The 57,671-nt window shown below is 72.4% G+C and carries 45 protein-coding genes, 1 pseudogene and 4 riboswitches (2 of these 50 running past the window's edge); of the genes and pseudogenes, 29 read left to right on the forward strand and 17 right to left on the reverse strand.

The window, feature by feature from the left end; genetic code table 11:
- The 4 genes from ACIBSW_RS18205 to ACIBSW_RS18220 form a co-directional block, all read left to right on the forward strand.
- Positions 1-486: the final stretch of a sugar phosphate isomerase/epimerase gene (locus tag ACIBSW_RS18205; RefSeq protein ID WP_354723440.1), read on the forward strand. It extends 606 nt beyond the left edge of the window; the window shows 486 of its 1,092 coding nt (coding positions 607-1,092); the start codon falls outside the window, past its left edge; the stop codon is at positions 484-486.
- Between the two features lie 18 nt (positions 487-504).
- Positions 505-3,675 (forward strand): ThuA domain-containing protein, encoded by a 3,171-nt coding sequence (locus ACIBSW_RS18210; protein WP_354723442.1) that lies wholly within the window; start codon positions 505-507, stop codon positions 3,673-3,675.
- A gap of 131 nt (positions 3,676-3,806) precedes the next feature.
- Positions 3,807-6,071 carry a hypothetical protein gene (locus ACIBSW_RS18215; RefSeq protein WP_354723444.1) on the forward strand — a complete coding sequence of 755 codons (2,265 nt, stop codon included), beginning with the start codon at positions 3,807-3,809 and terminating at the stop codon, positions 6,069-6,071.
- 339 nt (positions 6,072-6,410) lie between these two features.
- Positions 6,411-7,151, forward strand: coding sequence for a transposase (locus tag ACIBSW_RS18220; RefSeq protein ID WP_354723446.1), 741 nt, complete (start codon positions 6,411-6,413; stop codon positions 7,149-7,151).
- A gap of 42 nt (positions 7,152-7,193) precedes the next feature.
- Here ACIBSW_RS18220 and metH read toward each other — a convergent pair whose 3' ends face one another.
- A complete protein-coding gene (gene metH, locus ACIBSW_RS18225) occupies positions 7,194-10,982 on the reverse strand; it encodes a methionine synthase (RefSeq protein WP_354723448.1) in 3,789 nt (1,262 codons plus the stop codon).
- A gap of 162 nt (positions 10,983-11,144) precedes the next feature.
- Positions 11,145-11,265: riboswitch (cobalamin riboswitch) on the forward strand.
- 35 nt (positions 11,266-11,300) lie between these two features.
- On the opposite strand from metH, the gene cobN reads away from it, so the two are divergent.
- From cobN to ACIBSW_RS18240, 3 genes are read left to right on the forward strand one after another with little or no spacing between them, the layout of a single operon-like run.
- Positions 11,301-14,906, forward strand: coding sequence for a cobaltochelatase subunit CobN (cobN, locus tag ACIBSW_RS18230; protein ID WP_354723450.1), 3,606 nt, complete (start codon positions 11,301-11,303; stop codon positions 14,904-14,906).
- A 7-nt stretch (positions 14,907-14,913) separates the two neighbouring features.
- Positions 14,914-15,615 carry a precorrin-6A synthase (deacetylating) gene (gene cobF, locus ACIBSW_RS18235; RefSeq protein ID WP_354723452.1) on the forward strand — a complete coding sequence of 234 codons (702 nt, stop codon included), beginning with the start codon at positions 14,914-14,916 and terminating at the stop codon, positions 15,613-15,615.
- Positions 15,612-16,337 (forward strand): cobalt-precorrin-6A reductase, encoded by a 726-nt coding sequence (locus ACIBSW_RS18240; RefSeq protein ID WP_354723454.1) that lies wholly within the window; start codon positions 15,612-15,614, stop codon positions 16,335-16,337. The genes cobF and ACIBSW_RS18240 overlap by 4 nt, the downstream gene beginning before the upstream one ends.
- Positions 16,338-16,342: 5 nt before the next feature.
- Here ACIBSW_RS18240 and cobO read toward each other — a convergent pair whose 3' ends face one another.
- A complete protein-coding gene (gene cobO, locus ACIBSW_RS18245) occupies positions 16,343-16,957 on the reverse strand; it encodes a cob(I)yrinic acid a,c-diamide adenosyltransferase (protein ID WP_354723456.1) in 615 nt (204 codons plus the stop codon).
- Positions 16,957-18,990 (reverse strand): VWA domain-containing protein, encoded by a 2,034-nt coding sequence (locus ACIBSW_RS18250; RefSeq protein WP_354723458.1) that lies wholly within the window; start codon positions 18,988-18,990, stop codon positions 16,957-16,959. The genes cobO and ACIBSW_RS18250 overlap by 1 nt, the downstream gene beginning before the upstream one ends.
- Before the next feature lie 25 nt (positions 18,991-19,015).
- A riboswitch (cobalamin riboswitch) is annotated at positions 19,016-19,187 on the reverse strand.
- 17 nt (positions 19,188-19,204) lie between these two features.
- Between ACIBSW_RS18250 and cbiE the strand changes: the two genes are divergently transcribed.
- Positions 19,205-20,431 carry a precorrin-6y C5,15-methyltransferase (decarboxylating) subunit CbiE gene (cbiE, locus tag ACIBSW_RS18255; protein ID WP_354723460.1) on the forward strand — a complete coding sequence of 409 codons (1,227 nt, stop codon included), beginning with the start codon at positions 19,205-19,207 and terminating at the stop codon, positions 20,429-20,431.
- Here cbiE and cobM read toward each other — a convergent pair.
- The 4 genes from cobM to ACIBSW_RS18275 are packed head-to-tail and all read right to left on the reverse strand — an operon-like array spanning position 20,415 to position 24,122.
- Complete coding sequence (gene cobM, locus ACIBSW_RS18260; protein WP_354723462.1) at positions 20,415-21,173, reverse strand: precorrin-4 C(11)-methyltransferase; 759 nt, start codon at positions 21,171-21,173, stop codon at positions 20,415-20,417. The two genes, cbiE and cobM, sit on opposite strands and share 17 nt — an antisense overlap.
- A complete protein-coding gene (locus ACIBSW_RS18265; RefSeq protein ID WP_354723463.1) occupies positions 21,173-22,687 on the reverse strand; it encodes a precorrin-2 C(20)-methyltransferase in 1,515 nt (504 codons plus the stop codon). Before ACIBSW_RS18265 ends, cobM begins: the two co-directional genes overlap by 1 nt.
- The gene (locus ACIBSW_RS18270; protein WP_404799375.1) at positions 22,684-23,358 is read right to left on the reverse strand and encodes a precorrin-8X methylmutase; all 675 of its coding nucleotides are present in this window, start codon (positions 23,356-23,358) and stop codon (positions 22,684-22,686) included. Before ACIBSW_RS18270 ends, ACIBSW_RS18265 begins: the two co-directional genes overlap by 4 nt.
- Positions 23,355-24,122 (reverse strand): hypothetical protein, encoded by a 768-nt coding sequence (locus ACIBSW_RS18275; RefSeq protein WP_354723467.1) that lies wholly within the window; start codon positions 24,120-24,122, stop codon positions 23,355-23,357. Before ACIBSW_RS18275 ends, ACIBSW_RS18270 begins: the two co-directional genes overlap by 4 nt.
- A gap of 130 nt (positions 24,123-24,252) precedes the next feature.
- Positions 24,253-24,451, reverse strand: a riboswitch (cobalamin riboswitch).
- Between the two features lie 32 nt (positions 24,452-24,483).
- A riboswitch (cobalamin riboswitch) is annotated at positions 24,484-24,616 on the forward strand.
- Between the two features lie 34 nt (positions 24,617-24,650).
- Here ACIBSW_RS18275 and ACIBSW_RS18280 point away from each other — a divergent pair.
- From ACIBSW_RS18280 to ACIBSW_RS18295, 4 genes are all read left to right on the forward strand, one after another.
- Positions 24,651-24,854, forward strand: a complete 204-nt coding sequence (locus ACIBSW_RS18280; protein WP_354723468.1) for a CbtB domain-containing protein — start codon at positions 24,651-24,653, stop codon at positions 24,852-24,854.
- On the forward strand, positions 24,845-25,618 hold the full coding sequence (locus tag ACIBSW_RS18285) for a CbtA family protein (RefSeq protein WP_354723470.1): 774 nt from the start codon (positions 24,845-24,847) through the stop codon (positions 25,616-25,618). The genes ACIBSW_RS18280 and ACIBSW_RS18285 overlap by 10 nt, the downstream gene beginning before the upstream one ends.
- Before the next feature lie 69 nt (positions 25,619-25,687).
- Positions 25,688-28,015 carry an SDR family NAD(P)-dependent oxidoreductase gene (locus tag ACIBSW_RS18290; RefSeq protein WP_354723472.1) on the forward strand — a complete coding sequence of 776 codons (2,328 nt, stop codon included), beginning with the start codon at positions 25,688-25,690 and terminating at the stop codon, positions 28,013-28,015.
- 48 nt (positions 28,016-28,063) lie between these two features.
- Positions 28,064-28,879 carry a ThuA domain-containing protein gene (locus tag ACIBSW_RS18295; RefSeq protein WP_354723474.1) on the forward strand — a complete coding sequence of 272 codons (816 nt, stop codon included), beginning with the start codon at positions 28,064-28,066 and terminating at the stop codon, positions 28,877-28,879.
- Here the strand turns inward: ACIBSW_RS18295 and ACIBSW_RS18300 are convergent.
- Positions 28,876-29,103: a hypothetical protein gene (locus ACIBSW_RS18300; RefSeq protein WP_354723476.1), complete on the reverse strand. Its 228-nt coding sequence runs from the start codon at positions 29,101-29,103 to the stop codon at positions 28,876-28,878. The genes ACIBSW_RS18295 and ACIBSW_RS18300 overlap by 4 nt on opposite strands.
- Positions 29,104-29,184: 81 nt before the next feature.
- Here ACIBSW_RS18300 and ACIBSW_RS18305 point away from each other — a divergent pair, with 81 nt between their 5' ends.
- Positions 29,185-29,628, forward strand: coding sequence for a MarR family transcriptional regulator (locus ACIBSW_RS18305; protein WP_354723478.1), 444 nt, complete (start codon positions 29,185-29,187; stop codon positions 29,626-29,628).
- Between the two features lie 18 nt (positions 29,629-29,646).
- Here ACIBSW_RS18305 and ACIBSW_RS18310 read toward each other — a convergent pair whose 3' ends face one another.
- Together ACIBSW_RS18310 and ACIBSW_RS18315 are read right to left on the reverse strand one after the other, a co-directional pair.
- Positions 29,647-30,561: a methyl-accepting chemotaxis protein gene (locus ACIBSW_RS18310; RefSeq protein WP_354723480.1), complete on the reverse strand. Its 915-nt coding sequence runs from the start codon at positions 30,559-30,561 to the stop codon at positions 29,647-29,649.
- Positions 30,558-31,100, reverse strand: coding sequence for a PAS domain-containing protein (locus tag ACIBSW_RS18315; RefSeq protein WP_354723481.1), 543 nt, complete (start codon positions 31,098-31,100; stop codon positions 30,558-30,560). The genes ACIBSW_RS18310 and ACIBSW_RS18315 overlap by 4 nt, the downstream gene beginning before the upstream one ends.
- Before the next feature lie 155 nt (positions 31,101-31,255).
- Between ACIBSW_RS18315 and ACIBSW_RS18320 the strand changes: the two genes are divergently transcribed.
- The 3 genes from ACIBSW_RS18320 to ACIBSW_RS18330 all read left to right on the forward strand — a co-directional run bounded on the left by ACIBSW_RS18320 (position 31,256) and on the right by ACIBSW_RS18330 (position 34,703).
- Positions 31,256-31,855, forward strand: coding sequence for an RNA polymerase sigma factor (locus ACIBSW_RS18320; protein ID WP_354723483.1), 600 nt, complete (start codon positions 31,256-31,258; stop codon positions 31,853-31,855).
- A complete protein-coding gene (locus ACIBSW_RS18325; RefSeq protein ID WP_354723485.1) occupies positions 31,848-33,050 on the forward strand; it encodes a CU044_5270 family protein in 1,203 nt (400 codons plus the stop codon). The genes ACIBSW_RS18320 and ACIBSW_RS18325 overlap by 8 nt, the downstream gene beginning before the upstream one ends.
- A gap of 168 nt (positions 33,051-33,218) precedes the next feature.
- A complete protein-coding gene (locus ACIBSW_RS18330) occupies positions 33,219-34,703 on the forward strand; it encodes a diguanylate cyclase (protein ID WP_354723487.1) in 1,485 nt (494 codons plus the stop codon).
- 54 nt (positions 34,704-34,757) lie between these two features.
- On the opposite strand, the gene ACIBSW_RS18335 is transcribed toward ACIBSW_RS18330, so the two are convergent.
- Positions 34,758-36,389 (reverse strand): methyl-accepting chemotaxis protein, encoded by a 1,632-nt coding sequence (locus ACIBSW_RS18335; protein ID WP_354723489.1) that lies wholly within the window; start codon positions 36,387-36,389, stop codon positions 34,758-34,760.
- Between the two features lie 98 nt (positions 36,390-36,487).
- Complete coding sequence (locus ACIBSW_RS18340; protein WP_354723491.1) at positions 36,488-37,342, reverse strand: oxidoreductase; 855 nt, start codon at positions 37,340-37,342, stop codon at positions 36,488-36,490.
- Between the two features lie 180 nt (positions 37,343-37,522).
- Between ACIBSW_RS18340 and ACIBSW_RS18345 the strand changes: the two genes are divergently transcribed.
- Together ACIBSW_RS18345 and ACIBSW_RS18350 are read left to right on the forward strand one after the other, a co-directional pair.
- A complete protein-coding gene (locus tag ACIBSW_RS18345; protein ID WP_354723493.1) occupies positions 37,523-38,272 on the forward strand; it encodes a GNAT family N-acetyltransferase in 750 nt (249 codons plus the stop codon).
- A gap of 150 nt (positions 38,273-38,422) precedes the next feature.
- Positions 38,423-38,872 carry a hypothetical protein gene (locus ACIBSW_RS18350; RefSeq protein ID WP_354723495.1) on the forward strand — a complete coding sequence of 150 codons (450 nt, stop codon included), beginning with the start codon at positions 38,423-38,425 and terminating at the stop codon, positions 38,870-38,872.
- A 47-nt stretch (positions 38,873-38,919) separates the two neighbouring features.
- Here the strand turns inward: ACIBSW_RS18350 and ACIBSW_RS18355 are convergent, their stop codons facing one another.
- The 3 genes from ACIBSW_RS18355 to ACIBSW_RS18365 all read right to left on the reverse strand — a co-directional run bounded on the left by ACIBSW_RS18355 (position 38,920) and on the right by ACIBSW_RS18365 (position 41,202).
- Positions 38,920-40,128: an MAB_1171c family putative transporter gene (locus ACIBSW_RS18355; protein ID WP_354723497.1), complete on the reverse strand. Its 1,209-nt coding sequence runs from the start codon at positions 40,126-40,128 to the stop codon at positions 38,920-38,922.
- Complete coding sequence (locus ACIBSW_RS18360) at positions 40,121-40,675, reverse strand: hypothetical protein (protein WP_354723499.1); 555 nt, start codon at positions 40,673-40,675, stop codon at positions 40,121-40,123. The genes ACIBSW_RS18355 and ACIBSW_RS18360 overlap by 8 nt, the downstream gene beginning before the upstream one ends.
- A gap of 95 nt (positions 40,676-40,770) precedes the next feature.
- Positions 40,771-41,202, reverse strand: coding sequence for a hypothetical protein (locus ACIBSW_RS18365; protein WP_354723501.1), 432 nt, complete (start codon positions 41,200-41,202; stop codon positions 40,771-40,773).
- Positions 41,203-41,359: 157 nt separating this feature from the next.
- Here ACIBSW_RS18365 and ACIBSW_RS18370 point away from each other — a divergent pair, with 157 nt between their 5' ends.
- The 3 genes from ACIBSW_RS18370 to ACIBSW_RS18380 all read left to right on the forward strand — a co-directional run bounded on the left by ACIBSW_RS18370 (position 41,360) and on the right by ACIBSW_RS18380 (position 46,075).
- A complete protein-coding gene (locus ACIBSW_RS18370) occupies positions 41,360-43,378 on the forward strand; it encodes a hypothetical protein (RefSeq protein ID WP_354723503.1) in 2,019 nt (672 codons plus the stop codon).
- Between the two features lie 138 nt (positions 43,379-43,516).
- Complete coding sequence (locus ACIBSW_RS18375) at positions 43,517-44,572, forward strand: transposase (protein ID WP_354723505.1); 1,056 nt, start codon at positions 43,517-43,519, stop codon at positions 44,570-44,572.
- 588 nt (positions 44,573-45,160) lie between these two features.
- The gene (locus ACIBSW_RS18380; protein ID WP_354723507.1) at positions 45,161-46,075 is read left to right on the forward strand and encodes a hypothetical protein; all 915 of its coding nucleotides are present in this window, start codon (positions 45,161-45,163) and stop codon (positions 46,073-46,075) included.
- Positions 46,076-46,307: 232 nt separating this feature from the next.
- Here the strand turns inward: ACIBSW_RS18380 and ACIBSW_RS18385 are convergent, their stop codons facing one another.
- The gene (locus ACIBSW_RS18385) at positions 46,308-47,333 is read right to left on the reverse strand and encodes a hypothetical protein (RefSeq protein ID WP_354723509.1); all 1,026 of its coding nucleotides are present in this window, start codon (positions 47,331-47,333) and stop codon (positions 46,308-46,310) included.
- Positions 47,334-47,572: 239 nt separating this feature from the next.
- On the opposite strand from ACIBSW_RS18385, the gene ACIBSW_RS18390 reads away from it, so the two are divergent.
- On the forward strand, positions 47,573-47,920 hold the full coding sequence (locus ACIBSW_RS18390) for an IS5 family transposase (protein WP_404799376.1): 348 nt from the start codon (positions 47,573-47,575) through the stop codon (positions 47,918-47,920).
- Positions 47,921-47,949: 29 nt separating this feature from the next.
- Positions 47,950-48,153: pseudogene (locus ACIBSW_RS18395) on the forward strand (IS5/IS1182 family transposase); the annotation flags it as partial.
- Between the two features lie 170 nt (positions 48,154-48,323).
- On the opposite strand, the gene ACIBSW_RS18400 reads toward ACIBSW_RS18395, so the two are convergent.
- A complete protein-coding gene (locus ACIBSW_RS18400) occupies positions 48,324-49,655 on the reverse strand; it encodes an FAD/NAD(P)-binding protein (RefSeq protein ID WP_354727962.1) in 1,332 nt (443 codons plus the stop codon).
- Between the two features lie 147 nt (positions 49,656-49,802).
- On the opposite strand from ACIBSW_RS18400, the gene ACIBSW_RS18405 reads away from it, so the two are divergent.
- The 6 genes from ACIBSW_RS18405 to ACIBSW_RS18430 all read left to right on the forward strand — a co-directional run.
- A complete protein-coding gene (locus ACIBSW_RS18405) occupies positions 49,803-51,596 on the forward strand; it encodes a BTAD domain-containing putative transcriptional regulator (protein WP_354727964.1) in 1,794 nt (597 codons plus the stop codon).
- 64 nt (positions 51,597-51,660) lie between these two features.
- Positions 51,661-53,097, forward strand: coding sequence for a glycoside hydrolase family 43 protein (locus ACIBSW_RS18410; RefSeq protein WP_354727966.1), 1,437 nt, complete (start codon positions 51,661-51,663; stop codon positions 53,095-53,097).
- 97 nt (positions 53,098-53,194) lie between these two features.
- The gene (locus ACIBSW_RS18415; protein ID WP_354727967.1) at positions 53,195-54,490 is read left to right on the forward strand and encodes a vanadium-dependent haloperoxidase; all 1,296 of its coding nucleotides are present in this window, start codon (positions 53,195-53,197) and stop codon (positions 54,488-54,490) included.
- 393 nt (positions 54,491-54,883) lie between these two features.
- Entirely contained in the window at positions 54,884-56,056 is a 1,173-nt protein-coding gene (locus tag ACIBSW_RS18420; protein ID WP_354727968.1) for an amidase domain-containing protein, read from the forward strand.
- 20 nt (positions 56,057-56,076) lie between these two features.
- A complete protein-coding gene (locus ACIBSW_RS18425; RefSeq protein ID WP_354727970.1) occupies positions 56,077-56,481 on the forward strand; it encodes a hypothetical protein in 405 nt (134 codons plus the stop codon).
- Between the two features lie 66 nt (positions 56,482-56,547).
- Positions 56,548-57,671 carry the 5' portion of an ATP-binding protein gene (locus ACIBSW_RS18430; RefSeq protein ID WP_354727971.1) on the forward strand. The gene runs 892 nt beyond the window's last position, so only the first 1,124 of its 2,016 coding nucleotides appear in the window; it begins with the start codon at positions 56,548-56,550; its stop codon lies beyond the right edge, outside the window.

The raw sequence follows: 57,671 nt of genomic DNA on the forward strand, positions 1-57,671 counted from the left end.
GGGTTCCTGCTCGACGCCGGCCCGCTCGATGCCGGCGGCAAGCCCACCCGGTCGACCGGCACCCGCAAGCTGGAGTACTTCTTCACCAAGGCCGACCCGCGATATGTCTTCTTCGAGATGGACATCTACTGGTCCTATGTGGCGCGCTTCAAGCACCAGACCTACGTGGACCAGTGGGGCAACACCCGGACCGACCTGTTCGACCCGATCCTCACGGTGGTACCGCGCACCGAACGGTTCCCGCTGTTCCACGCCAAGGACGGCGACCGGGCCGCCACGCAGGCCAACGGGTACGTGATGACGCCGCTCGGCGAGGGCGACCTCAACTTCCAGCAGTTCTTCGAGGAGATCGGCGCGCAGAACTACCACCACGCCAACTGGGAGCAGGACACCGCTCCGGGCGGCGCGGCGAACCCGGGCCAGTCCCTGAGCCTCGCCGAGCTGAGCTACCGGAACCTGTCCGAGCTGACCATCTACCGCCGCTGAGAGAGGCGGGAGAGAACAATGCACCGACGATTGCTGGCCGTCTTCGCGACCGCCCTCATCCTGATAAGTACGGAAAACACGGCATACGCGCACCCGGGTCACGAACACCACGACGTGCTGGTGTTCACCGAGACCGCCGGCGAGCGCCACGACTCCATCGACAAGGGCGTCCGCACGATCCGCGACCTCGGCCGCCGGCACGGCTTCGGCGTCAGGGTCAGCGCCGACTCGGCGTCCTTCACCGCGGCCAACCTGGCCCGGTACGGCGCGGTCGTCTTCCTCAACACCACCGGCGAGGTCCTCGACGACGCCGAACAGGCCGCGTTCGAGGCGTACGTGCAAGGGGGCGGCGGTTTCGTCGGCGTGCACGCCGCGGCCGAGACCGAGCCGGGCTGGAGCTTCTACCGCGGCCTGCTCGGCGCCGCCGCGACCGGCGCGTCCGCGGTCGTCGCCGGCACCGTGACCATGACCGACCGGGTGCACCCCTCGACGGCATCGGTGCCGCGCACGACGAGCCTCACCGAGCAGTGGTACACGTTCGACACCGACGTGCGCGGCGTCTCGCACGTGCTGGCCACCACCGACCGGCCGCTCTCCTGGTGCAAGGACTTCCAGGGCGGCCGGTCCTGGTACACCGGCCTCGGGCACTCGACCGACACGTACGCGAACGGATCTTTCAAGAAGCACCTGCTGGGCGGCATCCAATGGGCGTCCGGACAGGTCGCCGGCGACTGCGGCGCAGGAGTGCAGAGCAACTACGAGAAGGTCACGCTCAACGACGAGCCGGGCGAACCCATGACGCTCGCCGTGCTGCCCGACGGGCGGGTGCTGCACAACACCCGCGCCGGCGAGGTGCGGCTCTACGACCCCGCGACCGGGCTGAGCCCGGTCATCGCCGAGATCGGCGTCTACGCGCACGACGAGGACGGTCTGCAGTCGGTGACCATCGACCCGGGCTTCGCCCGCAACAGGTGGGTCTACCTCTACTACGCGCCCAGGCTGAACACGCCGGTCGACGATCCGGCCACGCCGGCGGTCAACGAGGGCGACGCGCCGGTGACCAGCACCGACCCCACCGTCTGGGACAAGTTCAAGGGATACAACCAGCTCTCCCGGGTCAAGCTCGTCGAGACGCCGGCGCCGCACCTGGACCTGAGCACCGAGCAGCAGATCCTGCGGGTGCCGGTGGACCGGGGCAACTGCTGCCACGTCGGCGGCGAGGTCAAGTTCGACGGCAAGGGCCTGCTGTACCTGGTCACCGGCGACGACACCAACGCCGGCGGTTCCGACGGCTTCACCCCGATCAACGAGTCGCCGACGCAGGGGCCGGCCTACGACGCGCAGCGCTCCGCGGCAAACACCAACGACCTGCGCGGCAAGGTGCTGCGCATCAAGGTACGCGGCGACGGGTCCTACTCCGTCCCGTCCGGCAACCTCTTCCGGCCCGGCGAACCCCTGACCCGGCCCGAGATCTTCCTGATGGGCCTGCGCAACCCGTTCCGCTTCGACGTGAGCAGGAGCGGATACGTGTACGTCGGCGACTACTCGCCCGACTCGCGGGTGCCCAGCGCGACCCGTGGTCCCGAGGGCACCGGCCGGTGGATCGCCACCGACAAGCCCGGCAACTACGGCTGGCCGTACTGCTACTCACCGGAGCTTCCGTACCTCGACTTCGACTTCGTGACCCGTGCGTCCGGTGCGCCGTTCGACTGCGTGGCGCCGGTCAACGAGTCGCCGCGCAACACCGGGCTGCGCGAGCTGCCGGCGGTGCGCGACCCGCAGCTCGCGTACACCTTCAACGCGGTGACCCCGTGCCCGTCGGCGTACCTCGCGAACCCGCCGGTGCCGTGCGGCTTCGACTGGCCGGTGCTCGGCACCGGCGGCGTCGGCCCGATGGGCGGCCCGCGGTACGACTACAACGCCCGCCTCGGCAACGAGCTGAGGTTCCCGGAGTACTACGACGACACCGTGGTCTTCGGCGAGTTCACCCGCAACCGGCTGTTCGCCTTCCGCACCGACGGCCGGGACCGGCTGCTCTCCATCGAGCCGCTGCTCACCGGATTCACCTGGGCCAACCCGATGGACATGGAGTTCGGCCCGGACGGCCAGCTCTACGTGCTCGAGTACGGCCAGGGGTTCTTCCGCGCCAACCCGGAGGCGCAGCTGTCGACCGTGCGCTACGTCAAGGACGGCCGCTCGCCGGTGGCCCGGGCCTCGGCGACACCGACCTCCGGGCCGGCGCCGCTGACGGTCCAGTTCTCCAGTGCCGGTACCGCCGATCCCGACCCCGGCGACACGATCTCGCTGGCCTGGGACTTCACCGGGGACGGCACGGTCGACTCGACGACGGCCGACCCGTCGTACACCTACACCTCGAACGGCACGTACAACGCGCGGCTGACCGTCACCGACGGCACCGGGCGCACGGCGGTGGCCACCCGCACGATCACGGTGGGCAACACCGCGCCGGTGGTCGAGGTCGTCACCCCGGCCAACGGGTCGTTCTTCGACTGGGGCGACACCGTCGGCTTCACGGTCCGGGTCACCGACCCCGAGGACGGCGCGGTCGACTGCTCCCGGGTCCAGGTCTCGCTGGTCATCGGCCATGACGAGCACGGGCACGGCATCAACTCCACGACCGGCTGCGCGGGCACGCTGCCCAGCCCCGAGGACGGCGCCGACCACGCCGGCGGGTACCTGTTCCTGGGCGTCAGCGCCACCTACACCGACCTCGGCGGGCTCTCGGCGACCGGGCAGGCCACCGTGCAGACGTGGCGGCAGCAGGTGGAGAACGCACAGGTGAAGCGGGCCGTCGCGGTCGCGACCACGAACGACGCCGACGGCGGCGAGCACCTGACGGCCGTGGACAACGGCGACCACATCGCGCTGCGGCCGATCGACCTGGGCGGGGTCGGCTCGCTGACCCTGCGTACCGCGGGTGGCACCGCGGCGACGGCCGGGCAGCCGCGGGCGAACGTCGAGGTCCGGCTCGGCTCGCCGACCGGCGAGCTGGTGACCACGCTGCCGGTGCTCGCCACGGCCGGCAACGCGTACTGGTCCAGCCAGACGTTCCCGGTCAGCGCGGCGGCCGGGGAGCAGGAGCTCTACTTCGTCTTCAGGTCCATCGCCGGTGGCCCCGCCAACAACCTGTTCAACCTGAACTGGATCGAGTTCGGCGTAACACCCTGATAGCGGCGGGCGGGGCCGGCCGCCGAACCGGCCCCGCCCGTCCACCCCGCCGATTGTCACCCGTACCGGGTAGGCCGAACCTCCGCTGTGCTTCCCCTCCGGCGCCCGCGATGCTGGCTGGGGTGGGTCCGGTGCCCGCCGCCGGAAGGGAGACCATGCGCGGCCTGCGCCTGCTCGCCATCGTGCCGGTCCTGGCCGCCGGGCTGACCGTGGGCGGCGACGACGTCGGCTACCGGCTCACGGCGGCCGACGACCCGGTCTTCCGGCTCGGCGCCGAGTCCCGCGCCGGGGACCCGGTCTGCGCCCGATCGGGACCGCCCAGCGAGCCGGCCACCGACCGCTGGACCTACCGGGCGATCTCCAGCCGGGCGTCCGGGCTGGTCCTGACCGACCTCCGGCTCGGCCCGCGGCGGATGGCCGACGCCGTCGGGGTCGCCCAGGTCAGGATCCGCACCGCCGACGGGACGCTGCACAACGGGTTCCTGACCCCGGGGCCCCGGCCCCAGCCGGACGACACGGTCGCCAGCCGGCTGCTCGGGCCGGTCGACTGCTCACCGGTCGAGGGCGACGAGGCCGTGACCGCCACCTACGCGGTGACGGTCGGCGGGGACGTCACCGTGCTCTTCGAGCAGCAGTACCGCTTCTCCGAGCTGCTGGACGACCGGTGCGAGCCGACCCTCAAGTCGCGATGCAAACGCTTCTGGCCGACCACGCGCTGGGCGGCGTCGCCCGCCGACAGCAAGAAGGTCCGGTCGGTGTCGGTCGTGCAGCGGTTCGCCTGGGACCCGGACGACGGCATCCTCCAGGGCAGCGGCGGGGGAGCGGAGCTGATCAAGGACGTCGTCAAGTTCCCCTCGGGGATCAAGGTGAGGTCGCTGAGCGACCTCGACTTCGAACCGGAGACCCTCAGCGGCGGCGGCGGTCACCTGCGGCGCGGCGGGGCCAGGAAGGTCATCGACGGCGGCGAGGTGCGCGGCGCGGGCTGGGAGAACTACCACCAGAGCAGCCGGCACGGCGTCGGGCTGCCGTCGCCGGTGAGCGCCGGGTGCTCCGACTGCGTACACGTGCATTGGTCCTGGTTCGCCGATCCGCGACCGGCCGGGATTCCGCTGCCCAAGAATCCCTTCATCACCGGTACGAGCACAGCGGCCGCCCGGTGGGTGGCGAACCGGGTCGCCTGCCGGTGCCCGCTCGACGACTTCTCCGACGGCGGGCCGCAGATCCCGGACGGCTCCCGGCAGACCGCCTGCGTCGGCTGGACCACCGACGAGCCGACCGAACCCGTCGACTGGTGCCGGCCCGGCGCCGAGCCCGACCTCAGCCCGTCGTCACCGCCGGTGATGTACTGGGACGCCACGTCGAACGCCGCGGACCAGCTCGCGAGCGGGGTGTCCATCCGCAGGACCGACTACGCCGTCGGCGACGCGTACTGGCAGAAGCTGCCCGACCGGCGCCACGGCGGCGACGGCTCCTTCTTCTTCGTCCCGGCCCGGCGCCTGGCGACTCCGGAGGAGGAGCCGCGCGGGGCGACGACCGCGACCATCGAGCCGGCCTGGCCCGCTACGAAGGTGACCGGGGGTTTCCCGGCGGGCCGGTGGATGCTGCCGATCCGGATCGCCCTGGACCGCGAGGGCGACCAGGGCCCCTACTACCTGCGCGTCAGGTCCCGCGGGCCGCAGCCGGTGAATGCCGATTCGCGCGGACCCGGCGGCCCCGCCTGGCTGACGATCCGGGACGGCACCGCCGACCGCCGGATCGTCGCCCGCTACACCGAGCCGATGGCCGCGACCCTCCTGTTCGACCGCGAGCCGAAACCGGACGACCTGTCCTTCCGGCTCGACGCCGCGCCGGACGGCATTCCCGGCTACGTGCCCTCGGACGGCACCTGGACCGACCCGTCGACGGTCGGCGACGCCGCGGAGACGATCGACTGGCTCGCGGTCGTCCGGCGCCACCTGACCGACTGCACCTCGGACCAGGACACCTCCGAGGTGGCGCTGGCCGAGGACTTCCCGCCGCGCAGCCAGGACATCACCGGCGACGGCCAGGACGACGTCTTCGTCGGCGCGAAGTGCCGCAGCTCGGCGTCCGCCGCGCTGCTCTACGCGTTCGACGGCGCCTCGGACAGCCGCGACCCCCGCCCGCTCGACGTGGTCGACGGCCGCGACCATCCGGTCTTCGACCTGACCGGCGCGACCCTCGGCACCACCGACGACACGGTCAAGATCTACGGCACCAACCCGCGCGACGCCGACGGTGCGTTGCCGTACCGCGACATCGAACTCGCCCTGGAGTGGCACGACGACCGCCTGCGGCTGACCCGCATCGACGCCGAGGACTGCGAATGGCCGGTCTACTACTTCGGCCCGGACCAGCCGGAGATCGTCTGCCACTGAGGCGGCGACGTCTGTGCTTCCGGAGTATGGGCCAGTGCTCCGGCCTTCAGGCCGGGGTGAGGGTCCGTGCTGGGAGGGCCACCGGGCCCGAGCGGTGCCTTAACCGGGAGGTTCCTGCTGCTTGATGACGTTCAGCGATGCGGCGCCGCCGGACCGGGCGAAAGTATCTTCGTCACGAAAACCAAATGGACACGCAACGCGAAACACAGTGCCTACCAATGTGGATGCTTGAATCTCATCCATAAACCAACATGGCAAAGTGGTGATCGTGCAGCTCCGTTACAACTATCGGGTGTACCCGGACGCGAGTCAGTGCACCGCGCTGGCTCAGGCGTTCGGGTGTGCCCGGGTGGTTTCAACGACGGGCTGCGCCTGCGTCAGCTGGCCCGGGAGGCGGGCGAGAAGTACGTCTCGGACGCCGACTTGTCGAAGCTGGTCATCACCCAGGCCAAGGACACCGAGCAGCGGGCCTGGCTGGGCGAGGTGTCGGCGGTGGTGTTGCAGCAGGCCCTCGCGGATCTGAACACCGCGTACCGCAACTTCTTCGCCTCGATCACCGGCAAGCGCAAGGGCCGCAAGGTCGCCGCGCCCCGGTTTCGGTCCCGCAAGGACCACCGGCAGGCCATCCGCTTCACGAAGAACTCCCGGTTCAAGGTCCTCGACAACGGCCGCCTGCGGCTGCCGAAGATCGGGGACCTGCAGGTGCGCTGGTCGCGGTCGCTTCCCTCGGAGCCGTCGTCGGTGGCGATCATCCGGGACGCGGCCGGGCGTTACTTCGCCTCGTTCGTCGTGCGGACCGCGGACGAGTCGCTTCCGCCGGTCGATTCCGAGGTGGGCATCGACCTGGGCCTGACCCACTTCGCGGTCATGTCGGACGGCACGAAGGTGACCGCGCAGAAGTTCCTGCGCCGCGCGGCCCGCAAGCTCAAGCGGCTGCAGCAGGACCTGTCCCGCAAGCAGCGGGGCAGCGCGAATCGTAGGAAGCGAGGTACGGGCGCACCTTCGGCCGGGTGGACCGGTTCTTCCCGTCCACCCGGATGTGCTCACACTGCGGCCGGATTACCGAGAGGCTGGCGCTGAACGTCCGAAAGTGGGGCTGCCCCTTTTAGAGCGGAGAGGATGTCAATCGTTGTCGGAGCGGTAGCCGAGGTTGGGCGCGAGCCACTTCTCCGCCTCCGCGACGGTCCAGCCCTTGCGGGCCGCGTACTCCTCGACCTGGTCGCGGCCGATCTGGCCGACGACGAAGTACTGCGACTGCGGGTGCGAGAAGTACAGGCCGCTGACGGCGGCGCCGGGCCACATGGCCATGCTCTCGGTCAACTCGATGCCGGTGTTGGCCCGCACGTCGAGCAGCTCCCAGATGGTCTGCTTCTCGGTGTGCTCCGGGCAGGCCGGGTAGCCCGGCGCGGGCCGGATGCCGACGTACTTCTCCTTGATGAGCGCCTCGTTGTCGAGCCGCTCGTCGGGCTGGTACGCCCAGAACTCGGTGCGGACCCGCTCGTGCATCCGTTCGGCGAACGCCTCGGCCAGCCGGTCGGCGAGCGACTCCAGCAGGATCGCGCTGTAGTCGTCCAGCGCCGCCTTGAACTCCTGGATCTTGTCGCCGATGCCGAGGCCGGCGGTCACCGCGAAGGCGCCGACGTAGTCCTGCAGTCCGGTCTGCTTCGGCGCGACGAAGTCGGCCAGGCTGCGGTGCGGCACGCCGGGGCGGTGCTCGCTCTGCTGGCGCAGCTGGCGCAGGGTGCCCAGCACCTCGGTGCGGTCCTCGCTGGCGTAGAGCTCGATGTCGTCGTCGTCGACGGTGTTCGCGGGGAAGAGCCCGATGACGCCGGCCGCGGTGATCCACTTTTCCGCGATCAGCCGGTCGAGCATCGCCTGGGCGTCGTCGTAGAGCCGGCGGGCGGCCTCACCGCTGGCCGGGTTGTTGAGGATGTCGGGGAATCGGCCCTTCATCTCCCAGGCGTTGAAGAACGGCTGCCAGTCGATGTAGTCGCGCAGCTCGGCCAGCGGGTAGTCGGAGAAGGTCTTGACGACCGGGTGCGCCGCCGGCGCGGGCCGGCCGTCCTGGTGGAGCCGCGGCGACTGGGTGGCGAGCAGGCGGGGGCGCGGGGGCCGGTAGCCGGTCCAGTCGACGGGGGTGTGGTTCGCACGGGCCGCGGCGATCGGCAGCATCACCTTCGCGTCGCTGCGGGCGGCGTACCGCTCGCGCAGCGAGTCGTAGTCGGCCTGGATGTCGGCGAGCAGGCCCGGTCGCTGCTCGTTGGAGAGCAGCGCGGCGACGACCGGCACCGAGCGCGAGGCGTCCTTCACCCAGACGACCGGCCCGTGGTACTTCTGGTCGACCTTGACCGCGGTGTGTGCGCGCGACGTGGTGGCGCCACCGATCAGCAGCGGGATCTCCAGGCCGCGGCGTTCCATCTCGGCCGCGAAGTTGACCATTTCCTCGAGGGACGGGGTGATCAGGCCGGAGAGCCCGATGATGTCGGCGCCGTGCTCCTTGGCCGCATCGAGGATCTTCTCGGCGGGGACCATCACGCCGAGGTCGATGACGTCGTAGTTGTTGCACTGCAGGACCACGCCGACGATGTTCTTGCCGATGTCGTGCACGTCGCCCTTGACCGTCGCCATGACGATGAGGCCGTTGCTGCGGCCGGCGTCCTCCGGCGACTTAGTGGCCTCGATGTGCGGGATCAGGTAGGCGACGGCCTTCTTCATCACCCGGGCGGACTTGACCACCTGCGGCAGGAACATCTTGCCGGCGCCGAAGAGGTCGCCGACGACGTTCATCCCGGCCATCAGCGGGCCCTCGATGACCTCGATCGGCTGGCCGCCGCGCGCCTCGATGAGCGCGCGCAGCTCCTCGGTGTCGGTCTCGGCGTAGTCGTCGATGCCCTTGACCAGTGCGTGGGTGATCCGCTCCTCGACGGGCAGCGCGCGCCAGGCGTCGTTGACCGCCTCGGCCTTCATGCCGTCGCCGGCGAACTCGGTGGCGATCTGCAGCAGCCGCTCGGCGGCGTCCGGGCGGCGGTTGAGGATCACGTCCTCGATGCGTTCGCGCAGCACCGGGTCGACCTGGTCGTAGACGACCAGGGCGCCGGCGTTGACGATGCCCATGTCCATGCCGGCGGAGATCGCGTGGTAGAGGAAGACGGCGTGGATGGCCTCGCGGACCGCGTTGTTGCCGCGGAACGAGAAGGACACGTTCGACACGCCGCCGGAGACCAGCGCGCCGGGCAGGTTCTGCTTGATCCAGCGGGTGCCCTCGATGAAGTCCACGCCGTAGTTCGCGTGCTCCTCGATGCCGGTGGCCACCGCGAAGATGTTCGGGTCGAAGATGATGTCCTCGGCGGGGAAGCCGACCTCGTCGACCAGGATCCGGTACGCGCGCTCGCAGATGCTCTGGCGGCGTGCGAGGTTGTCGGCCTGGCCCTGTTCGTCGAAGGCCATGACGACGACGGCGGCGCCGTACTTGCGGCACAGCCGGGCCTGCGCGCGGAAGTTCTCCTCGCCCTCCTTCAGGGAGATGGAGTTCACGATCGGCTTGCCCTGTACGCAGCGCAGCCCGGCCTCGATGACCTCGAACTTCGACGAGTCGATCATCAGCGGGACGCGGCTGATGTCCGGTTCACTGGCGATGAGCTTGACGAACCGGTCCATCGCGGCGAGGCCGTCGATCATGCCCTCGTCCATGTTGATGTCGATGACCTGCGCGCCGTTCTCGACCTGCTGGCGGGCCACGGACAGGGCGGTGGGGTAGTCGCCGTCGCGGATGAGGTTGCGGAACCGCGCCGAGCCGGTGATGTTCGTGCGTTCCCCGACGTTGACGAACAGCGACTCCGCGGTGATGGTGAGCGGCTCCAGGCCGGAGAGCCGGCAGGCCGCCGCGGTGCCGACCGGCTCCCGCGGTGCCAGGCCGTCGATCGCGCCGGCCATCGCCGCGATGTGCTCCGGCGTCGTGCCGCAGCACCCGCCGAGGACGTTGACCAGCCCGCTCGTCGCGAACTCGCGGACGATCGCCGCGGTCTGCTCGGGCGCCTCGTCGTACTCGCCGAACTGGTTGGGCAGTCCCGCGTTGGGATAGCAGGACACGAAGCAGTCCGCGAGGCGTGACACCTCGGCCAGGTAGGGCCGCATCTCGCTCGCGCCGAGCGCGCAGTTGAGCCCGACGAGCAGCGGCCGGGCGTGCCGCACCGAGTTCCAGAACGCCTCGGTGACCTGGCCGGACAGGGTGCGCCCGGAGGCGTCGGTGATGGTGCCGGAGATCATCACCGGCCAGCGCCGGCCGCGCTCCTCGAACAGCGTCTCCACCGCGAAGATCGCGGCCTTCGCGTTCAGCGTGTCGAAGATCGTCTCGATCATGAGGATGTCGGCGCCGCCGTCGACCAGGCCGTTCGCCTGCTCGAGGTAGGCCTCGGCCAGCTCCGCGTACGTGACGTTGCGGGCGCCGGGGTCGTTGACGTCCGGCGAGATCGAGGCGGTGCGGTTGGTCGGGCCCAGCGCGCCGACCACGTAGCGCGGCCGGTCCGGATCTGCGGCGGTGGCGTCATCGCACTCGGCCCGGGCCAGCCTGGCGGCCTCGAAGTTGATCTCGTAGGCGAGCTCCTCCATGCCGTAGTCGGCGAGGGAGATCCGCTGGGCGTTGAAGGTGTTCGTCTCGATCAGGTCCGAGCCGGCCCGCAGGTACTCGCGGTGGATCCCACTGATCACCGCGGGCTGGGTGAGCGTCAGGAGGTCGTTGTTGCCCTTGACGTCGCTCGGCCAGTCCGCGAACCGCTCACCCCGGTAGTCCTGCTCGCTCAAGCCGTACCGCTGGATCATCGTGCCCATGGCGCCGTCGAGGACGAGGATCCGTGACCGCAGCAGCTCGGTCAGGGCCGGGGTCGCATCGGGGCGCAGGGACGGCTCGAACACGAGGCTCCTCAGGATCGGCGAAAGCGGTGGTCAGCCGCGGGCAGCAGGCGCCAGTCTCTCAGCCCGCGCGGCGATACCGCCAACCAGGCGGAGCAGGCGCCATGTGTTGAGAAACACCTGCCCAGACCCGTGTCGGCTCCCTGCGGCAGAGGTGGTGCGGAGACCCTCCCGTAGGCTCGGGGCGCTCGTGGTGCAGGAACCCGGTGAGGATCCGGGGCGGTTCCGCCACTGTGACATCCCGACGGGATGCAGCCAGACACTGGCCACGGGCGATATGACCCGAGACGGGGCGAGAACCCCGGAGGAGGAACCCGGCAGATGGCCGACCTGTCCGCTCAGCCCGCGCGCCTCGCGCTGCTGTCGACGTCCGACACCGATCTGCTCTCCGCGCGCACCAGCGACGCGGCGTACACGTGGGCGAACCCGAGCCGGACCGGCGACGCCGAGCTGGCCGCGATCGTCGCGGGCGCGGATCTGGTGATCGTGCGACTGCTCGGCTCGCCCCACGACCTGTGGCCCGGCCTGTCGGCGGTGCGCGAGGCCGGCACGCCGCTCGTGGTCCTCGGCGGCGAGCAGCAGCCGAGTGCGGAGCTCATGGAGCTCTCCACGGTGCCGATGGGCGTCGCCGCCGAGGCGCACCGCTACCTCGCCGAGGGCGGCCCCGCCAACCTCGCCCAGCTGCACGCCTTCCTCTGCGACACCGTCCTGCTGACCGGTGAGGGCTTCGAGGCCCCGGTCGCGATCCCGCCGTGGGGGTACGCCGAGCGGCCCGAACCCGTCGACGCCGCCCTTCCCCGGGTCGGCGTGCTGTTCTACCGGGCACACCAGGCCAGCGGGAACAGCGCGTTCGCACACGCGCTGGCCGACGCGATCGACGCGACCGGCCAGGCCGCCGGCGTGCCGATCTTCGCAGGCTCGCTGCGCTCCGCGCCCGACGACCTGTACGACGCGCTGGGCACCCTCGACGCCCTGGTCGTCACCGTGCTCGCGGCCGGCGGCAGCGTGCCCGCGAGCGCGAGCGCCGGCGGGGACGACGAGGCCTGGGACGTCGAGCGGATGGCCGCGCTGGACATCCCGGTGCTGCAGGGCCTGTGCCTGACCAGCAGCCGCGCCGAGTGGGCGGCCTCCGACGACGGCGTCACCCCGCTCGACTCGGCCAGCCAGATCGCGATCCCGGAGTTCGACGGGCGCATCATCACCGCGCCGTTCTCGTTCAAGGAGATCGACGAGCAGGGGCTGCCGCAGTACGTCGCCGACCCCGAGCGCGCCGCCCGGGTGGCCCGGATCGCGGTCAACCACGCGCGGCTGCGCCGGGTTCCCAACGCGGAGAAGAAGCTCGCGCTGGTGCTCTCGGCCTACCCCACCAAGCACGCGCGGATCGGCAACGCGGTCGGTCTCGACACACCCGTCTCGGCGATCCGGATGCTGCGCCGGCTGCGCGCGGAGGGCTACCACCTCGGGCACGACAACGCGGTGCTGCCGCTGCTCGACCTGGACGACGACACCGCCGCCGGTGACGCGCTGATCCACGCCCTGATCGCGGCGGGCGGTCAGGACGAGGAGTGGCTCACCTCCGCCCAGCTCTCCGACGCGCAGGTGCGCATCTCGAAGTCCGAGTACGAGGCCTGGACCGCGGACCTGCCCGCCGATCTTCGCGAGGCGATGGTCGACGCGTGGGGCGGCGCGCCCGGCAACCTGTTCGTCAACGACGACGGCGAACTGGTGCTGGCCGTGCTGCGGGCCGGCAACGTCGTCATCCTGATCCAGCCGCCGCGCGGCTTCGGCGAGAACCCGGTCGCGATCTACCACGACCCCGACCTGCCGCCGAGCCACCACTACCTCGGCGCCTACCGCTGGCTGGAGCACGGCTTCGCCGCCGACGCGGTCATCCACCTGGGCAAGCACGGCTCGATGGAGTGGCTGCCCGGCAAGAACGCCGCGCTCTCGGCCTCCTGCGGCCCCGACGCGGCCATCGGCAACCTGCCGCTGATCTACCCGTTCCTGGTCAACGACCCGGGCGAGGGCGCCCAGGCCAAGCGCCGCGCGCACGCCACCATCGTCGACCACCTGGTACCCCCGATGGCGCGGGCGGAGTCGTACGGCGACATCGCCCGCCTCGAGCAGCTGCTCGACGAGCACGCCAACATCGCGGCGATGGACCCGGCCAAGCTGCCCGCGGTGCGCGGCGAGATCTGGCAGCTGATGCGCTCGGCCGAGATGCACCGCGACCTCGGTCTCGAGGAGCGCCCGGAGGACCGGGAGTTCGACGACTTCCTGCTGCACGTCGACGGCTGGCTCTGCGAGATCAAGGACGCCCAGATCCGCGACGGCCTGCACATCCTGGGCGCCGCGCCAACCGGCGAGGCCCGGGTCAACCTGGTGCTCTCCATCCTGCGTGCCGCCCAGGTCTGGGGCGGCGTCGGCGACGCCGTGCCCGGGCTGCGGGCGGCGCTCGGACTGGCCGGCGGGAGCACCACGGAGGTGGACGCGTTCGAGGCCGAGGCCCGCGCGCTGGTCGAGGCGATGGAGAGCGCCGGCTGGGATCCGGCGGCCGTCGAGGCCCTGCACCACGACGCCGACGTGCGCCGGGTGCTCTTTTTCGCCGCGACCCAGGTCGTACCGCGACTGGCGAAGACCACCGACGAGCTCGACGCGGTCCTGCACGCGCTGAACGGCGGCTTCGTGCCCGCCGGCCCGTCCGGCTCGCCGCTGCGGGGCCTGGTCAACGTGCTGCCGACCGGCCGCAACTTCTACACCGTCGACCCGCGTGCCGTCCCCAGCCGGCTGGCCTGGCAGACCGGCCAGGCGATGGCCGACTCGCTGGTACAGAAGTACCTCGACGAGACCGGCGGCTACCCCACCTCGGTCGGGCTGAGCGTCTGGGGCACCAGCGCGATGCGCACCAGCGGCGACGACGTCGCCGAGGTGCTCGCGCTGCTCGGCGTCCGCCCCGAATGGGACGAGGCGTCCCGGCGGGTCAGCCGGCTGACGATCATCCCGCTCGAGGCGCTGGGCCGACCGCGCATCGACGTGACGGTGCGCATCTCCGGGTTCTTCCGCGACGCCTTCCCGCACGTGGTCGCGATGCTCGACGACGCGGTGCGGATGGTCGCCGACCTCGACGAACCCGAGGACCGCAACTACGTGCGCGCGAACACCCGCGCCGACCTGACCGCGCACGGCGACCACCGGCGCGCCACCACCCGCATCTTCGGCTCCAAGCCGGGGTCGTACGGCGCCGGCATCCTGCAGGCCATCGAGTCGGGCAGCTGGCGCGACGACGCCGACCTGGCCGAGGTCTACACGGCCTGGGGTGGCTTCGCCTACGGCCGCGACCTCGACGGTGCCCCGGCCGCCGACGACATGCGGGCCAACTACCGCCGCATCAAGGTGGCCGCGAAGAACGTCGACTCCGCCGAGCACGACATCGCCGACTCCGACGACTACTTCCAGTACCACGGCGGCATGGTCGCCACCGTGCGCGGGCTGACCGGCGCGGACCCGAAGGCGTACGTCGGCGACTCGACCAGCCCCGACGCCGTGCGGACCCGCACCCTCGCGGAGGAGACCGCCCGGGTCTTCCGCGCCCGGGTCGTCAACCCGCGCTGGATCGCGGCGATGCAGCGGCACGGCTACAAGGGCGCCTTCGAGCTCGCCGCCACCGTCGACTACCTCTTCGGCTTCGACGCCACGGCGGGCGTGGTGCACGACTGGATGTACGAGAAGCTCGCCACCGAGTACATCCTCGACGAGACCAACCAGGCGTTCCTGCGCCAGTCGAACCCGTGGGCGCTGCGCGGCATCGTCGAGCGGCTGCACGAGGCGGCCGAGCGGGGCCTGTGGGCCGAGCCGGACGCCGACGTCCTGGCCGCGATGCAGCAGGTCTACCTCTCGGTCGAGGGAGACCTCGAGGACCGCGAGTGAGCGGCGCGTGAAGGTCTGGATCCTCGGCGTCGGCATGGGCCCGCAGCACGTCACCCCCGAGGTGGCGCAGGCGCTGCGGGAGTGCGACTACGTCGTCGCCGCGTCGAAGGGCGACGACGACGGCCTGCTGGCCGCCCGCCGCGCGATCGCCGCCGCGCACGGCGTCGAGGTGGTCGCGGTCGCCGATCCGCGGCGGGACCGCGACACCGACTACGACGCAGCCGTACGCGACTGGCACGCGGCCCGGGTCGAGGCGTACCGGCGGGTCCTTCGCGAGCGCGGCGGCACCGCTGCGTTCCTGGTCTGGGGCGACCCTTCGCTGTACGACTCCACCATCCGGATCGTCGAGCAGCTCGGGATCGAGTACGCCGTGCTGCCGGGCATCAGCGCTCCCCAGCTGCTCGCGGCCCGCCATCGGGTCGTGCTGCATCCCGTCGGGCGGCCGGTGCACGTCACGACCGCGCGGCGGCTGCCGGAGGCGATCGCCGCCGGGCAGACCAACCTCGTCGTGATGCTGTCGGCCGCGCTCGACCTCGACGGCCTGGACGACTGGTCGATCTGGTGGGGAGCCAACCTCGGCACCCCGTCGGAGGAGCTCGTGGCCGGGCGGGTGGCCGAGGTCCGCGGCGCGCTCGACGCGGCCCGCGCCCGAGCCAGGCGCGCCGCCGGCTGGGTGATGGACGTCTATCTGCTGCGGGCGCCGGGGTGAGACTCCTGCTGTTGGGCGGCACCGGCGAGGCCCGCGAGCTCGCCGCCCGGCTCGTCGACGCCGGTGTCGAGGTCACCTCCTCGCTCGCCGGCCGGGTGGCGCGGCCGCGGCTGCCCGTCGGGCGGGTGCGCATCGGCGGCTTCGGCGGTGTCGACGGCCTGCGCGCGGCGCTGCGCGGGTACGACGCCGTGGTCGACGCCACGCACCCGTTCGCGCGGGGGATGTCCGCGAACGCCGCCGCCGCCTGCGCGGCCGAGGGCGTGCCGTTGCTGCGGTTGGAGCGGCCGGGCTGGGAACGCGATCCGGCGTGGCACCTCGTCGACGATCACGAGCAGGCGGCGGCCCTCGCCGGCTCCCTCGGCGGGCGCCCGTTCCTCACCGTCGGGCGGCAGGAGCTGGCTCGCTTCGTACCGGCGCTGGCCGGCCGCGCGGTGCTCGCGCGGGTCGTCGACGTGCCCGAACTCGAGCTGCCGCCGGCCTGGGAGCTGGTGACCAGCCGGGGCCCGTACACGCTCGCGGGCGAGCTGGCGCTGATGGCCGAGCACCGCAGCGACGTCCTGGTCACCAAGGACTCAGGCGGAACACATACCTGGCCGAAGATGCGCGCCGCCGCCGAGCTGGGTGTCGCCGTTGTCGTCATTCGGCGTCCGGCCGCCCCGGCGGGCGTGCCGACCGTCCACGATGTCGACCGCGCCGCGGCCTGGGTGCGCGAGCGCGGCTGACGCCGTCACCACTCGATGCCCTTCTGGCCTTTCTGCCCGGTCTCCATCGGGTGCTTGATGTTGGTCATCCCGGTGACCAGGTCGGCGATCTCGACCAGCCTCGGGTCGGCGTTGCGCCCGGTGACGATCACGTGCTGCCGGCCCGGCCGGCCGGCGAGGGTCTCGACGACCTCGTCGACGTCGACCCAGCCCCACTTCATCGGGTAGGTGAACTCGTCGAGGATGAGCAGGTCGTGGCTCTGCGCGGCGAGCCGTCGGCTGATCTCCCGCCAGCCCTCGGCCGCCGCGGCGGCGTGGTCCTCGGCCTCGCCCTGCTTGCGGGTCCAGGACCAGCCCGAGCCCATCTTGTGCCACTCGACCGGGCCGCCCTCGCCGGTCTCCTGGTGCAGCAGGCCGAGCCGCTCCAGGACGGTCTGCTCGCCGATCCGCCACCGGGCCGACTTCACGAACTGGAAGACGCCGATCCGCCAGCCCTGATTCCAGCCCCGCAGGGCGAGACCGAAGGCGGCGGTGGACTTACCCTTGCCGTCGCCGGTGTGCACCATCAACAGTGGCCGGTTGCGCCGCTGGCGGGTGGTGAGGCCGTCGTCGGGTACGTCGACCGGCTGGCCCTGCGGCATCAGGCGGCACCCTTCACATCGGTGTGGTCGCGGACCGTGGTGGCCAGGGTCTCGGCGTTGACCTCCGCGACGGGGATGTGCGTGGCGCGCAGCCGCTCGGCGAGCCGCCGGGCCAGGCCGAGGCGCAGGGGACCGTTCTCGCCGTCGATCACCACCGAGGTGATCCCGAGACCGGCGATGTGGTCCGCGACCCGCAGGGACCGGGCAACCGCGTCGGGACCGGCGGTGGCGCGGCCGTCGGTGACCACGACCAGCAGGGGACGCAGTCGCGGGTCCCGGACCCGCTCGCGGGCCAGTACGTGTGCCGCCTCGATCAGGCCCTCGGCCAGCGGTGTGCGACCGCCGGCGGGCAGCTCGTCCAGCCGGGCCGCGGCGATGTCCACCGAGTGCGTCGGCGGCAACGCCAACTCGGCCCGCAGGCCGCGGAACGTGATCAGGCCGACCTTGTCGCGGCGGCGGTAGGCGTCCAGGAGCAGCGAGAGGATCGCCGTCTTGACCTGGGTCATCCGCTTGCGGGCCGCCATCGATCCGGAGGCGTCGACGCAGAACAGGATCAGGTTGGCCTCGCGGCCCTCCCGGACGGCCACCCGCAGGTCCTCCGGTCGCAGCGCCACCCGGCCGTCGACGCGGCGCCGGCCGGCCTGTTTCCCGGCGGCCGCCAGCAGGGTCTCCACGAGGTGCAGGGACCCGACGGCACCCTCGGGGCGTCGGGCGCCGATCCGGCTGCCGCTGCTGGAGACGGCCCGGCTGCGGCTGCCCGCCGACCCCTCGCCCACGCCCCGGATGCTGAGGAACCGGGGCCGGTACGGCGTCGCCGCGGCGATCGTGGACTCGCCGCCGGCGGACTGCGCCGGCGGCTGGTGATCGTCGCCTGCCTCGGGTGCCTGCGCACCATCGGCACGGTCGACGTCATCCGGCTCCGGGCCGGACGCCTGATCCCCGGGCCGGTCGTCACGGCCGCCCTCCGGCGGGTCTTCGGGGCCGCCCTCCGGCGGGTCGGGCGGCAGCTCGTCGTCGCCGAGGATCTGGTCGAGCAGGTTCTCGTCCAGCCCGGGCGCGTCGAAGGGGTTGCGCCGACGGCGGTGGGGGAGCGCGAGCAGCGCGGCCCGGCGGATGTCGGCGCGGGTCACCTCGTCGCGTCCCTGCCAGGCGGCGTGTGCCACGGCGGCGCGGGCGGTGACGATGTCGGCGCGCAGCCCGTCGACCTCGAACGCCGCGCACACCTCGGCGATCTTGAACAGGGCCGCGTCGGAGAGCCGGACCTTGCCGACGTGCTCGCCGGCGACCTCGATCCGCTCGGTGAGCGACGCGTCGGCGTCGCGGTAGCGCTCGCTGAACCCGCCCGGGTCGGCGTCGTAGGCCATCCGGCGGCGGACCACCTGGACGCGTACGTGTGGGTCACGCGCGGCGGCGACCTCGACGGTGAGCCCGAACCGGTCGAGGAGCTGCGGGCGCAGCTCGCCCTCCTCGGGGTTCATGGTGCCGATCAGGACGAAACGCGCGGCGTGCTCGACCGAGACGCCGTCGCGCTCGACCGACGCGCGGCCCATCGCGGCGGCGTCCAGGAGCAGGTCGACGAGGTGGTCGTGCAGGAGGTTGACCTCGTCCACGTAGAGGATGCCGCGGTGCGCGCGGGCCAGCAGGCCGGGCTCGAACTCCACCTTGCCGTGCGAGAGTGCCCGCTCCAGGTGCAGCGAACCGAGTACCCGGTCCTCGGTCGCACCCACCGGCAGCTCGACCAGCCGGACCGGGCGGGTCAGGCGCGGTGCGCCGTCGGCGAACGGACCGTCGGGCGACACCCCGGCCCGGTCGGCCGGGTCGATGGAGAAGCGGTCCTCGGCGAAGACCTCGATGGGCGGGAGCACGGCGGCGAGGGCCCGGACGGCGGTCGACTTCGCCGTGCCCTTCTCGCCGCGGATCAACACCCCGCCGATCTCCGGCGAGATGGTCGTCAGGACCAGCGCGAGTCCCATGTCGTCGAGGTCGTCGGCCTCACAACCGAGGACAGCGGAAAATGGGTACTGCACCGGCATGTGAGGCTCCCGCTCGCTCGCCACTGGTCATGGGGAGGCGCGAGGCCGGTCTTCGGACTTGTCGGGTCCCTCGTGGTGAGAGCCTGATATACCGCAGCGGGCCTGTGCCGGAGTCTCACCGGCTTCCCAGATTCTCCCCGCCGGTCTCCACCGTTTCGGTGGCCGACCACTGGGGCACCTCGTGCCTGTCGCCGCCTACGATAGCGTCCGCGTCATGCCAGGCACGATTTCCCCAGCCAGCGGACCGCCGATCCGGGTCGTCGGCGTCGACGCCGACGGGTGGGCGGGCCTCGGCGAGGCGGCACGCGAGGACGTGCTCCGCGCCGCGCTGGTGATCGGCGGGCGCAGACACCTGGCGATGCTCCCGGACGTGCCCGGCCAGCGCCGGGAGTCGTGGCCCACGCCGCTGCGCGAGAAGCTCGGTGCCCTGCTGGACTCCTGCGGCCCCGGTCAGGTCGTGGCGCTCGCGTCTGGCGACCCGCTGGTGTCCGGCATCGGCACGACCCTCATCGACCTGTTCGGCGCCCACCGGGTGCGGATCCTCCCGGCCGTCTCGTCGGTCGCGCACGCGCGGGCCGAGCTGCGCTGGCCCGCCGAGAGCCACGGGACCGTCAGCGTGGTCGGCCGCGACCTTTCACTGGTACGCCGAGAGCTCGCACCCGGCCGCCGGCTGCTCGTGCTCTCCTCCGACGAGCACACGCCCGCGAAGGTCGCGTCGCTGCTGGTCGACGCCGGCTACGGCGCGAGTCTCCTGCACGTGCTGGGCGACCTCGGCGGCCCGGCGTACACCCGGATCGACGCGACCGCGGCCACCTGGTCCGCGCCGGCACCCCGGCTCAACGTGATCGGGTGTGAGCTCGCCGGCCCGCTCCTCGGCGGCTGGGTCGCCGGCCTGCCCGACGACGCCTTCGAGAACGACGGCCAGCTCACCAAGCGCGACCTGCGCGCCGGCGCGCTGGCCCGGCTCGCCCCGACGCCGGGCGCGCACCTGTGGGACGTCGGCGCGGGCGCCGGATCCGTCGGCATCGAATGGATGCGCGCACATCCCACCTGTACGGCCGACTCGGTCGAGAGCGACCCCGAACGGGCCGCCCGGATCACCCGCAACGCACACGCCCTCGGCGTACCCGGCCTGCGGGTGTTCACCGGGCGGGCGCCCGGCGCGCTCGGCGGGTTGCGGGCACCCGACGCGATCTTCGTGGGCGGGGGCGCGACCGTCCCCGGTGTACTGGACACGTGCCTGGCGGCGCTGGGGCCGGGCGGGCGCCTCGTCGTGCACGGGGTGACGCTGGAGACCGAGCAGTTGCTCGCCGCCGCCTATCGCGATCACGGCGGCGAGCTGATCCGCGTCGGCGTCGAGACCGCGGCACCGATCGGCTCCTTCACCGGCTGGACGCCGGCCCGGACGGTCACCCAATGGGCGCTCACGCGCGGCGTTTAGCGGACCGGTCCCGGCCCGGGTCGTACAGGTAGGACTCGCCGCCCGGGCGCGGGTCGAGGACCCGCCCGACGAGGATCACCGCGGCCTGCTTCAGGCCGGCGGACTCGACCTGCTCCGCGACGGTGGCGACCGTGCCGCGCAGCACCAGCTGGTCGGGCTGGCTGGCGCGGTAGACCACGACCGCGGGACAGTCCGCGCCGTACTCGGGCTCGAGCTCGGCCATCAGCTCCCGGACGCGGCGGACGGCCAGGTGGAGCACGAGGGTCGCCCTGGTGGCGGCGAACGCCGCCAGCGACTCCGTCCCGGGCATCGCGCTGGACCGGGCCCGGGTGCGGGTCAGCACCACCGACTGGGCCAGCAACGGCACCGTCAGCTCCCGCCCGACCACGGCCGCGGCCGCGGCGTACGCCGGGACGCCCGGGGTGACATCCCAGGGAACGCCGGCGGCGTCGAGCCGGCGGGTCTGCTCGGCGAGCGCGGAGTAGATCGACGGGTCGCCGGAGGCGAGCCGCACGACGTCCTTGCCCTCGCGGTGGGCCGCGGCCAGGCGCTCGGTGATCTGATCGAGGTCGAGGTCCTGGGTGTCGACCAGGCTCGCCCCCGGGCTGACGTGGGCGAGCACGCCCGGGTCGAGGTAGGTGCCCGGGTAGAGCACCACGTCGGCGCCGGCCAGCAGCCGGGTGGCGCGGACGGTGAGCAGGTCGGCCGCCCCGGGTCCGGCGCCGACGAAGTGGACGGTCATCAGCCCTCCACGCGGTCGCCGACGAACCGGGGCGTCCACACGCCGGCCGGGCCGACCCGGGTGCTCTCGGCGCCGACGATCAGCAGGCACTTCATGTCGATGGTCGCCGGGTCGAGCCGGGCCAGCGTGGTCACGGTCAGCGACTCCTCGGCACGGCCGACGTCGCGGCCGACGACGACCACGGTGTCGGGCTTGCGCTGCTCCAGCAGGATCCGCTGTGCGCTCGCGATCTGCTCGGTACGCGAGCGCGAGGCGGGGTTGTAGATCGCCAGCACCAGATCCGCCTCGGCGATCGCCCGCAGCCGCCGCTCCACCACCGTCCAGGGCTTGAGCCGGTCCGAGAGCGACACCACGGCGAAGTCGGCGCCGATGGGCGCGCCGGCGCGCGCGGCGACGGCCTGCACCGCGCTGACCCCAGGCAGCACCCGAATCATGACGCCGGCGTACGCCGGGTCCTCGGCGGCCTCGAAGACGGCGGCGGCCATGCCGAAGACGCCCGGATCGCCACCGGAGACGACCGCGACCCGCTCGCCCGCACTCGCCAGGTCGAGTGCGTGCCGGGCGCGGTCCACCTCGACGGTGTTGCCCGAGGCATGGCGGGTCAGCCCGGCGCGCTGCGGCACCCGGTCCAGGTACGGCCCGTAGCCGACGACGTGGTCGACCTCGGCGAGAGCCTGCGACACCTCCGGGGTGAGCCAGGCCGCGGGCCCCGGGCCCAGCCCCACGACGAGCAGTTCCGCGGTGGGCCCGGCGACCGCCGGCGCGGCCTGAACCCGCCCGCGGGAGCCGCGGCCGTGACGGCTGTCGCCGGTCACGACGATCAGCGAGAAGTACGGCACCGTGTCGGGATCCACCTCCGCGACCGGCAGCCAGCGCTGCTCGGGCATGGAGGCGCGCTCGACGTACAGCGCGTGCTCCAGGCGACCCGCGGCCGCCAGCGCCCGCCGCACCGCGGGGAAGGTCCGGCCGAGCTTCATGACGATCGCCGCGTCCGTGTCGGCCAGCCGGCGGGCGAGCTCGGGCTCGGGCATGGTGCCGGGCAGCACCGTGAGCACGTCGGTCTGGCGGACCAGCGGGCGGGCGGCGGCCGCGGTGGCGGCGGCGAACGCCGGAATTCCCGGCACGACCTCGGTCTCGTAGCGCTCGGCGAGCCGGTCGTGCATGTACATGTACGAGCCGTAGAAGAGCGGGTCGCCCTCGGAGAGGAGCACGACGTCGCGGCCCGCGTCCAGGTGGGCGGCCAGTCGCGCGGCGCAGGCCTCGTAGAACTCGGCGAGCGCTCCGGCGTACCCGCCACGGTGGTCGGTCGCCCCGGTCGTGACCGGATACGTCAGCTGCTCCTCGACGACTCCCGCGGGGAACAGGCCCGCGGCGATCCTGCGGGCGTTGGACTCCTTGCCGACGCCCGCGTGGTAGGCGATGACGTCGGCACCCTCGATGAGCCGCGCGCCCTTGCGGGTGATGAGCTCGGGGTCGCCGGGTCCGACCCCGACGCCGAAGAAGCGGCCGGTCACTCCTGCTCCTGTGCCAGGGCGTTCAGGGCCGACGAGGTCATCGCGGAGCCACCCCGCCGACCGCGGACGGTGACGTACGGGATGTCGATGCCGTGCCCGTCGGCGAGGTCGACGAGCGCCTGCTTGGACTCGGCGGCACCGACGAAACCGACCGGGCAGCCCACGATCGCGGCGGGCCGCGGTGCGCCGTCCAGGATCATCTCGAGCAGGTGGAACAGCGCGGTGGGCGCGTTGCCGATCGCGACGACGGCGCCGTCGAGGTACGGCTCCCACAGCGAGACCGCGGCCGCGGTGCGGGTGGTCCGCCACCGGCCCGCGAGGCCGGGCACGCGCTCGTCGTTGAGGAAGCACCGGACGTCGTTGTCCTTGGGCAGCCGGCTGCGCGTCACGCCGGTGACGACCATCGTGGCGTCGCAGAGGATCGGCGCCCCCGCGCACAGCGCCGCACGCGCGGCGGCCACCACCCGCGGGTGGACGACGAGGTCCGCGGCCAGGTCGACCTGGCCGCTGCCGTGGATCATCCGGACCGCGAGCTTCTCGGCGTCGGCGGGAACCGCGCGCAGGTCGGCCTCGCGCCTGATGGTGGCGAACGAGTCGACGTAGATGGCCGGCCCGCTGTCGGCGTACTCGTAACGGCGCCTGGGCCGGCGAAGGCCGTCGGTCTGGCTCATCTGCTCTCCTCGGGGACGAGTACGCCGCGCCAGGGCGTGACGATCAGCTCGGGTACGCCGGCGCTCAGCGCCGCGACGGCGGCCTGGTCGAGGCCGTCGGGGACCTCGACGTGGCGCCCACCGGCGACCTCCCCGAACGGCAGCGGCGCGCTGCCGGCCGGGATGCGGGCGTCGGCCGTCGCCGTCGGCAGCAGCGGTTCCGCCAGCTCGGCGACGTGCCAGGCGGCGCCCTGCCCGCTTCCCCTGCGGGCGACGAAGTCGGCGGCCAGGCCGACGATCCGCGCCGCGGCGTCGACGTGCCGGACCACCGGCCCCCACGAGGAGCCGACCCGCAGCTGCGCCCGCTCCGCGTCGAGCGCCACGAGCCCGAGGTCGCAGCCGCGGTCGACCAGATCGCCGCGGCCGTCGTCCAGCACGAACAGGAACCGGCCGGGCAGGTCGGCCAGGCCGGGATCCGCGCAGAGACGCCGGTCGAGCTCGGCCGCGACCGGGCGCAGGTCCGCGCGGCCACCGGCGAGCCCGGTCTGCGGCGAGACCATCACGTTGCGGGCCAGCTCGTGGGTACGCGTCGGCAGCAGCCCGGTGGCGTCGAGGGCCGCCAGCACATCGTCGGCGACCCGGCCGTCCTCGCCCGGCAGCCCGCGGACCTGCAGGTTCGCCCTCGTCGTCGGGTACACCCGGCCGTCGCCGTGCTCCGCGGCGACGGCGGCCAACGCACCCAGCGCGGTCGAGGTGACCCGCCCGCCGATCAGCCGCAGCCGCACGAGCATTCCGTCGGCGGCCTGCCACGGGCGCCGAGCGCCCGGGCACCGATCCGGTCGGCTGCGGGTGGATGACACTGCTGGGCCCATCTGGTCCGGGGCCCGTCCGCGGGAACCCTCCAACGACCCGGCGGCGATCACCGCCAGGGCCAGCAGGTCTTCGGACTCGGGATCATCCGGCACGGAACGCCTTCCCGGAGCTTCGCTCCAGTGGCTGCGGTCACCCGCGTGCTCCGCCCGTCACCCTTACCGCTGCGCGTCAGTCCCGGAATCGCACCGGGTTCCCTGACCCCCGAACTGCCGGGGGTACGACTGGCGAGCGTCAGCGTACCGCCAGGTCCACCCGCGGTTGTGCCGCGCCTCGGTGCGCCACTAGTTTGAGGGTGCCATCTGCGGCGATGCGAGGAAACCGGTGAGAGTCCGGTGCGGTCGCGCCACTGTGACCGGCCCGTCCAGGGTCGGGAGTCAGGAGACTCGCCCGCCGCAGCCCCACGATCGGGACGCGTTATCCCGTAGGAGGTTCGGTTTCCCATGTCCGACATTCAGTCGGTACGCCCCGCCAGCACACCAGCCGTCTCCGGGCGGCTGCTCGGTTTCGCGGCGGCCATCGTCGCGGTCATGTTGCTGCTGGCGTACCTGGTCGCGTTCGACCAGGGCGCCGTCTCGCAGAGCGGCATGTACCTGCACGAGCTCATGCACGACGGCCGCCACCTGCTCGGTGTGCCGTGCCACTGAGGACCTCCGCCAGGCCCGGCTTCCTCGGGCTGCTGCTACGCGGCCTGCTCGCGGGGCTGATCGCCGGGCTGCTGGCCGGCGCGTTCGCCTACACCGTCGGCGAGCCGCACATCGACGCGGCCATCGCCATCGAGGAAGCGGCCGCCGACGCCTCCGGCGACGCCGGGCACCACGACGAGGAACCGCTGGTCGGCAGGGACGGCCAGAAGGCCGGCCTGGTCCTGGCCACGACCCTGTTCGGCATCGCCATGGGCGGGCTGCTCGCCACCGCGTACACGTTGCTGCGCCGCCGGCTGCGCACCCGCGGCGACGGCCGCGCGGCCCTGCAACTGGCGGGCGCGGCGCTGCTCGGCGCGGTCCTGGTGCCGTTCCTCAAGTACCCACCGAATCCGCCGGCCGTCGGTGATCCGGCCACGATCAATCAGCGCACGTGGAGTTACCTGACAGTGCTGGTACTCGGCCTGGTAGCGGTCTGGGCCGCGGTGGTCGCCGCCCGCACCCAGCAGGTGGAGTGGCGGCGGGCGCTGGCCGCGGTGCTCGGCTTCGTGGCCGTGGTCTCGGTCGCGTACCTGCTGCTGCCCACGATCCAGGAGGTACCGGACACGTTCCCGGCGACCCTGCTGTGGGAGTTCCGGATCTCCTCACTCGGGGTGCAGGCCGTGCTGTGGACCGTCCTCGGGCTGGCATTCGCCGCGCTGCTGAGCCCTCGCTCTGGCGACGACAGCCCACTGCCCGCCGAGACGAAGGAGTCGGCGGCCGCGTAGGCCCTCGCCCGCGAGAACTGACCCACCAGTCCATACGAGGACAGCGGGCGCCGGCACCACAATGGCGCAGTGGATCACAGGTGGAAGTGGGCGCGGATCGCGGCGGGGATCACCGGGCGGGGTCCGCGGGAGCGGCGGCTGCGTGCGGCCGTGGCCGGGAAGACCGTGTTGGTCACCGGCGCGTCCGAGGGGATCGGCGCGGCGGTGGCCCGGCGGCTCGGCGCGGCCGGTGCCACCGTGCTGCTGGTGGCGCGTACCGTCGAGCGGCTGGAGCGGGTGCGCGAGGAGATCGTGGCGGCGGGCGGGCGCGCGTTCGTACACCCGGCCGATCTGTCCTCGCCGGACGCGGCCGCCGCGCTGGCCGCGGATCTGGTGGCGCGGTACCGCCGGATCGACGTCGTGGTGAGCAACGCCGGGCGGTCCATCCGGCGCTCGGTCGCCGACACCGCCGACCGGTTCCACGACGTTCAGCGCACGATGAGCGTGAACTACGCGGGGCCGGTCCAGTTGCTGCTGGTGCTGCTGCCGGCGATGCGCTCGGCCGGCGGCGGGCACGTCGTCAACGTCTCCACGGCCGGGCTGTCCATGAGTACGCCGAACTGGTCGGCGTACCTCGGCTCCAAGGCGGCGTTCGACACGTGGCTGCGCTGCGCCGCCGTCGAGCTGCGGCGCGACCGCGTGACCGTCAGCACGGTGTACCTCAACCTGGTCCGTACCCGGATGAGCGCGCCGACGCCGCACTACCGCCGGGCGCCGGCGATGTCCGCGGCCGAGGCCGGGGACATCGTGTGCCGCTCGGTGGCCAACCGCCGGTCGTGGTGGCCGTGGTGGGCCCGGATCGGCTCGGTCGTGGCGGCGGCGCTGCCCCGCACCGTCGAGCGGGCGCTGGCCGCGGGGGTGCGGATGATCGACGCCGTGGAGCCGCTGCGGGTGCTGGCGGCGACCGGCCTGCTGCGGCCCGGCCGGGTGGTGCGGCTGCTGCGCGCCGGCCGTCGGCGCGGGCGCAGCCTGGACGTGGCCCTAGCCGCCGGGCCGGCCGACGGGCTCGCCCTGGTGGACGCGGACGGGCCGGTCACCTACCCGGAGCTGGACGCGATGGCCGGCGCCTGCGCGGCGGCCGCGGCGGCCGGGCTCGGCGTGCGGGCCGGCGATCGGGTCGGGCTGGCCTGCGCCGGACACCGGGGCTTCGTCGCGGCGGCGGTCGGGCTGGCCCGGCTGGGCGTCGACGTGGTGCTGCTGCCGCCCGACCTGCCCGGCGACCGTGCCGCCGAGGTGCTGCGCCGGGAACGGGCCGTCGCACTGGTGGGCGAGCCGGGCGGGGACGGCGCCGGTCTGCCCTCGATCTCCTGGCGGGAGCTGCTCGCCGGCGCACCCGGCGTCGAACCGCCCCGGCCGTCGCGCCCCGGGAGCATGTCCGTGCTGACCTCCGGCACCACCGGGGTACCGCGCAGCGTGTCCCGCCCGCTGCCGGTACGCATGCTGCTCGGCCCGGCGACCACCCACCTGCGGCTGACGCCGGTGCGCCCCGGCGAGCCCATCGTCCTGGCGACCCCGCCGCACCACGGGTACGGCCTCACCTACCTCTCCGCCGGCCTGGTCCTGGGCGCCCCGGTGATCCTGGTGCCCGGCGGCGACCCGGCCCGGATCCTGAGCGCGGTCGCCGAGCACCGCGCCGGCCTGTTGTTCGCGGTGCCGATCCAGCTCCGCCGGATCTGCGACCTGCCCGATGCGCAGTGGCCGGCGATCGACTCGCTGCGCGGCGTGGTCAGCGGCGCCGCGCCGCTGACCGCCGACCTGTGCGAGCGGCTGCGCGACCGCTTCGGGGACCGGACGTTCAACATGTACGCCACCTCGGAGGCCGGCTGGGCGGCGATGGCCACACCGGCGGACCTGCGAGCGGCGCCCGGCACCGTCGGCCGTGCCCCGCGCGGGGTGCGGGTCCGGGTCGTCGAACCGGACGGCACGCCGCTGCCACCGGGCCGGATCGGGGAGATCCAGGTCCGGGGCTGGCACCCGGACGGGCGGTGGCTCGGAACCGGGGACCTCGGCCACGTCGACCTGGCCGGGCGGCTGTTCGTCGACGGCAGGCTCGACGACATGATCGTCTCGGGCGGCGAGAATGTGTACCCCGGTCCGGTCGCCGAGGTCCTCGTCAGTCACCCCGATGTGGCCGACGCGCTGCTGGAGCCGGTCGCGGACGCCGAGTTCGGCCAGCGGCTGCGCGCCACCGTCGAGGTGCGCCCCGGCCGCTCGCTGACCGCCGCCCGACTGCGGCAGTGGTTGGAACCGCGACTGTCCAAGGCCGAGCTACCGCGCGAGATCACCATCGTCGCCGCCCTGCACCGCACCTCGACCGGGAAGCCGGTACGCCTTCCCGGGTCCGGCGCGAAGTCATAAGCTTCGATCGAAGGCCCGGTACGCGCGCGCAGACGCTGAGGAGGGGTCATGAGGCTCATGGTCAGATTCGTGTTGGCGGTGGTCGTGGCGGTGGGGCTTACCGCACACGCCGGGCCGGCCGCCGCGTCCGGGCATGCCCGGTTCAGCGCGCTGGTCTTCTCGAAGACCGCGGCGTTCCGGCACGACTCGATTCCGGCCGGGATCGCCGCGATCCGGCAGCTCGGCGCCCGGCACCACTTCACGGTCGACGCGACCGAGGACGCCGCGGCGTTCACCCCCGCGAACCTGGCCCGTTACGACGTCGTGGTCTGGCTCAGCACCACCGGTGACGTGCTGGACGGCGCGCAGCAGGCCGCCTTCGAGCGCTACATCCGCGCCGGCGGCGGCTACGTGGGCATCCACGCCGCCTCCGACACCGAGTACGACTGGGCCTGGTACGGCGGGCTCGTCGGCGCGTACTTCCGGGACCACCCGGGTTCGGTCAGCCCCCAGTTCCAGGTCGCCACGGTGAAGGTCCTCGACCGCGGCACCGCCGCGACCCGGCCGCTGCCGCGCCGCTGGCAGCGGGAGGAGGAGTGGTACAACTTCCGCACCAACCCGCGGCACACCGTCCACGTCCTCGCCGAGGTGGACGAGCGGACCTACGACCCGCGCGGATACAGCGAACCCGGCGGCTCGCCCGGGATGGGCCGGCACCACCCGATCTCCTGGTGCCAGCCGTACGACGGCGGCCGCGCGTTCTACACCGCGATGGGGCACAAGGCCGAGTACTACGCCGAGCCGCTGCTGCTCGCGCACCTCCTCGGCGGCATCCGGATGGCGGCCGGCGTGGCACCGTTCCGCTGCGGCCGGGAGGACCGCTAGTTGGTTCGCGGCCCTCGGCGGGCGCGTTCGCGCTGTTCCCGGGTGTAGCGCTTGCGCTCTTCGAGGTCGCGCTTCCACTGCTCGCGGGCGAAGCGGTCGGCGCCGTGAACCGCGTTGCTGGTCTGCGCGGGACCGATCAGGGAGCGGAAGAACCAGTCGTCGAACGTGTCGTGCCACCAGCGTCCGAAGCGCCCGCGTTCCACGCCTCGCTTGTCCTTTGGCATGACGGCCGCCTCCCGGCATAGAATCTTGCTGCACCAATAGTTTGTGCCCCAACTATAGCCGCCCGCCGAAGGAAGTACGCGATGAGTGACACGGCCGACACCGCGAACCCGCTCGCGCTGGAGGAGCAGGTCTGCTTCGCGCTGTCCGTCGCCGCGCGCAGCGTCGTTGCGGTCTACCGCCCACTTCTCGAGCCGATGGGGCTGACCCACCCGCAGTACCTGGTGATGCTGGCGCTCTGGCAGCACGCCCCGCTCTCGGTGCGCCGAATCAGCGAACTGCTCCAGCTCGACCCCGGAACGCTGTCGCCGCTGCTCAAGCGGCTCGAGGCGGTCGGCTACCTGAGACGGGAACGCGACCCGGGCGACGAACGCAGCCTCGCCGTCACGCTCACACCCAGCGGGCAGGCGCTGCGCGAGCGGGCCGAAGCGATCCCGCCGGCGGTGGTGGAACGCCTGGGGCTACCCGTCGAGGACCTTCGCGATCTTCACGCGGCCTTGACGCGGGTGATCGCGAGCGCCCGGTAGCCCCGCCTGGGGCGGGTGTCAGGACTGCCGGACGGTGACGACGAAGCGGTGCACCTCGGTGCGCAGCGTCTCGGCGAGCTCGGACAGGCCGGACGTGGCGCTCTGCCCGCCGCCGTCGACCGCGGCGGTGATGCCGTTGACCAGGTTGTGCATCTCCTGCAGGTTGGCGGTGACCGCTTCGAGGACGTCGACCGCGTCGCCGGCGGCGGACTGCACGGAGGTGACCTGTTCGACGATGTCCTCCGACGCGGTCGCGGTCTCGCCGGCCAGGGTCTTGACCTCGTTGGCCACCACGTTGAAGCCGAGCCCGGCCTCGCCGGCGCGGGCGGCCTCGATGGTGGCGTTCAGTGCCAGCAGCTTGGTCTGCGCCGCGACCCGGGTGATCAGCTGTACGGCGCGGCGGATCTGGTCGGAGGCCTGCTGGAGCGAGCCGACGGTGACCCGGCCGCGTTCGGCGTCGTGTACCGCGCCCATGGCGAACTCCGACAGGCCGTGCGCGGAGGCGCCCATCTCGGTGGCGGCGGTGGCGACCTGTTCGCTGACGGTCAGCACGGCCGACTCGAGTTCGTCGGCGAGCGCGAGGCGCGCGCGGGTGGCGTCGCCGAGGCGCTGCGCGCCGGCGTGCATCCCGTCCACCGCGGTGTTGATGGTGGCGACGCTGTTGGAATACGCGCCGGGCATGCCGCGGGGCAGGAACCGGCGGTGGAAGCGGCCCTCGGCGGAGGCGGCCAGCGCCGCGCCGGACTCCCGCACGAAGGCGTCGGTCACGTCCATCAGGCGGTTGATCTCCCGGCGGGCGGCGGCCGCCTGCGGGGTGTCGCCGAGGTGCGGCACCCGCGCCTCGAGGTCACCGTCGGCGGCCCGCGCCGCGATCTCGGCCAGTACGGCGAGCGCCTGCTGTTCCTGCATCGTGTCGGATCCCTTGCGGCTCATGCCCCGGCCCCCTCGTTGGTGAGTTCCCACACGTACTCGTCGTAGGTCTGGCCACGCTCGGCGAGCATGTCCTGGAGCAGTTGCCACGAGGCGGCCAGGCCGGCCTGCCCGCCGACGCGTTCCTCCTCGGCGCGCAGCCGCGCGTAGAGCGCCGCGGCGGCATCGACCGCGCGTGGCTCCGGCAGCCGCCGGGAGGAGTGGTAGCCCACGATCCGGCCGCCGGCGTCGAAGGACGGCGTGACGTGCGCGAGCACCCAGTAGGCGACGCCGTCGCTGGCGAGGTTCACCACGTACGCGAAGATCTCCTGCCCCGCCGCGAGGGTGTCCCACAGCAGCTTGAAGATCACCTTCGGCATGTCGGGGTGCCGGATGATGTTGTGGGGCTGGCCGATGACGTCGCTCTCGTCGAAGACCGAGACGCGCAGGAACACGTCGTTGGTGTACGTGAGCCGGCCCTTGAGGTCGGTCTTCGTCACGATCAGCTCGTGCTCGCCGAAGGCGCGGGTCTCACCGGTCAACTTCGTTGCGACCGTTCTCATTTACGGCTCCCACATAGTGGTTTCGTTCTTGACAACCTTCCGATCGCACAGGAACCACTCAGCCTGAGGGCATCCCGGTGGCGCGACGGTTGCTAACGTGAAGATCAACTTCGGCCTCGGCAATCAGGAGGGACACCGGGCTACGAGAGGCAACGATGGGTGGACAAACGATCAGCGAGGACGACGTCGCCGTCCTGCTGCGGTCACGGGCTGATCCGGACTGCTTCGCCGAACTGTTCGAACGCTATTTCGCGGGTTTGCACGGGTACGCGTCCCGCCGGCTGGACGGCGCGGGCGGCGACGACGTGGCGGCCGAGACGTTCCTGATCGCGTTCCGGCAGCGGGACCGGTTCGATCCGGCGCGCGGCTCGGTCCGCGCGTGGCTGTACGGCATCGCGACCAACCTCATCCGGTCGCGGCGGCGCGAGGAGGCGCGGGGCTACCTGGCGTACGCACGGGCGGCCGCACACCCGCCCGACGACCCGATGCACGAGGAGCGGACGACCGACCGGGTCGCGGCCGCCGCCGCCCGTACCCGCATCGTCGCGGCCCTCGCCGGCCTGCCCGCGCGGGACCGGGACGCGTTGCTGCTGGTGGTGTGGGGCGAGCTGTCGCACGAGGAGACCGCCGCCGCGCTCGGCGTGCCGGTCGGGACGGTCGGCTCGCGCCTGCACCGGGCCCGCCGCAAGATCCGCGCCGCACTGGACGACGTCGACCCGACCCGCCCCACCGAGAGGACCGCCCGCCATGGATGAGCTCGACCTGCTGGCCACCGCGCGGCCGGCGACGCCGCCGACCGCCGAGACGACGGCGGCCGCCCGCGACCGGCTGTTCGACCTGATGAACGCCGAACGGCCCGCCGAGGCCGTGCCGCGGCGCCGCAACCGGCTGCTCGGCTGGGGCCTGGTCCCGGCGCTGGCCGCCGCCGTCGCGCTGCTCCTGGTGCTGACCGTGTCCTGGGGCGGCCCGGGCGGCCCAGGTGCCCGGGGCGACGTCGACCTCGCGGCCGCGGGGCCGCGCCCGCCGCAGCAGCTGCGGAACCTCCTGCTCGCCGCCGCGGACCGGACGTCGGGCGACGGCCCGGCCGGCGGTCGCTACTGGGTCTCCCGGGTCGAGTCGGGGACCCTGCTCCAGGTCGGCGGCGCCGGCAACCGGTACGCGATCATGGGCCGCACCGAGGAGACCAGCTGGCACCCGGTCCGCCGCGACGACCGCGCCGTGTACCTGCAGCGGTGGGCCGGCGGCGCGCCGGCCGGCGACGCCGACCGGGCCGCCTGGCGGCGGGCCGGCTCGCCGTCGAGCTGGCCGATCGACGAGTCCTGCCCGGCGACCTCCGGCCGCTACACGGCCGGCGCAGGCGCGACCCGCACGGTGGTGGGCAAGCCCGAGGCGAGCACCTTCGCGATCGGCGGGGGCTACCTCACCGCGGCGCAGGTGCGGGACCTTCCGGCGGATCCGGTACGGCTGCAGGCGTGGCTGATCGACTCGCTGCGCCGCGGCAACCCGAACCTGACCGCCGCCGAGCTGTCGAAGGGCGTCTTCGACTCCATGATCAACCTGCTGTACCAGGCGCCCGGCACCTCGGCGGTGCGGGCGGCCGCGTACCGGTTGCTGGCCGAGCTGCCCGGCCTGCGCGATCTCGGCACGGTCACTGACCCGAAGGGCCGGGCCGGCACCGCCGTGACGCTGGTCACGAACGAGGAGACACCGGGCGTACGGCAGGCCGACAGCGGCGGCCCACAGGAGGTACGCCTGATCTTCGACCCGAAGTCGGGACGGCCGCTGGCGTGGGAGACCCGGGTGCTGCGCCCGGCCGACTACCTGGCGTGGGTGCCGGCCGGCGCGCTGTTCGACTACGAGGCCGTCCTGGAGACCAGGTGGACCGACGACCCGCCGCCGAGCACCACCGGTGCCCTGCCGGAGGAGGTGCGGGAGCCGGCCACCTGCTGAGCGGACGCCGCCCGCCGGGCGCTGGAGCTCTCCCTCCCGCGCCCGGCGTGGTGATGTCCCAGGCGTTGGCTCAACTCGCCGACAGCCGCACCGATGCGTACCGGTGGCCGACTGCGGGGAGGGGTGAGGATGCGGCTCGCAATAGTCGCGATGTACACCGGAGCCAGCTTGATCGCTGTGCTGTACGCCGTACTGACGTACCGGCGACGGTTCGATACGCCCCTGGCCCTTCCGCTCAGCCTCGTCATGGGCGGCGCCGGCGCATGGGCGCTTGCCGACGCCGGCGTCCTCGCGGCGCCGACGCCCGGGCTGGCGATCGTCTTCAACTACGCGATCTTCCTCGGCACGGCGACGGTCGTCGTCGGCTTCTTCTGGCACACCACGATCTCCGCTGGGCGCCGGCCGCCGCGGCTCGCGCTCATGCTGATCGAGCCGGTGCTGCTCGTGGCCGTCCTCGCCACCGATCCGTGGCACCACGCCTTCTACCGGCACCTCGACGCCGGCGAGTACGGGTTCGTCCCGCAGCCCGGCCCGCTGTACTGGGCACACACTCTGTACAGCTACAGCATGATGGCGTTCGGCATGGTGCTGGTGATCCGGGCGATGCGCCGGGCGGTCCGCGGTCAGCGCCGGGTGTACCAGTGGTTCCTGGTCGGCGCGCTCGCGCCGACGGTGGGCAACCTGGTGACGGTGTTCCTCGACGTGGACCTGCAGGGTCTCGATCTGGCCCCGGTGCTGTTCCTGCTCTCCGGCGTCGTCTGGTGGTGGACCGAACGTTCCGGCGTGAACTCCGACCCGGTGCCGGTCACCTATGCGCAGGTCATCTCGGCGCTCGGCGACGCCGTCATGGTGCTGGACCCCCACGGCTGGTTCCTCGACGTCAACCCGGCAGCGACCAGACTGCTCGCCGCCGTGAACCCGGCGGCCGGCGCCGCGATCGGCAAGCAGTGGCAGGACGTCGTCGGCCCGCACTTCACCGCCATGGTCGCCGACACCGGCCAGACCACGATCTACGGCCCCGCGGACGACGTGTACGACTTCCGGGCCGTCAAGATTCAGGCGGCCGACGGCGGCAGCGCCGGCACCGTCGTCGTCGCGCGGGACATCACCGAGCTGGAGCGGCTCCGCGCCGAGCTGACCGAGCAGGCCGTGCGCGACAGCCTCACCGGGGTGTACAACCGCCGGCACCTGGCCGCGGTCCTGGACGCGCAGGCCCGCGCCGCCGCCGACGGCCACCCGCTGTCGATCGTGATGATCGACGTGGACCACTTCAAAGCCGTCAACGACCGGTACGGGCACGCGATCGGCGACCAGGTCCTCGCCGACCTGGCCGGGCAGCTGACCGGCTCGGTCCGGGAGTGCGACATGGTGGCCCGCTACGGCGGCGAGGAGTTCGTGGTCGTCCTGCCGGGCGTCGACGCGCGCGCCGCGGCCGAACTCGCCGACCTGTGGCGCCGGCAGTGCGCCGCCCGGGCGGTCGACACGCCGCTCGGCACGCTGCACGTCACGTTCAGCGCCGGCGTGGCGCGGCTGACCCCCGCCTGCGGCCCCGACGGCCTGCTGAGCCTCGCCGACGAGGCGATGTACCGGGCCAAGCGGGCGGGCCGCAACCAGGTCCTGATCGCCGAGCACACGCTGTCCGCCATGCGGTAGATACGCCGATGGCCGGTCCGAATCGGACCGGCCACCGGTGGGTGTGTGTGAAGCCTACGTGCGGTAGGTGGAGACCAGCTGCTGCAGCTGAGTCGCCATCGCCGCCAGGCTGTTCGCCGTCGCCTGCGTCTCCGACGCGCCCGACGCCGCCGAGTCCGCCGCCGACGCCACGCCCGCGATGTTCCCGGCGATCTCCCCGGTGCCCGACGCGGCCTGGGCCACGTTGCGCACCATCTCGCTGGTGGTCGCGGTCTGCTCCTCCACCGCCGCGGCGATCGTCGACGCGTAGTCGTTGATCCGGCCGGTCACCTCCGCGATCTCGCCGATCGCCGTGACGGCCTGCGTCGTCTCCTCCTGGATCGCCGAGATCCGCGACGCGATGTCGCCGGTGGCCCGCGCCGTCTCCTGCGCCAGGTCCTTCACCTCGGTCGCCACCACCGCGAAGCCCTTGCCGTGCTCGCCCGCGCGGGCCGCCTCGATCGTCGCGTTCAGCGCCAGCAGGTTCGTCTGCTCCGCGATCGACGTGATCAGCTGCACCACGCCGGAGATCTGCGCCGACGACTGTCCCAGCTGGATCACGATCTCGTTCGTCCGGTTGGCGGCCGCGGCCGCCTCGGTGGCCACCTTCGCCGCCTCGCCCGCGTTGCCCGCGATCTCACCGATGGACGCCGACATCTGCTCCGCGCCCGCCGCCACCGTCTGCACGTTCCCGGACACCCGGTCCGCGGCCGCCGAGACCGTACCCGCCTGCGCCGACGTCTCCTCCGACGCCGCCGACAGCTGCGTGGACACCGCGGACAACTCCTCCGCGGCCGCCGAGACCTGCGTGGCGTTGTCGGTCACCTCGCGCACCATCGTCGCCGTCGATCCCGTCGACGCGTCCAGCGCCACGGCCAGCTGCGCCACCTCGTCGCGGCCGGTGACCCCGGTCCGCTGGGTGAGATCCCCGCCCTGAACCAGCTTGAGCACGGACACGCACCGCGACAGCGGGCCGGTGATCCCGCGGGCGATCAGCCAGCTGGCGGCGCCGGCCAGCACCATGCCGAGGACGACGAACAGGATCACCATGATCCGGGCGCTGTCGTAGGTGGCGCGTGACTCGTCATTACGGTCACGGGCGGCGGCGGTCTCGGTCGTGATGAGATCCTCCATGCCGCCGTTGAGTGCGGCGAGGACCGGCGCGGCCTCCTTGTCGCGTACCCGGGCGAACTCCTCCCGGTCGTCGCGGTCGGCGGCCGGGGCGAGCTTGGCGTCGCGCAGCTGCCGGATGGCGGCGACGGCCTGCTCGACCTGGTCGACCGACTTCTCCCGGCCGGTCATGTCCGTGGCGGTGTACGCCGCGAACGCCTGGTCGAACGCCGCGTCCTGCGCCTTGCTGTCCTGCAGGAACTCGCGCACCTGCGCGGGGTCGGTCGACACCGCGGCGTTGAGCAGGCTGCTCTTCATGATCTCGGCCGCGTGCTGCGCGCGGGCGAGGTCGGTGATCGGCACCAGCGTCTGGTTGTACATGTAGTCGGACTGGCTCTGCATCGCGCTCATGTTGATCAGCGCGGCGGAGGCCACCCCGGCGGCCGCCACCGCCATCGCGCCGACCGCCATCCCGATCTTGGTGCCGACCTTGCGATCGGTCACCAGCCGCGTCCACCGATGGCCGTCGGCCACGTGCGCCTTGTCCGACTTGCTCATGAACACCCCCGCGTTCGTTGCCCTGTTGTGGCGTGCGCCACGTTGTGACACAGATCGGCCGGGTGGTGGGGGGCGCTGAGCGAAACGTTCGACCAGGCTCAGCCGGTCCGTTCGGCCTTGCGGGCACCGGCGTCGGCGATCGCGGTGAACAGCCCCACCAGCACGCGGTCGTAGACCCGGTCGGGCAGCAGCCAGCGCGCGAGCAGCGCCGCCCGCGCGCCGCGACCGACCGGGTAGCGAGCGCGCGGACGCCGCGCCGTCGCGGCCCGGACGATCGCCCGGGCGACGACCGAAGGGGGTGAAATGCCCCGGGCGTCCGAATTCAGCGACGCCGCGTACCGGCGGGCGTAGCCGGCATACGCGCCGTCGCCGGAGGTGGCGAGCAGTCGCTCGCCGGCCACCCGGGGGAACTCGGTGTCGATGCCGCCGGGCTGGATCATGACGACGTCGATGCCCAGCGGCCTGAGCTCGACGCGCAGGCAGTCGCTGAGGCCCTCCAGCGCGTACTTCGTCGAGTGGTACCACCCACCGAGCGGCTGGTACATCCGCGCGCCGATCGAGGAGACGTTGATGATGCGCCCGGCGCCGCGCGCCCTCAGCTGGGGCAGCACGAGCTGGCACAGCCGGGCCGCGCCGAAGACGTTGACCTCGAACTGCCGCCGCGCCTCGTCCAGCGGCACGTCCTCGAGCGCGCCGAAGGAGCCGTATCCGGCGTTGTTCACCAGGACATCGATGCGGCCCGACCCGGTGACCACCCGATCGACCAGGGCGACCAGGTCGGCCTCGTCGGTGACGTCGGCCCTGACGGTGTCGATGCCGAGTGCGGCGAGCGGGGCCATCCGGTCCAGCCGGCGGGCGACCGCGTAGACGCGGAAGCCCCGCTCGTGCAGCAGGCGGCTGGTGGCCGCGCCGATCCCCGCGGACGCACCGGTCACGATCGCGACCCTGCTCATGGGAGCCGAGGGTAACGGTGTCCACAACAGACGACGATGGTCTGATAGATTCGCGTCGCTTTCCACGATCCCGAGTGCTCGAAAGAGTGAAGCCTGTGATCCCCGCGGCCTCCAGCGGCCTCCGCCGCTGACGCTTGCCTCGCTTCGCCTTTCTTCGAGCCCTCGAAAGGGTCGTTCATCATGGATCTGCGCATTCAGCGCGCCGTCGTGGCCAACCTCCGCACCCGCCCGAACGCCGTCGAGTCCGGCCCGTTCGTGCTCGGTCTCGACCACGGAACCGACAGCCCGCACATCAACTACGCGACGCCGGTACCCGGCACAGAGATCACCGCGGCCGACGTCGGCGAGCTGGTCGCGGCGTTCGGCGGCCGGCCGCCGCGGCTGGAGTACGTCACCAGCTGCGCGACGGGGCTCGAGGAGCTGCTGCTCGGCGCCGGATTCGCCGTGGAGGCCCGCAACGAGTACCTCGTCTGCACGCCGGAGACGCTCGCCGCGCAGTCCGTTCCGGCGGGCTTCGAGCTGTTCGAACCCGAGATCGACGCGGAGATCGCCGGGGTGATCACCGTCCAGAACGCGGCGTTCGGCTCGCCCGGCGACGCCGGCGCCGCGGACATCGACCGGCAGCGCGGCGTCGCCCGGCGCGGCGCGGTGTTCGTCGGCGCCCGCACCGCCGACGGCCGGTACGCGGGCGGCGGCGGCACGGTCGTGCCCAGCGACGGGATCTGCGAGGTCGGCGGCATCGCGGTCGGCGCGGCCCACCGCAACCGGGGCCTGGGCGGGGCGATCACCGCCGGGATCGCCGGCCGGCTTTTCGGGGCCGGCGTCGAGGTGGCCTGGCTGGAGGCCGGCGGCGACGACTCGTGGCGGGTGTACGAGCGGGTCGGCTTCCGCCCCTCCGGTCAGCGCCTCTACATGGCCCGACAGAAGTGACGGACGGTGCTTACCGAGCCTCCCGATGCGATCGGTGAAAGGCTTTGCTAAATCATTTTTGCAAACGCCGGACGGGGTCGGCTATCCGTGGTTCCATTGCCGGGAGTTAACGCTCCGTAGCGAGGGAGTGACATGAATACGGCAGCGCGAATGACGGCGGTTGGCGTAGGCCTGCTCACCGGTGCGTCGCTCGGGATGGGACCCGCTCAAGCAGCGCCTCCCACCGAGTCCGCCGCAACGAGCAGCTCGACCGGCCTACAGAACCGAAACCACGACGACGAGATCGTCGGCTACTACCGCAACTTCTGGAGATGCGACCGGGCAGGCCGCTTCGGCGAGCGGCGCGGCGCCTGGGACGACTACTACTGCGAGCGGACGCGGTGGGGCTACCACCGCGGCCACTGGGCGCTGGTCGTCGAGGACAGCTACTGGGACGACGACTGGGGCTCGGGCCAGTGGCCGGACCACTGGCCGAACCGGCCGCACTGGAACGGCGGCGGCGGTCACTGGAACGGCGGCGGTGGCGATCACTGGAACGGCGGCGGCGGTGGCGATCACTGGAACGGCGGCGGGGGCGGTGGTTACCAGGTAGCGAAGTGATCTGTTGCGGGCCGTACCCCTGACGGGGTGCGACCCGCAGCCTTCTGTCAGCGCTTGGACACCGCGGGCAGGTGCGCGGCGACCGCGATCAGCCAGGCCACCTCGGTGCCGGCGTCACCGGCGTCCGCGGCCCTGGCCGACGGCAGGTCGACGACCTCCGTCCGGACGTCGCCGGCCGCGCTCGACCGGACCGCCGCCACCGCCTCGGTCACGACCCGGGCCTCGACCGCCGCCTCCAGGCGTTCCCCGGTGAGGCCCCGCCGGCCAGCGACGGCGCGCGCCTCGTCGGCGACCCGGCGGTTCGTGCACGGGCGCAGTTCCGCGTACCCGTCGAGGATCTCCGTGGTCATCCTGATGAGCCGCATCCGCGCGCCCGGCAGGGCGACCGGCCGGCCACCCGGTGCCGGCCAGTCGCCGAGGGTGACCTGCGGCGCCGCCGCGGCCACCAGCGCCCACAGCGGCCGCAGCCGGCGGCACGCCCGCCGTGCCTGCACGTGCTCGGCGAGCTGGTCCAGCCGCAGCCACCGGCCCCAGGCCAGGATCATCACGCCGACCACCATCGCCAGGACGGCGACCGCGTACGTGAGGAACGTGAGCCGGTAGAGCACCGGGGAGGTCGCGGGCTGGTCGCGTACCGCCAGGTTGGTGAGCTTGAGCCCGACGTTGGCGAAGTTGAGGAAGCAGCCGGCGGCGATCATTCGCAGGGCCAGCCGCACCGTGTGGCGCCGGGCCACCCTTGCGTACCGCGCGCACAGCCGGCCGACCTGGGGCAGCAGCCACAGCATGTAGCCCAGGTAGACGACCAGGTACGGCACCGGCGGCGGATGCACCGAGGCGTAGTACTCCCCGCTGAGGACGAAGGGGTCGTCGGTCCGGTACGGCGCCGGCGCCGGCGCGTACGACCCGATCAGCGCCGCCGCGCACGCCGCCATGATCAGGTATTGGGCGCGGACCCGGCGGCGGGTCGCCGGGCCCGGATGCAGGGTGTGCAGCAGGAACGCGTGGCCGGTGGCGACGATGGCCAGGGCCAGCACGTTGCCAACGAGCCGGCAGACGTCGAGAAGCCCGAGCAGCTGGTCCACGCGGGCGCTGACCGGTTGCAGGGACACCGCGACGGCGCCCATGGCCAGCGTCACCCCGAGCAGCCGGCGCAGCCGGTCCTGGCGGTGGTGGACGAGATCCCACAGCTTGCCGGCGGCCAGGCCGAGGCTGATCAGGGCCGTCGCGGCACCGGCGGCGAGCAGGATGTCATCCACTCTCGTCCGTGCTCTCCAGCAGCCCGGTCAGCCGTCGCAGCGCCGCCTCGTCGCCGTCGGTGGCCCGGGCCGGTGGCCAGGACCAGTCGGTGATGCGCTGGGCGACGAGGGTTCCGAAGATCTCCGCCCGGCGCTCGGGCAGCTCCTCGTATGAGCTGCGGGCGCGGTGCGCGGCGGCCGACAGGGCCGCCGGGTCCAGATGCGCCGGATCGTCCGGGCCGAGGTCGGGATGGGCGACGTCATCGAACAGCATGTGGCCGTACTCGTGCCCGACGATCACGTGCCGCCGTACCGGCGAGGCGGCCGCCGGGAAGAAGACGTAGTCCGCGTCGCGGCCGGCGATCCACAGCCCGTGCGGGCCGCCCGCGGGCAAGGGCTGGGCGAGCACGTGCACCGGACGTCCCCGGTACGCCTGGATCGCCTCGTGCAGCCGGTCGGCGCTGAACCGGCCGCGCAACCCCAGCGTGTCCAGGCCGCCGCGGGCCTGCTCGACCAGCTCGGCGAGGTCGCCCGGCCGGCGCCGGCGCCCGATCGCCGGCCTCGCCATCCACCTCGGCACTCGCATCACCGGCCCTGCCTCACCGCATCACCGTAGCCGACCGTCCCCTGTGGATGTGCGCAGGCGGCGGCGTGTCCGACGGGTCAGCCGTCGGGCTGCTGGTGCCGCCGGCGCGCCGCCTGCTCCAGCAGCACCACCTGCTCGACCATGGCGGCGACCGCCGCCTTCCCGGCGGCGGACATCTCGGCCTCGCCCATCCGCATCGCGACGGCCTGGATCGCCGGATCGCCGAGCGCGCGGGCGAGCCGCCGGTCGGCCTCGTCGTCGTCCTGGGTGAAGTAGGTCAGGCTGACGCCGAAGAGGGTGGCGAACGCCTGCATCTCGGATCGCCGTGGGTCGGCCTCGCCGCGGCGCAGCTTGCCGACGTGCGTGTGGGAGACCGGGCAGCCCAGCTCCGCCAGCGCGGCGGCCGCGGCCCGCGTGCTGTACGGCCGTCCCTCGTCGGTGACGACCGTCCGGAACAGCTCGTCCAGCCGATCGGCGAAGTTGCGGCGCGCGTGCATGTCGCCAGTCACCGTACGAATCCCCCCTTCCCATGTCAATGCGAGATTACATCCTACGACCCGCTGGAATCGACTGTTGACACGCGTCGATGTACTGCCCACTATGGATTCCTGTGTTGGCAGTGACCTCCATATTGGAGCTGCCTGTTTACATCTATGAGGAGAATCCATGAGAATCGGCAGGTTGCGCCGTGCGTTCGCGGCAGGCGCCGCACTGGTGGTGGGCGCCACCGGCGGGACGGTGGCGGCCGTCCTCGGCGCCCAGGCCGCCTCGGCGTCCAGCATCGGCGGGCCGATCACCCGCTCGGAGACCTTGCAGCGGTCGCAGTACTGGGTCGACCGCGGCTTCACCTATACACAGACCGGCCCGTGGGCGCCCGACCCGCAGGGCAAGACCTACCGGCGGGACTGTTCCGGCCTGGTCTCGATGGCCTGGCACCTGCCCGACTCGCGCAGCACCAGGACCTTCCTGAGCTGGAGCGGCAAGCACCAGCTGCCCAGCCTGCACGACCTGAAGGCCGGCGACGCGGTGCTGCGCGACGGACACATCGAGCTCTTCGTCCGCTGGGTCAACGGGAACCGGCACGAGGACGGCGCCTACGTGTACTCGTTCAACAACCCCGGTGAGACGGTCCAGAACCCGAACGCCGTCAACAACTACGGCAAGATCGGCAAGGACACCTGGAGCGAGCTGGTCACGTACATCCCGGTCCGGTACAACAACATCACCGAGGACGGACCGCCGCCCGGCAGCCCGGACAACTCGGTGCTGCGGGAGCCGAACGGCGCGATCAGCCTCGTGGTCGGCGGCGCGCCGTTCCACCTGAACCCCGCCGAGTACGCCGAGCTCGGGTCCCCGCCCGCCACCGCGGTGCCGGCCGGCACCTTCGCGAGCATGCCCGGCATCATCGCGAACGGCACATACGTGCGGACCGCCGGCGACGGCGCCATCTACGTCATCGCCGGCAGCGCCAAGTACCACCTCACCCCGGCCGAGTACGCGGCGCTGGGCGCCCCGCCCGCCCGTAATGTGCCCGCCCGGCTGGTCGCCGGGCTCGGTGCCGTCCCGGCCGACAACACGTTCCTGCGCGACCCCGCCAGCACGGCGATCTACCAGGTCGTCAGCGGCGCCAAGTATCACCTCAGCGCGGCCGAGTACGCGGGCCTGGGCAGCCCCGCGGCGACGAACGTCCCGGCCGGCTTCATCGCCCGGGTGACCGCCTCCGTGCCGGTCGACTCGGTCTTCCTGCGCGACCCCGGCAGCACCGCGATCTACCAGATCGTGGGCGGCGCCCGCTATCACCTGTCCCCGGCCGAGTACAGCGCCATGGGCGGCCCGGCCGCCATCAACGTGCCGGCAGGCTTCATCAACCGCACCGCGACCGTGCCCCGCGACGGCAGCTTCATCCGGGACATCACCGACGGCGCCATCTACCAGATCGTCGGCGGCGCCAAGTACCACCTGTCCCCGTCGGAGTACAGCGCCCTGGACAGCGCGCCGTCGACCAACGTGCCGCACGGCCTGATCCTGTCGATCACCAAGACCCTGCCGTCCTCCGGCTACCTGCGCAACCCGGACAGCGGCGCCATCTACCAGGCCATCAACGGTGCCAAGTACCACCTGAGCGCCGCCGAGTACGCCGCGCTCGGCAGCCCGGCCGCGGTCAACGTGCCGGTCGGCTTCATCGACCGGCTCGGCGTGGTGCCCGCCGACAACTCGTTCCTGCGCGACATCAGCGACACCGCGATCTACCAGATCGTCGGCGGGGCCAAGTACCACCTGACCCCGGCCGAGTACGCCGCGCTCGGCGGCCCGGCCGCGGTCAACGTCCCGCACGGCTTCGCCGCCGCGGTCACCGGCACCCGCCCGGCCGGCTCGCTGTTCCTGCGCGACCCGGTGTCGACCGCGATCTACCAGGTCGTCAACGGCGCCAAGTTCCACCTCAACGCCGCCGAGTACGCCCTGCTCGGCGGCCCGGCCGCGATCAACGTGCCGGCCGGCCTGGTGGGCCTGCTCGGCAACCGGCCCACGGACGGCACGCTGCTGCGGGACGTGGCCAGCACCGCCATCTACTCCATCACCGCGGGCGAGAAGCACCACCTCACCCCGGCGGAGTACGCCGCCCTGCCCGATCAGCTCACCACCAACGTGACGGCCCGCTTCCTCGCGACCTTCCCCGACGCCTGACCCGCACGACCGACCCCGGACATCCGGCCCGGCCGGGTGCCCGGGGTCGATCACGGTGTGGCTCCAGTCGCCGTCCAGTGCCGATTCAGTAGTGCCCCGCACGCTACCGGGATTCCCGGCGACCGTTGTGGGGCAGTTGTGGATACTCCGTTGTTCGACGTGATCTGCGGTTCCTTGTTCGACTCCATGTCGCGCTCCGATCAGCGCAGCAGGGGACACCAGTACCTGCGCGGCATCCTGCAAGCCGAGGGCCGCAAGACCGTACGCAACATCGCGGCCGCGCTCAACGGCGAGGTGGACGAGCAGAGCCTGCACCATTTCGTGGCGAACTCCCCGTGGGACTGGCGGCCGGTACGCCGGTCGTTCGCGCACGCGGTCACCCGGCTGGCGCCGCCGACCGCCTGGGTCGTGCGCCCGCTCGTGATCCCCAAGATGGGCGACTGTTCGGTCGGCACCGACCCGCTCGGCGGCGGTTCCGGTGGCCGGCGGCGGGCGCAGCGCGCCGTCGGCGTCTGGGCGGTCGGCGCCGAGGTCGCCTACCCCGTCAACTGGCGGCTGCACCTCTCGTCACGCTGGACCGACGACCAGCATCGGCGCAGCCGCGCCGCCATCCCCGCCGACGTCGACGCCGAGAGCTTCGAGGAGTGCGTGGTCGAGGCCGTCCTTACGGTCACCGCCCGGTGGGGGATGCCGCCCCGGCCCGTCGTCGCCGACGTCCCGGACGAGTACCTGCCGGGCACGATCCGCCGGCTGCACGCCGCGGGCCTGCCGTTCCTGGCGAAGGTGCCGTCGGCCTTCCCGGCCGGCGCCGACACGACCGCACAGCACCGGATCGCCGCGCTCCGGGCCGCCCGGCGCCCCGTGGGGTGGGACGGTCCGGGCTCGCGTACCGACCTGGTGGCGAGCGCGGACATCCGGTCGGTGAACGGGCGGCAGCCGCTCACCCTGCTCGGCTCCGGGCGCCCCCGGCGGGTCTGGCCCGAGGAACTGCACGTCACCAACCTGGGCAACGTCCACCCGGCGACCCTGCTCGCGCTGAGCCGGCTGCGCCGCGCCGCGTACCGGGGCACGGTCGAGACCGGCCGGCGGGTGGGGCTCGCCGACTTCGTCGGCCGGTCGTTCGGCGGCTGGCACCGGCACGTCACGCTGGCCTCGGCGGCGTACGCGCTGCTCAGCATGGGCTGCCGGCCCTAGGTTCCGGCGCGGTCGTCCGGCAGCTGCCCCGCCTCCATCCGGCGGTGTACCTCGGCCGCCTGGCACAGGGGCAGCGTCTCCACCGCGCCCGCCCACCGCCAGCAGCCGGTGGAGGGCGACGGCCGCCTCGGCCAGCTCCGCCGTCGCCCCGCGAGATCACGAAGCCGGCGATGGTGCCGTCCCGCTGGTAACAGCTCACCGGCCGGCAGTAGAGGACGGCTCTGCGCGCCCGCGACGAGCTCGATCCGCCCGCGGACGGCGAGCAGGTCGACCGCGGCCTCCAGGTCGTCGTGCCGGCCGTGTCCACGATGATGTCCGCCGCATTCGCACCCCTCACAGGGCAGACTGACGACCTCTGCACCAAGGCGGGTCGCTGACGGAGAGTTACGCTCCTGGTGGCGCGTCGGTACCCGGTCGCCGGCAGTAGAACGCGCCGGTGTTGAATAGCGGATCGCCGTCTGGGGATTCATGACGGGTCGGGTCGGAACGGGAATTCAAATTGCATTGCGAAACCTGCCTCACCGCATTATGAAGCGAGTCGAAGCGACCTGCTGGCGCAATCAATGTCTGACTGACTAGGATGCGTGCATGCCGACCCCGACAGTGAATGCGGCAGACGAGCCCGAGGAAGCGAGCCTATCCTCCGCTGAGCCGCAGAGCAGAGTCCAAATAATCAGTGAAGTTGGCGCTTTGCTCTTTACGGGAATTCCCGCGCTCCTGGTCCTCCTGCTCCTGCTTGCCGCGAATGACACTGCTCTATTGAGGGCAATCTTGGCGCGAGGGGATCTGATCTCATTCTTTATCACGCTGGCGATTCCTATCCTACCGATACTGGCGCTTGCGTATGGTCTGATCGCTACCGCGAGGCTTGGTCTGGGGCGATTGCCCAAGAAAGGCATTTGGGCATCAGTGGCAATTTGCCTACTCTCGGCATGTGTGGCCTGGTCCGCTCTGGCTACCGGGGTCGCGGTCGTGGTCGGAGCGGCGGGAGTAGGCGTTGCACTGCTATTACGACGCTACCGGGTGGCCGCCAAGTCGCAAGATAGCGGCGCAAGTGTTCCCGAATCTGAGGAGGTTCGCCGATATAAAGCCAAAGAGCCTCGGTGGCGTACCAATGAGAGAATGTTAAGGTTCTTGACAATCGTCGTGACTGCTTCTCAGGTCGGAGCGATAACCAACATCACGACAGGCTCCGTCGGAGGCGTTTTTCAGCAGCTACGATCCTTCGTGGTTAGCGCGCTGCCCGCAGAAGTCGTTGTTTACAAGGACGAGGACGGAGCTGTTATTAAAGATGTGGTTCGTGTCATCCAGGCCGGCGATCAAGTTACGGTAGTTGCGATTGACGCACGTCGAGTAAAAAACCTATGGAACGGCAATATAGAGCAAAGGATCGCCTGCATCCCGGATCAGAGTAAATGGAATAAATCGGTGGCGGAGCTGCTCGATAGTACACGAGTTTATAACGGAACCGTCACTTGCTCGAAGGCGATCGAAGCTGCCTGATCTGCTCGGCAGGCGACGCACTCATCTCGGCTACGACCGCGTAGTCGACGACCGGGCGCCCGGGCGGGGGGCGAAGTCTCGTGACGAATCCAGCAGTGGTGCCGTGCTCAGGGCGCGGACGCGGCTCCGTGGTGCCCCCGATCGGTCGAGGTTTGCCGCGTACATTTCCCTCACACGGCACGCTCGCTGGACGCCAAATGGCATTGGCGCTGGTTGCCCTGCGTATGTGCGTTCAGATGCGCTCGTTGGCCGGACCAAGGGCGCCGGGTGCGGTGTCGGTGTCGGGTAGTTCAGCGGGGTCGGCAGTCATGGCGTCCCACCACGCTTGTGCTCGCCGCACCCCGGATCCCCCGTTCGTGTTCACCCCGAAGCCGATGATCGCCACCCCGACGCCGGTGCACGCCACCCCGAACAGGGTGGCACCGCCGACCAGCGTAACGACGCCGACGCCGCTGCAGGCCACCCCGACGCCGACGCACGCCACCCCGAACAGGGTGGCACCGCCGACCAGCAGCGCGACGCCGACGCCGACGAACGCCACCCCGACGCCGATGCACGCCACCCCGAACAGGGTGTAACCCTCGACCAGTAGCGCGACGCCGTAGCCGACGCACGCCACCCCGACGCCGATGCACGCCACCCCGAACAGGGTGTAACCCTCGACCAGCACTGCGACACCGACGCCGACGCACGCCACCCCGACGCCGATGCACGCCACCCCAGACAGGGTGTAACCCTCGACCAGCATCGCCACGCCGTAGCCGATGGTCGCCACCCCGACGCCGATGACTGCCACCCCACCCAGGGTGACGCTGCCAATCAGCAATGCGACGCCGAGGCCGCTGGCCGAGACCCCGACGCCGATCAGCCCTGCTCCACCTAGCAGGGTCACCGCGGTAGCGAGATCAGTTGGTACAAGGGTTGCGCTGACGGCAAATCCTGCCGCTACCGCGATAGCTTCGATCTGCCATGCCACCGGTCCGAACACTGAGATGAGGGCTGCGGCAAGAGCGGCATACAGCAGTAGCCGGGTGCTATGACGTGACAAGGGGGCGCGGGGCGGCAGTCGCCGCACCCACGATGCCGTAGCCAAGATCGCGCCGAGCATCGCTGCGATCATGACGCCGCGGTAGCCGTAGTCGTCGGTGAGCTGGTTGACGGTCATCCCACCGGCGACAAAGCCGAGTAGCAGTCCAGCGAGTTTGCCGTACCAGTCCAGGCGGGCCCGATGCCGCCCAGCCGTGTCCTCCCTCGTCATACCCCTATGGTGACAACCCAGTGCTCCACACACGATCCGCCAGGTGGCGGGCTGCGAATTGCGGGAGCCGGGGCGTATCCCCTAACGGTCGAGGTTTGCGACACCGGCACGCACCAGGTCACAGCGGATCAGATCGAGAGCGCGGGCGGGGACGAGCATCGCCCCTTGTGCCGAGGACGGCCTAGGTTCTGTCCCGCGGATCATGCGTAGCGATCATGGACGATGGTCGTTGAATCGGTGTGGCGCGTGGTGATCTGAGCAGCGAGGAATGGGCTGTGCTGGAGCCGTTGCTGCCGGCGCAGCCCGTCCGGGGCGGGCAATGGCGCGATCACCGGCAGGTCATCAACGCGATCTGCTGGGTCAAACGAACCGGCTCGCCCTGGCGTGACCTGCCCGAACGCTACGGGCCTTGGAAGACCGCGCATCAACGCTTCACCAGGTGGGCCGCCGACGGCACCTGGGCCAGGATGAAAGCTGAAGTGATCGCGTTGGCCGAGCTCGACGACGACATCGACTGGGACGCCCAGGTCGATGCCACCATCGTGCGTACCCACCAGCACGCCGCCGGAGCCGCTAAAAGGGGCTGACGGTTGCCGAAACTCAGGCACGCGAAAGCATCGGCCGGTCCCGCGGCGGGCTGACCACCAAAATCCACACCCTGGCCGACGGCCGTGGCCGGTCCCTCGCCACGCTCATCACGCCCGGCCAAGCCGCTGACACCCGGCAGCTGATCCCGCTGCTCGAGCAGGTCCGCGTTCCCCGGCCCGGTGGTGTCGGCCGGCCCCGCACCCGGCCCGCGTCGGTCACCGGCGACAAGGCGTACTCATCACGGGCGGCCCAGGTGACGGCGGCTGGCTCCGGCAGCACGGTAAGCCGGCGAGCGCCGCCTCGGCGTCCAGCATGGCCTGCAGCACGCGGCGTCGGACAGGACGTCCTCGACCGGGGTGCCGGCGCGTACGGGCGAGAGCAGGCCGACGTCGATGGGTGCGCTCATACGATCATTCCGGTCAGGCCGTTGTCGGTGTGGTCCGCCCGCCGCGGCGGGTGGAGCGGGGACAGCCGCAGCGTGGCGCGGGCGATCGCGTCGGAGTCGCCGAGCGTGACGGAGTCCGCGAGGGGCCGGCCGCCGAAGGCGAAGCGGCGGGGATGCGTCCGCCCGGCGCCGTCGACGAGGTGGTACGGCCGCCCGGTGACGGCGAGGCCACCTGTCTCGTACGCACCGCCGTCCGCCGTCGACGGCCGGCACGGCGCGGCCTGTTTCGTGTCCAGCAGGAACCGCAGGAGCGGGTCGGCGGTCCGGCGGATGTCCGAGCCGGGCGGCCGCGCCTCGATCAGCACGCGGGCGTGCACCGGCCGCCCGGGCACGGCCCGGCTGACCGCGGTGAAGCAGCCCCGGCCGGGGTCGATCCGGGCCTCGGTCCCCGGCCCGGTCAGCTCCACGACGCCCGCGTGGATCAGCGCGATCAGCTCGGCGATGCGGGACGCGGGCGTGTGCCGGCCGTCCGGCTCGGTTCGGAGGTGAGCCGGGTGCGGGAGCGCGACCAGCCGGGGTTCCTTGCCGGACGGCCGGTACACCAGGTCGTCCCCGTTGCCCTCGAACGTGCCGCCGCGACCGGTCGTCAGGAGCCGTACGTAATCGAAGAAGGTCAGGCCGAGGCCGCGCAGCAGGACCGTCTCGCCGGGCCCCGCGGCGCTCAGGTCGACGTCCCCCGGATTCGCCGACGGCACGTACCGCAGGTGGTGGATCCGCGCCAGGCTCGCGGCGCGCGCCTCGGCGGGGGTCGGCAGCGCCGGCAGGTTGCCCAGCGCGAGCACCACGGCGTCGAGATCGTGGACGCGGGTGCCGTCGGCCAGCCGGATGCCCTGCCGGCCGCCGGTCACGCCGTCGATGTCGGCCAGCGCGACGGCCCGGGACCCGTGCACCCGGAACGCGAGGTGTGCCGGCGCGGAGCGGACGACGCGGCGGAACGTGTCGCGCAGGTAGCGCCCGTGCAGCGCGCGCGTCGGGTAGTCGTCCGGGCCCAGGTCGCGCGCCTCGGCGAGGGTGCCGTCGCCCGCCTTCGCCCACTCGTAGAGGCTGGGCCCGGGATCGATCGGCCCCTCGATCCGGCTGGTCGCGTCGGTGTACACGGTCACCTGCGACGCGACCGTGTTCATCAGCAGATGCCGGGACCGGTCGGTCGGTGGATCCGGATCCACCACGTGCACCAGCACGGCGTTGTGGCGACGCTCGGCGCGCTCGTTGGCGCAGATCCGCTCGACCACCGACAGCCCGCGCGGCCCGGCACCGATCACGCAGATTGCGAGTCGTCCGCCGCTCACAGCCCTCACCTCCCACGTGTCCGGTCGCTCGAGCGTCCGGCACGACCACCGGCGGCGGCCATCCACCCGGCCGCAGTTCGTCAGGTCGGCGCGCCATCCTCGGCGGCCCGCGCAACGAACCAGCTGTGGGCCACAGGGGGGTTGGGAATGGGTGTCGGGATCCAGGTGCTCGGGCAGGTGCGGGTCGAGCTGGCCGGTGCGACGGTCTCGCCGGCGTCGGCCGGGCAGCGGACGGTGCTGGCGCTGCTGGCGCTGGCGGGCGGGCAGATGCTCAGCCGCGCGGAGCTGATCGACACACTGTGGGTCAGGCGGCCGCCGCCGAGCGCGGTCAACGTGGTGCAGACGCACGTCAAGAACCTGCGCCGGCTGCTGGAGCCGGCCCGCGCGGCGCACGGCCGCAGCGCCGTACTGCCCGCGGTCGGCGACGGCTACGCGCTGCGGGTGCCGCGCGAGGACATCGACCTGTTCCGGTTCCGGGCGCTGGTGGAGCGGGCCCGCGCCGAGCCGGACCGGGCGGCCGGGCTGCTCGGCGAGGCGCTGCGGCTGTGGCGGGGCGCGCCGCTGACCGACGTTCCGGTGCTGGCCGGCCATCCCAAGGTGGAGGCGCTGGCGCAGGAGCGGCGGCTGGCGCTGCTGCGCTGCGGCGAGGCGCTGGTGCGGGCCGGCCGGGTCGCCGAGGCCGTGCGCGTGCTGGAGGAGGCGGTCGCCGCCGAGCCGCTCGACGAGGTGGGCCAGGCCCGGTTGATCGCCGCGTATCAGGCGGCCGGCCGCCGCGCGCAGGCCTTCGCCGCGTACCACCGGATCCGTGGCCTGCTCGCGGACGAGCTGGGCGTCGATCCGGGTCTCGAGCTGGTCGCCGCGCACGAGGCGCTGCTGCGACAGGACGGCGCCGCGCCGGAACGGGCGAGCGGTACCACGACGCCGGCCCAGCTGCCGGCCGAGGCGTTCGGTTTCACCGGCCGGGAGGCGCGGCTCGCGGAGCTGGACCGCCTGGCCGACCCGCCGGCGGGTCCGCCCGACCCGCCGCGGGTGCTGCTGATCACCGGTACGGCGGGAGTCGGCAAGACCGCGCTGGCGCTGCGCTGGGCGCACCGGCGCCGCGACCTCTTCCCCGACGGCCAGCTCTACCTCGACCTGCGCGGCTACGGCCCGGAGCAGCCGATGCGGCCGATCGACGCGCTGCGCCGGATGCTGCGCGGGCTCGGCCTGCCCGGCGAGCGGGTCCCGCCGGAGGCGGAGGAGTGCGCGGCCGGCTTTCGCAGCCTGATCGACGGGCGGCGGATGCTGGTCGTGCTGGACAACGCCGCGTCGGTGGAGCAGGTCCGGCACCTGCTACCCGGCTCGTCCTCGTGCCTGGTGGTGGTGACCAGCCGGGACGCGCTGGCGGGCCTGGTCGCCCGGCACGGCGCCGCGCGTACGGTGCTCGACCTGCTCGCCGAGGACGAGGCCGTGGCGCTGCTGCGCACGCTGATCGGCGCGCGGGTGGCCGCCGAGCCGCGGGCGGCGGCGACGCTGGCCGCGCGGTGCGCCCGGTTGCCGCTGGCCCTGCGCGTGGTCGCCGAGCTGGCCCTGGCCCGCCCCGACACGCCGCTGGCCGAGCTGGCCCGGGACCTGGCCGACCACCGGCACCGGCTGGCGCTGCTCGACGCCGCGGGGGACCGGCACACCGGGGTCGGGTCGGTGCTCCAGTGGTCGTACCGGGACCTGACGCCGTCGACCGCGCGGGCGTTCGCCCTGCTCGCCCTGCATCCCGGCGCGGACTTCGACCGGCACGTCGCCGCGGCCCTGACCGGCGTCGGTACGCCCGCCGTCGACCGGGTGCTGGACCGGCTCACCCGGGCCCATCTGGTGCAGCGTGACGACGCCGGCCGGTACCGGATGCACGAGCTGCTCCGGGCGCACGCCCGCGGGCTCGCGGGCGGGGCCGACGGCGAGGCGTAGCCAGGCTTTATCCAGCTCCTTCGATGTATGGTCGGTGCAACTCCACATCCCCATGGAGGCCCCCATGCCCCGCACCGTTCCCCGACGGCGCCGGTGTGCGGCGATCGCCGCCGCCCTCTGCCTGTTCCTCTCGTTCTTCGCGGCCACCTCGACCACCCCGGCGTACGCCGCGGCCGGCACGTTCCGCAACCCGGTCGGCACCGGGCCCGACCCGTTCATGACCTACTTCAACGGCAACTACTACCTGCTGATGACCGAGGGCGACGCGATCAGGATCCGCCGTTCGCGAAGCGTGGCGACCCTGCTGAACGCGCCCGCCGTCCAGGTCTGGCGCGACACCGACCCGACGCGCAACCAGCACGTCTGGGCGCCGGAGCTGTACCGGGTGAACAACCGCTGGTACCTCTACTACACCGCGGACAACGGGGTGGACGAGAACCACCGGCTGTTCGTGCTCGAGTCCGCCGGCGACGACCCGGCCGGCCCCTACCAGTTCAAGGCCCGGCTGGTGCCGCCCAACCGCGACGTGTTCGCCATCGACGCCGGGCTCATGCGGCACAACGGCCGGCTGTACCTGATGTGGAGCGGGCTCAACGAGTTCCAGCACAACGGCATCAACATCGCCCCGCTGTCGAATCCCTGGACCGTCTCCGGCAACGCCGTCTCGCTGAACGCGGCCGGGCACTGCCCGGAGGTGCGCGAGGGCCCGGCGTTCCTGTACCGCAGCGGCCGCACCTGGATGACGTACTCGGTCTGCGACACCGGCAAGCCCGACTACGGACTGTGGATGATGAGCGTCGCGTCCGGCGCCGACCCGCTCAACCGCGCCAGCTGGCAGCAGCACAACGGCGCGCTCTTCTCCCGGCAGGACGCCCGCGGCGTGTACGGGCCCGGCCACCACGGCTTCTTCACCAGCCCCGACGGCACCGAGACGTGGATCGTGTACCACGCGAAGACCACCAGCGTCTTCACCTACGGCAACCGGACCACGCGGGTGCAGCGCATCGGCTTCAACGCCGACGGCAGCCCGAGCCTGGGCCAGCCGCTGGCCATCGGCGCCACCCAGGACCTGCCGGCCGGCGACCCCGGGCCGTCCACCGGCTGGATCAACGACGACGGCCGGTCGTCGGGCGGCGGCGCGCTCGCGTACTCCGGCGCCTGGAGCTCCGGCACGGGCTGCGCGGCGGCCTGCTTCTGGGGCGACGACCACTGGACGAACCAGCCGGGCGCCACCGCGACCTTCACGTTCACCGGCACCCAGCTGGCGCTGCTCTCGGTCCGCGACACCGGCAACGGCATCGCGGCGATCAGCGTCGACAACGGCGCCGAGCAACGGGTCGACCTTTACGGGGCGATCCGCGTCGGCGAGGCGCTGAACTATCTGAGCCCGCGGCTCGCGTACGGCACGCACACGGTCCGGGTCCGGGTGACCGGCGAGCGCAGCGCGGCCTCGGCGGGCGCCTACCTCAGCATCGACAGGGCGGAGTTCTGGACCAGCTGACCCGCGCCGGCGGTCGCGTTCCTGACCTAGTCGACCGACTTCGATGGCCGCGGAGGAGAGTCGGCCCCGGTACCGGCGAGAGAATTGGAGGCGAGCCATGCGGAAGGCCATCTTCGTGGTGATGGTCGGGCTGGTCGGCGCGGGGTTGAGCGCGCCGGCGGTCGCTGACGGCCCGGCGGTCGGATTCGACGGGGTACGGAGCTGGAACGAGTCGGCCCTCGACGCGGTACGCGCGCTGCGGGCAAGCGACGCCGACGCGGCCCGGTGGTACGCGATGCTGAACGTGGCGATGTACGACGCGGTCAACGGCATCGTCGGGGGGCGCGGCGAACCCGCCCGGGAGCCCGCGCTGGTGGCCGGGCCGGGCCCGCGCGACGGCGACCCGTTCGCGGCGACGGTGGCCGCGGCGCACGCGGTGCTCGTCGCGGTCGACCCGGCCCGGGCCGCGGCCTATGACGCGCAGCGCGATGCCGATCTCGCCAAGGTGCGCCCGGGGCACCGGCGCACGGTCGGCGCGCAGTGGGGCGGCGAGGTGGGCCGCAGGGTCGTGCGGGCGCGGGCCGACGACGGCGCTACGCCGGTGCAGAGCCAGCCGGCGGGTACCGGGCCCGGCGTCTTCCGGGCCGAGTGGTCCGGCGTGCAGTACCGCGACGTGCGCCCGTTCGCCGTCCGGGACCCGGGTGCGTTCCTGCCCGGGCCGCCGCCCGCGCTGACCGGCATCGGGTACGCGGCGGCGTTCGCCGAGGTCGCGGTGCTGGGCGACGCCGCCCTGCCCGCGCCGGACCTGCTCGCCACGTATCAATTCTGGTCGCTTCCGGCCGGCTCCGATCAGCCGCCCGGCGAGTGGCTGCGCATCGCGCTGACCGTCGGCGGCGACCGCCACCTGTCGCTGGCGCAGGGCACCCGGATGACGGCGCTGCTCAGCATGGCGCTGGCGGACACCACGGTGCCGACCGTGCGCACCAAGTACACCTACCGGCACTGGCGGCCCACCACCGCGATCCGCGAGGCGGACACCGACGACAACCCGGTGACGCAGGCGAACCCGGCCTGGTCGGCGCGCGGCGGCTCGGTGGGTGGCACCCCGGAGTGGGTGTCCGGGCACAGCTCGTACAGCGGCGCCGGCGCCACGGTGCTGGCCGGCTTCTTCTGCTCGGACAACGTGCCGTTCGCGCACGCGACCGACACCGCGCCCGGCGGACAGGCGCGCGCCTACCCGGGCTTCTCGGCGGCGGCGACGGAGGCGGGCCGGTCGCGGGTGTTCGGCGGCCTGCACTTCTCGTTCAGCGACCGGGCCGGCCAGGGCATCGGGCGGGGCGTCGGCGACGAGGTCCTGGCCACGCGGCTGCTCCGGGTCGACGGCCCGGCACACTTCGGCCACTGCCCCCGCTGAGGTTCGGCTTCGCTCCGATCGGCCGATACCTGTCGGCGACATGGCCGGAATGCGAATTCAAGCGGCGGCGCCCATTTGCGCGATTTTGCGCGATGGACGCCGCCGCAATTTCTGATCATCTTAAAAGTGAGCGAGGTCTCATCGAATGGGTCCGTGTGGCGCGAGCCCGTGCTGTATTGCCGTTGCGCCGCACCGCATCCAGGCCAATTATGATCAATTGTTTTGGCATGACATAACGGTCGGATCCGGTCTCATTGTCAATGTTGATGTTGACGTGTATCAATTACTGGGAACTCATCCCGGACGTATTTACAAAGTTCGACGCCGCTGCCAAGAATAAGCGAGTCCTGATAGGACAACGGGGAGTGTCTACTTCAGACCACGGGGAGAGTCATGAAGAGATCCAGAACCATGCGCGTCTCGGCCGCAGTGATCGGCACGCTGACCCTGGCGGCGCTGGTCGAGGCGCCCGCCGCCGCCGCACCCGTACAGCAGATCGACGCCGCCACCACCGGCCTGCTGGCCGGGGCCGCGGAGCAGTCCCTCGAGCTCCGCGCCGCGGCGCTCGTGGGTAACGGCAAGGCGACGCCGGCCGCCTCACTCGCCGACGGCAGGGTCGCCGTCGACGCGGGCCAGATCGCCCGGGAGGAGACGATGGCCGCGGCCATCGGCACGCACCGCAAGTGGCTGCGCTCCGTGGGGGAGGGGTTCACCGGGGCGGACACGTCGCTGACCATCGAGCGCACCGAGCGCTCGGGCGACGTCGTCACCGTCGACGCGACCGAGACGACGATGCTGGCCTACGAGAAGATCCGCGGCGACGAGCCGCCCGCGACCGGATTCACGGCGCGGCACACGTTCGTCTTCCGGCAGGACGCGTCGGGAGCCTGGCAGCTGGCCGAGGACCAGCAGCTCGAACCCACCGGCCTGCTGCCGCTCTGGAAGGCCGAGACGTTCGTGCACCACACCGCGGGCACGGCGAAGCCGCCCACCGCGGACGCGCCGCCCGCGCCGCCGTCGAACGACAAGCCCGCGTCGACCGTCAAGCCGACCGGGCTGACCGCGGCCAAGGGCAGCGGCAAGACGACGCTGCTGGCCTACAACTACAGCGCCATGGCGACCTACCTCGAGCGCTACTGGTCCAGCTACAACTCCGCCTATCGTTCGTTCAGCGATGTCGGCGGCGACTGCACGAACTTCGCCAGCCAGGCGCTGCGGGCCGGAGGGTGGGCCGATGACCTCGGGTGGTACCGCAGCGCCGAGAACTGGTGGTACAACTCGGCGAACGAGACGTGGTCCTGGATCAACGTCAACTACTGGGCCAGCTTCGCCTACTCCTACAGCGGGCGGGTCTACAGCCTCAGCAACGTCTGGAACATGGGGCTCGGCGACGTGCTCCAGGTCGACGGATCCAAGGACGGAAACAAGGACCACACGATGATGGTGTCCTACGTCAGTGGCGGAACGCCATACCTGACATACCACACGACCAACCGTTACCGTCGGTCCATGAACCAGGTGCTGGCCGACTGGGGCAATGCCAACTACTACGCGGGCCGTACGTGACACGAATAGTCAGCCGGGCGGTGGCGAGGATCCTTTTTCTGGGTCTCCTCGCCGCCGTCATCGGCGGTTGCGGCGGTCCGGGCGACTCGACAGACCCGGACCCGGCGACCCTGCGCGCCTACGCGGAGAAATACGTATCGCTGCTGCGGGAGAAGGACGAGCCCGCACTGCGCGCGCACCTCGCCAACGAGGCGCACCCCGGCGACGCCGCCGAACGCATCGCGGAGTACGGCGGCAAGGGCTGGGCATTGTCCGAGGCGTCGTGGGTCTCGCTTACCCCGACGGTCTATGCGCTGTCGATGACCGTGTCCGGCCCGTCCGGGGGCGAGACCTGGAGACACAACGTGGAGTGGAAGGACGACCACTGGATCATGGCGCCGATCGACGGTTCGGCGGACGGGGCCGCCACCACAAGACCGAGTTAGGCCGCCGACTGTCGTCCCGGCGACCGGGTGCTGACACACGCCGTCCTGGGGTCGAGACTGAACCCCGTGGCGGCCAGCGTCCTCAATGACGTCATCGAGCGGGCGCGGCGGCTGAGCTTCGTCGGCCGCCGCGATGAGCTGCGCGCCTTCGACGACGCGCTGGACGGGCGGTCGCCGCGGCGGGTGCTCTTCGTGCACGGCCCGGGCGGAATCGGCAAGACGACGCTGCTCCTGGAGATGTTCGCCCGGGCCCGGGCCGCGAGGCGGATTCCGGTGCTGCTGGACGGAAGAGAGATCGACCCGTCGCCGGAGGGCTTCCACCACGCGGTTCCGCAGTCCGGCGACGACCGCGGCGCGGTGCTGCTGGTCGACTCGTTCGAGCACCTGGGCGCGCTCGACAACTGGCTCCGCCGCGACTTCATCCCGGCGCTGCCGGCGAACGGCCTCGTGGTCCTGGCCGGCCGGGAGCCGCCTTCGCCGGACTGGCGGGTGGACGCCGGCCTGCGGCAGGTGGTCGCAATCCATCGCGTCGACCATCTCGGCGAGAGCGACAGCGCGGACCTGCTGGCCCGGGCCGGTGTCGCGGAGCCGGGGCGGCAGCGGCTGCAGGCCCTGGGCCGCGGCCACCCGCTGACGCTCGCGCTGCTGGCCGACGTGGCCCGGGGCGGTACCGTCCCGGCGACCCTCGCCGAGGTACCCGATCTCATCTCGGCACTGCTCGAGTCGCTGCTGCGGGACGCGCCCTCGGAAGCCCACATGATCGGCCTGGCGACCTGTGCGCAGGCCTGGCTGACCACCGAGGACCTGCTTCGCAAGACGGTCGGCGCCGACGCGGCCGACGTGTGGGGGTGGCTGCGGCGCCGGCCGTTCGTGCACTGCCGGCCCGGCGGACTGACCCCGCATGATCTCACCCGGGAGGTCCTCGAGGCGGAGTTCGAGCGCCGCTCACCGGACCGGTACCGATCGCTGCACCGGATCATCCACGACCATGTGGTCGCCGGTATCCGGGCCACGGCGGGCCTGGATCGGCAACTGCTCGCCCAGCAACTGGCGTACCTGCACCGGCGCAGCCCGCTCACCGAGTCCTACCTGGCCCTGCGCAGACAGGGCTCGGCCGCCGTCGTGCCGGCCAGGCCCGAGGAGCACGGACCGATCGTGTCGCTGATCGAGCAGGGCGAGGGCCGGGTGAG

Origin of the sequence: Actinoplanes sp. NPDC049668 (genome assembly GCF_044465445.1) — a bacterium.
Taxonomy (GTDB): Bacteria; Actinomycetota; Actinomycetes; order Mycobacteriales; family Micromonosporaceae; genus Actinoplanes.

What these genes read in the sequence shown, in the direction of transcription:
- ACIBSW_RS18210 (WP_354723442.1), top strand. Translation starts at nt 505, where the DNA reads ATGCACCGACGATTGCTGGCCGTCTTCGCGACCGCCCTCATCCTGATA.
- cobN (WP_354723450.1), top strand. Translation starts at nt 11,301, where the DNA reads ATGGCCGACCTGTCCGCTCAGCCCGCGCGCCTCGCGCTGCTGTCGACG.
- cobO (WP_354723456.1), bottom strand. Translation starts at nt 16,957, where the DNA reads ATGCCGCAGGGCCAGCCGGTCGACGTACCCGACGACGGCCTCACCACC.
- ACIBSW_RS18250 (WP_354723458.1), bottom strand. Translation starts at nt 18,990, where the DNA reads ATGCCGGTGCAGTACCCATTTTCCGCTGTCCTCGGTTGTGAGGCCGAC.
- cbiE (WP_354723460.1), top strand. Translation starts at nt 19,205, where the DNA reads ATGCCAGGCACGATTTCCCCAGCCAGCGGACCGCCGATCCGGGTCGTC.
- cobM (WP_354723462.1), bottom strand. Translation starts at nt 21,173, where the DNA reads ATGACCGTCCACTTCGTCGGCGCCGGACCCGGGGCGGCCGACCTGCTC.
- ACIBSW_RS18270 (WP_404799375.1), bottom strand. Translation starts at nt 23,358, where the DNA reads ATGAGCCAGACCGACGGCCTTCGCCGGCCCAGGCGCCGTTACGAGTAC.
- ACIBSW_RS18280 (WP_354723468.1), top strand. Translation starts at nt 24,651, where the DNA reads ATGTCCGACATTCAGTCGGTACGCCCCGCCAGCACACCAGCCGTCTCC.
- ACIBSW_RS18295 (WP_354723474.1), top strand. Translation starts at nt 28,064, where the DNA reads ATGAGGCTCATGGTCAGATTCGTGTTGGCGGTGGTCGTGGCGGTGGGG.
- ACIBSW_RS18300 (WP_354723476.1), bottom strand. Translation starts at nt 29,103, where the DNA reads ATGCCAAAGGACAAGCGAGGCGTGGAACGCGGGCGCTTCGGACGCTGG.
- ACIBSW_RS18305 (WP_354723478.1), top strand. Translation starts at nt 29,185, where the DNA reads ATGAGTGACACGGCCGACACCGCGAACCCGCTCGCGCTGGAGGAGCAG.
- ACIBSW_RS18310 (WP_354723480.1), bottom strand. Translation starts at nt 30,561, where the DNA reads ATGAGCCGCAAGGGATCCGACACGATGCAGGAACAGCAGGCGCTCGCC.
- ACIBSW_RS18315 (WP_354723481.1), bottom strand. Translation starts at nt 31,100, where the DNA reads ATGAGAACGGTCGCAACGAAGTTGACCGGTGAGACCCGCGCCTTCGGC.
- ACIBSW_RS18320 (WP_354723483.1), top strand. Translation starts at nt 31,256, where the DNA reads ATGGGTGGACAAACGATCAGCGAGGACGACGTCGCCGTCCTGCTGCGG.
- ACIBSW_RS18325 (WP_354723485.1), top strand. Translation starts at nt 31,848, where the DNA reads ATGGATGAGCTCGACCTGCTGGCCACCGCGCGGCCGGCGACGCCGCCG.
- ACIBSW_RS18335 (WP_354723489.1), bottom strand. Translation starts at nt 36,389, where the DNA reads ATGAGCAAGTCGGACAAGGCGCACGTGGCCGACGGCCATCGGTGGACG.
- ACIBSW_RS18340 (WP_354723491.1), bottom strand. Translation starts at nt 37,342, where the DNA reads ATGAGCAGGGTCGCGATCGTGACCGGTGCGTCCGCGGGGATCGGCGCG.
- ACIBSW_RS18345 (WP_354723493.1), top strand. Translation starts at nt 37,523, where the DNA reads ATGGATCTGCGCATTCAGCGCGCCGTCGTGGCCAACCTCCGCACCCGC.
- ACIBSW_RS18350 (WP_354723495.1), top strand. Translation starts at nt 38,423, where the DNA reads ATGACGGCGGTTGGCGTAGGCCTGCTCACCGGTGCGTCGCTCGGGATG.
- ACIBSW_RS18360 (WP_354723499.1), bottom strand. Translation starts at nt 40,675, where the DNA reads ATGGCGAGGCCGGCGATCGGGCGCCGGCGCCGGCCGGGCGACCTCGCC.
- ACIBSW_RS18370 (WP_354723503.1), top strand. Translation starts at nt 41,360, where the DNA reads ATGAGAATCGGCAGGTTGCGCCGTGCGTTCGCGGCAGGCGCCGCACTG.
- ACIBSW_RS18380 (WP_354723507.1), top strand. Translation starts at nt 45,161, where the DNA reads ATGCCGACCCCGACAGTGAATGCGGCAGACGAGCCCGAGGAAGCGAGC.
- ACIBSW_RS18385 (WP_354723509.1), bottom strand. Translation starts at nt 47,333, where the DNA reads ATGACGAGGGAGGACACGGCTGGGCGGCATCGGGCCCGCCTGGACTGG.
- ACIBSW_RS18405 (WP_354727964.1), top strand. Translation starts at nt 49,803, where the DNA reads ATGGGTGTCGGGATCCAGGTGCTCGGGCAGGTGCGGGTCGAGCTGGCC.
- ACIBSW_RS18410 (WP_354727966.1), top strand. Translation starts at nt 51,661, where the DNA reads ATGCCCCGCACCGTTCCCCGACGGCGCCGGTGTGCGGCGATCGCCGCC.
- ACIBSW_RS18415 (WP_354727967.1), top strand. Translation starts at nt 53,195, where the DNA reads ATGCGGAAGGCCATCTTCGTGGTGATGGTCGGGCTGGTCGGCGCGGGG.
- ACIBSW_RS18420 (WP_354727968.1), top strand. Translation starts at nt 54,884, where the DNA reads ATGAAGAGATCCAGAACCATGCGCGTCTCGGCCGCAGTGATCGGCACG.